55 protein-coding genes and 1 other annotated feature (1 of these 56 running past the window's edge) are annotated in these 57671 nt (G+C 45.0%); of the genes, 8 read left to right on the forward strand and 47 right to left on the reverse strand.

What is annotated here, in order from left to right; all coding sequences use genetic code 11:
• The first annotated feature begins 457 nt into the window (after window positions 1-457).
• Both kynU and kynB read left to right on the forward strand, forming a co-directional pair.
• Window positions 458-1741: a kynureninase gene (gene kynU / locus ACQKFO_RS20365; RefSeq protein ID WP_427600616.1), complete on the forward strand. Its 1284-nt coding sequence runs from the start codon at window positions 458-460 to the stop codon at window positions 1739-1741.
• Window positions 1742-1766: 25 nt separating this feature from the next.
• Window positions 1767-2390 (forward strand): arylformamidase, encoded by a 624-nt coding sequence (gene kynB, locus ACQKFO_RS20370; RefSeq protein ID WP_427600617.1) that lies wholly within the window; start codon window positions 1767-1769, stop codon window positions 2388-2390.
• Window positions 2391-2563: 173 nt separating this feature from the next.
• On the opposite strand, the gene ACQKFO_RS20375 is transcribed toward kynB, so the two are convergent.
• The gene (locus tag ACQKFO_RS20375; RefSeq protein WP_220154057.1) at window positions 2564-2656 is read right to left on the reverse strand and encodes a putative holin-like toxin; all 93 of its coding nucleotides are present in this window, start codon (window positions 2654-2656) and stop codon (window positions 2564-2566) included.
• Window positions 2657-2919: 263 nt separating this feature from the next.
• On the opposite strand from ACQKFO_RS20375, the gene ACQKFO_RS20380 reads away from it, so the two are divergent.
• A complete protein-coding gene (locus tag ACQKFO_RS20380; RefSeq protein WP_187443189.1) occupies window positions 2920-3060 on the forward strand; it encodes a hypothetical protein in 141 nt (46 codons plus the stop codon).
• 182 nt (window positions 3061-3242) lie between these two features.
• Here the strand turns inward: ACQKFO_RS20380 and ACQKFO_RS20385 are convergent, their stop codons facing one another.
• The gene (locus ACQKFO_RS20385) at window positions 3243-5495 is read right to left on the reverse strand and encodes a UvrD-helicase domain-containing protein (protein ID WP_427600618.1); all 2253 of its coding nucleotides are present in this window, start codon (window positions 5493-5495) and stop codon (window positions 3243-3245) included.
• Between the two features lie 258 nt (window positions 5496-5753).
• On the opposite strand from ACQKFO_RS20385, the gene ACQKFO_RS20390 reads away from it, so the two are divergent.
• Window positions 5754-5987: a hypothetical protein gene (locus tag ACQKFO_RS20390; protein WP_427600619.1), complete on the forward strand. Its 234-nt coding sequence runs from the start codon at window positions 5754-5756 to the stop codon at window positions 5985-5987.
• Between the two features lie 903 nt (window positions 5988-6890).
• Here ACQKFO_RS20390 and ACQKFO_RS20395 read toward each other — a convergent pair.
• Window positions 6891-7436 (reverse strand): GNAT family N-acetyltransferase, encoded by a 546-nt coding sequence (locus ACQKFO_RS20395; protein ID WP_427600620.1) that lies wholly within the window; start codon window positions 7434-7436, stop codon window positions 6891-6893.
• A gap of 176 nt (window positions 7437-7612) precedes the next feature.
• Between ACQKFO_RS20395 and ACQKFO_RS20400 the strand changes: the two genes are divergently transcribed.
• On the forward strand, window positions 7613-9229 hold the full coding sequence (locus ACQKFO_RS20400; protein WP_427600621.1) for an amidohydrolase: 1617 nt from the start codon (window positions 7613-7615) through the stop codon (window positions 9227-9229).
• A 95-nt stretch (window positions 9230-9324) separates the two neighbouring features.
• On the opposite strand, the gene ACQKFO_RS20405 is transcribed toward ACQKFO_RS20400, so the two are convergent.
• The 3 genes from ACQKFO_RS20405 to ACQKFO_RS20415 are packed head-to-tail and all read right to left on the reverse strand — an operon-like array spanning window position 9325 to window position 13041.
• Window positions 9325-10458, reverse strand: a complete 1134-nt coding sequence (locus tag ACQKFO_RS20405; RefSeq protein WP_427600622.1) for a DEAD/DEAH box helicase — start codon at window positions 10456-10458, stop codon at window positions 9325-9327.
• Between the two features lie 15 nt (window positions 10459-10473).
• Window positions 10474-11820 carry an ATP-binding protein gene (locus tag ACQKFO_RS20410; protein WP_427600623.1) on the reverse strand — a complete coding sequence of 449 codons (1347 nt, stop codon included), beginning with the start codon at window positions 11818-11820 and terminating at the stop codon, window positions 10474-10476.
• A gap of 60 nt (window positions 11821-11880) precedes the next feature.
• Window positions 11881-13041 carry a cation:proton antiporter gene (locus ACQKFO_RS20415; protein ID WP_427600624.1) on the reverse strand — a complete coding sequence of 387 codons (1161 nt, stop codon included), beginning with the start codon at window positions 13039-13041 and terminating at the stop codon, window positions 11881-11883.
• 182 nt (window positions 13042-13223) lie between these two features.
• Here ACQKFO_RS20415 and ACQKFO_RS20420 point away from each other — a divergent pair, with 182 nt between their 5' ends.
• Window positions 13224-13529 (forward strand): AbrB/MazE/SpoVT family DNA-binding domain-containing protein, encoded by a 306-nt coding sequence (locus ACQKFO_RS20420; RefSeq protein WP_427600625.1) that lies wholly within the window; start codon window positions 13224-13226, stop codon window positions 13527-13529.
• Window positions 13530-13580: 51 nt separating this feature from the next.
• Here the strand turns inward: ACQKFO_RS20420 and thrB are convergent, their stop codons facing one another.
• The 28 genes from thrB to ACQKFO_RS20560 all read right to left on the reverse strand — a co-directional run bounded on the left by thrB (window position 13581) and on the right by ACQKFO_RS20560 (window position 46188).
• On the reverse strand, window positions 13581-14516 hold the full coding sequence (thrB, locus tag ACQKFO_RS20425; protein WP_427600626.1) for a homoserine kinase: 936 nt from the start codon (window positions 14514-14516) through the stop codon (window positions 13581-13583).
• Window positions 14513-15574 carry a threonine synthase gene (gene thrC / locus ACQKFO_RS20430; protein ID WP_427600627.1) on the reverse strand — a complete coding sequence of 354 codons (1062 nt, stop codon included), beginning with the start codon at window positions 15572-15574 and terminating at the stop codon, window positions 14513-14515. Before thrC ends, thrB begins: the two co-directional genes overlap by 4 nt.
• Window positions 15571-16869, reverse strand: coding sequence for a homoserine dehydrogenase (locus ACQKFO_RS20435; RefSeq protein ID WP_427600628.1), 1299 nt, complete (start codon window positions 16867-16869; stop codon window positions 15571-15573). The genes thrC and ACQKFO_RS20435 overlap by 4 nt, the downstream gene beginning before the upstream one ends.
• 219 nt (window positions 16870-17088) lie before the next feature.
• Window positions 17089-18072: a threonine ammonia-lyase gene (ilvA, locus tag ACQKFO_RS20440; protein WP_427600629.1), complete on the reverse strand. Its 984-nt coding sequence runs from the start codon at window positions 18070-18072 to the stop codon at window positions 17089-17091.
• Window positions 18072-18677, reverse strand: a complete 606-nt coding sequence (leuD, locus tag ACQKFO_RS20445; protein WP_427600630.1) for a 3-isopropylmalate dehydratase small subunit — start codon at window positions 18675-18677, stop codon at window positions 18072-18074. Before leuD ends, ilvA begins: the two co-directional genes overlap by 1 nt.
• An 11-nt stretch (window positions 18678-18688) precedes the next feature.
• Window positions 18689-20104 (reverse strand): 3-isopropylmalate dehydratase large subunit, encoded by a 1416-nt coding sequence (leuC, locus tag ACQKFO_RS20450; RefSeq protein ID WP_427600631.1) that lies wholly within the window; start codon window positions 20102-20104, stop codon window positions 18689-18691.
• 104 nt (window positions 20105-20208) lie between these two features.
• Window positions 20209-21321, reverse strand: a complete 1113-nt coding sequence (gene leuB, locus ACQKFO_RS20455; protein ID WP_148967303.1) for a 3-isopropylmalate dehydrogenase — start codon at window positions 21319-21321, stop codon at window positions 20209-20211.
• Between the two features lie 62 nt (window positions 21322-21383).
• The gene (locus tag ACQKFO_RS20460; RefSeq protein WP_427600632.1) at window positions 21384-22937 is read right to left on the reverse strand and encodes a 2-isopropylmalate synthase; all 1554 of its coding nucleotides are present in this window, start codon (window positions 22935-22937) and stop codon (window positions 21384-21386) included.
• Window positions 22924-23955: a ketol-acid reductoisomerase gene (gene ilvC / locus ACQKFO_RS20465; RefSeq protein WP_427600633.1), complete on the reverse strand. Its 1032-nt coding sequence runs from the start codon at window positions 23953-23955 to the stop codon at window positions 22924-22926. The genes ACQKFO_RS20460 and ilvC overlap by 14 nt, the downstream gene beginning before the upstream one ends.
• 56 nt (window positions 23956-24011) lie before the next feature.
• Complete coding sequence (gene ilvN, locus ACQKFO_RS20470; protein WP_034761039.1) at window positions 24012-24536, reverse strand: acetolactate synthase small subunit; 525 nt, start codon at window positions 24534-24536, stop codon at window positions 24012-24014.
• Window positions 24533-26254, reverse strand: a complete 1722-nt coding sequence (gene ilvB / locus ACQKFO_RS20475; protein ID WP_427600634.1) for an acetolactate synthase large subunit — start codon at window positions 26252-26254, stop codon at window positions 24533-24535. Before ilvB ends, ilvN begins: the two co-directional genes overlap by 4 nt.
• Before the next feature lie 239 nt (window positions 26255-26493).
• Window positions 26494-26753, reverse strand: a binding site (T-box leader).
• Window positions 26754-28421: a dihydroxy-acid dehydratase gene (gene ilvD / locus ACQKFO_RS20480; protein ID WP_427600635.1), complete on the reverse strand. Its 1668-nt coding sequence runs from the start codon at window positions 28419-28421 to the stop codon at window positions 26754-26756.
• A gap of 15 nt (window positions 28422-28436) precedes the next feature.
• Window positions 28437-29336 (reverse strand): branched-chain-amino-acid transaminase, encoded by a 900-nt coding sequence (gene ilvE, locus ACQKFO_RS20485; protein ID WP_148967298.1) that lies wholly within the window; start codon window positions 29334-29336, stop codon window positions 28437-28439.
• Between the two features lie 706 nt (window positions 29337-30042).
• On the reverse strand, window positions 30043-31188 hold the full coding sequence (locus tag ACQKFO_RS20490) for a homogentisate 1,2-dioxygenase (RefSeq protein WP_427600636.1): 1146 nt from the start codon (window positions 31186-31188) through the stop codon (window positions 30043-30045).
• Entirely contained in the window at window positions 31136-32119 is a 984-nt protein-coding gene (locus ACQKFO_RS20495) for a fumarylacetoacetate hydrolase family protein (RefSeq protein WP_427600637.1), read from the reverse strand. Before ACQKFO_RS20495 ends, ACQKFO_RS20490 begins: the two co-directional genes overlap by 53 nt.
• A gap of 6 nt (window positions 32120-32125) precedes the next feature.
• On the reverse strand, window positions 32126-32737 hold the full coding sequence (locus tag ACQKFO_RS20500; RefSeq protein WP_427600638.1) for a flavin reductase family protein: 612 nt from the start codon (window positions 32735-32737) through the stop codon (window positions 32126-32128).
• Entirely contained in the window at window positions 32738-33847 is a 1110-nt protein-coding gene (gene hisC, locus ACQKFO_RS20505) for a histidinol-phosphate transaminase (protein WP_427600639.1), read from the reverse strand. It abuts the gene before it with no gap.
• Between the two features lie 189 nt (window positions 33848-34036).
• The gene (hppD, locus tag ACQKFO_RS20510; protein ID WP_427600640.1) at window positions 34037-35152 is read right to left on the reverse strand and encodes a 4-hydroxyphenylpyruvate dioxygenase; all 1116 of its coding nucleotides are present in this window, start codon (window positions 35150-35152) and stop codon (window positions 34037-34039) included.
• Window positions 35153-35274: 122 nt separating this feature from the next.
• Window positions 35275-36702 carry a dihydrolipoyl dehydrogenase gene (lpdA, locus tag ACQKFO_RS20515; RefSeq protein WP_427600641.1) on the reverse strand — a complete coding sequence of 476 codons (1428 nt, stop codon included), beginning with the start codon at window positions 36700-36702 and terminating at the stop codon, window positions 35275-35277.
• Window positions 36703-37884, reverse strand: coding sequence for a dihydrolipoamide acetyltransferase family protein (locus tag ACQKFO_RS20520; RefSeq protein WP_427600642.1), 1182 nt, complete (start codon window positions 37882-37884; stop codon window positions 36703-36705).
• Window positions 37885-37899: 15 nt separating this feature from the next.
• Complete coding sequence (locus tag ACQKFO_RS20525) at window positions 37900-38895, reverse strand: alpha-ketoacid dehydrogenase subunit beta (protein ID WP_427600643.1); 996 nt, start codon at window positions 38893-38895, stop codon at window positions 37900-37902.
• A gap of 1 nt (window position 38896) precedes the next feature.
• Entirely contained in the window at window positions 38897-39961 is a 1065-nt protein-coding gene (pdhA, locus tag ACQKFO_RS20530) for a pyruvate dehydrogenase (acetyl-transferring) E1 component subunit alpha (protein WP_427600644.1), read from the reverse strand.
• A 57-nt stretch (window positions 39962-40018) separates the two neighbouring features.
• Window positions 40019-41125 (reverse strand): Leu/Phe/Val dehydrogenase, encoded by a 1107-nt coding sequence (locus ACQKFO_RS20535; RefSeq protein WP_427600778.1) that lies wholly within the window; start codon window positions 41123-41125, stop codon window positions 40019-40021.
• 109 nt (window positions 41126-41234) lie between these two features.
• Window positions 41235-41630: a thioesterase family protein gene (locus ACQKFO_RS20540; protein ID WP_427600645.1), complete on the reverse strand. Its 396-nt coding sequence runs from the start codon at window positions 41628-41630 to the stop codon at window positions 41235-41237.
• 245 nt (window positions 41631-41875) lie between these two features.
• Window positions 41876-42670 (reverse strand): ABC transporter ATP-binding protein, encoded by a 795-nt coding sequence (locus ACQKFO_RS20545; protein ID WP_148967287.1) that lies wholly within the window; start codon window positions 42668-42670, stop codon window positions 41876-41878.
• A complete protein-coding gene (locus ACQKFO_RS20550) occupies window positions 42654-43673 on the reverse strand; it encodes an ABC transporter permease (protein WP_427600646.1) in 1020 nt (339 codons plus the stop codon). The genes ACQKFO_RS20545 and ACQKFO_RS20550 overlap by 17 nt, the downstream gene beginning before the upstream one ends.
• A 16-nt stretch (window positions 43674-43689) precedes the next feature.
• A complete protein-coding gene (locus tag ACQKFO_RS20555) occupies window positions 43690-44661 on the reverse strand; it encodes an ABC transporter substrate-binding protein (RefSeq protein WP_427600780.1) in 972 nt (323 codons plus the stop codon).
• A 570-nt stretch (window positions 44662-45231) separates the two neighbouring features.
• Window positions 45232-46188 (reverse strand): NAD(P)H-dependent flavin oxidoreductase, encoded by a 957-nt coding sequence (locus ACQKFO_RS20560; protein WP_427600647.1) that lies wholly within the window; start codon window positions 46186-46188, stop codon window positions 45232-45234.
• Window positions 46189-46389: 201 nt separating this feature from the next.
• Between ACQKFO_RS20560 and ACQKFO_RS20565 the strand changes: the two genes are divergently transcribed.
• Window positions 46390-46725 carry a PadR family transcriptional regulator gene (locus ACQKFO_RS20565; protein WP_427600648.1) on the forward strand — a complete coding sequence of 112 codons (336 nt, stop codon included), beginning with the start codon at window positions 46390-46392 and terminating at the stop codon, window positions 46723-46725.
• Window positions 46715-47383 (forward strand): DUF1129 family protein, encoded by a 669-nt coding sequence (locus ACQKFO_RS20570; protein WP_427600649.1) that lies wholly within the window; start codon window positions 46715-46717, stop codon window positions 47381-47383. Before ACQKFO_RS20565 ends, ACQKFO_RS20570 begins: the two co-directional genes overlap by 11 nt.
• Window positions 47384-47432: 49 nt before the next feature.
• Here ACQKFO_RS20570 and paaX read toward each other — a convergent pair whose 3' ends face one another.
• The 13 genes from paaX to ACQKFO_RS20635 form a co-directional block, all read right to left on the reverse strand.
• On the reverse strand, window positions 47433-48308 hold the full coding sequence (paaX, locus tag ACQKFO_RS20575) for a phenylacetic acid degradation operon negative regulatory protein PaaX (protein ID WP_427600650.1): 876 nt from the start codon (window positions 48306-48308) through the stop codon (window positions 47433-47435).
• Window positions 48309-48473: 165 nt separating this feature from the next.
• Window positions 48474-48695, reverse strand: coding sequence for a hypothetical protein (locus ACQKFO_RS20580; protein ID WP_427600651.1), 222 nt, complete (start codon window positions 48693-48695; stop codon window positions 48474-48476).
• 82 nt (window positions 48696-48777) lie between these two features.
• Window positions 48778-49983 (reverse strand): thiolase family protein, encoded by a 1206-nt coding sequence (locus ACQKFO_RS20585; protein ID WP_427600652.1) that lies wholly within the window; start codon window positions 49981-49983, stop codon window positions 48778-48780.
• The gene (locus tag ACQKFO_RS20590) at window positions 49980-50855 is read right to left on the reverse strand and encodes a 3-hydroxyacyl-CoA dehydrogenase (protein WP_427600653.1); all 876 of its coding nucleotides are present in this window, start codon (window positions 50853-50855) and stop codon (window positions 49980-49982) included. The genes ACQKFO_RS20585 and ACQKFO_RS20590 overlap by 4 nt, the downstream gene beginning before the upstream one ends.
• 70 nt (window positions 50856-50925) lie before the next feature.
• The gene (locus ACQKFO_RS20595; RefSeq protein WP_427600654.1) at window positions 50926-52443 is read right to left on the reverse strand and encodes an aldehyde dehydrogenase family protein; all 1518 of its coding nucleotides are present in this window, start codon (window positions 52441-52443) and stop codon (window positions 50926-50928) included.
• A gap of 24 nt (window positions 52444-52467) precedes the next feature.
• A complete protein-coding gene (locus tag ACQKFO_RS20600) occupies window positions 52468-53241 on the reverse strand; it encodes an enoyl-CoA hydratase-related protein (RefSeq protein WP_427600655.1) in 774 nt (257 codons plus the stop codon).
• A 12-nt stretch (window positions 53242-53253) separates the two neighbouring features.
• Entirely contained in the window at window positions 53254-54033 is a 780-nt protein-coding gene (locus ACQKFO_RS20605; RefSeq protein ID WP_427600656.1) for an enoyl-CoA hydratase/isomerase family protein, read from the reverse strand.
• Entirely contained in the window at window positions 54026-54334 is a 309-nt protein-coding gene (locus tag ACQKFO_RS20610) for an EthD family reductase (protein ID WP_113968569.1), read from the reverse strand. The genes ACQKFO_RS20605 and ACQKFO_RS20610 overlap by 8 nt, the downstream gene beginning before the upstream one ends.
• Before the next feature lie 42 nt (window positions 54335-54376).
• Window positions 54377-54856, reverse strand: coding sequence for a 1,2-phenylacetyl-CoA epoxidase subunit PaaD (paaD, locus tag ACQKFO_RS20615; RefSeq protein ID WP_427600657.1), 480 nt, complete (start codon window positions 54854-54856; stop codon window positions 54377-54379).
• A gap of 13 nt (window positions 54857-54869) precedes the next feature.
• Entirely contained in the window at window positions 54870-55712 is an 843-nt protein-coding gene (paaC, locus tag ACQKFO_RS20620; protein ID WP_427600658.1) for a 1,2-phenylacetyl-CoA epoxidase subunit PaaC, read from the reverse strand.
• On the reverse strand, window positions 55685-56041 hold the full coding sequence (gene paaB / locus ACQKFO_RS20625; RefSeq protein WP_113968566.1) for a 1,2-phenylacetyl-CoA epoxidase subunit PaaB: 357 nt from the start codon (window positions 56039-56041) through the stop codon (window positions 55685-55687). Before paaB ends, paaC begins: the two co-directional genes overlap by 28 nt.
• A 15-nt stretch (window positions 56042-56056) precedes the next feature.
• On the reverse strand, window positions 56057-56980 hold the full coding sequence (paaA, locus tag ACQKFO_RS20630) for a 1,2-phenylacetyl-CoA epoxidase subunit PaaA (protein ID WP_427600782.1): 924 nt from the start codon (window positions 56978-56980) through the stop codon (window positions 56057-56059).
• A gap of 118 nt (window positions 56981-57098) precedes the next feature.
• A protein-coding gene (locus tag ACQKFO_RS20635) for a phenylacetate--CoA ligase family protein (protein WP_427600659.1) crosses the window boundary here: on the reverse strand, window positions 57099-57671 show its 3' end. The gene runs 753 nt beyond the window's last position; the window shows 573 of its 1326 coding nt (coding positions 754-1326); its start codon lies beyond the right edge, outside the window; its stop codon occupies window positions 57099-57101.

Below are 57671 nucleotides of genomic sequence, written 5' to 3' on the forward strand. Positions count from 1 at the left end.
GATTTGGTTTTTGTTTTTACTTCAGAAACAGTCTAACCAAATTAACCTACGATGTTACGAGTAAGGAGCTAGTTTTCGTTCATGATAACTCGGCTTCGCCTGCGGGGTCTCACCTCTCCCGCTTCTCCCGCAGGAGTCGAGCACCTTCCGCTCCAATCAACTTTTTAAGCATGAGTTTTCATTATAGCTAAATAAAACCAAAATATTTGAAGAAATCACTTCCCTATTTCTTTTTTAAAATTACTAGTAATTCAAATTTCTTAAGGGTGTTTTTTCTCCACTTATAAATTCTGTTATTAGAAACTCTTATAGATGGTGAGGGCAACTGACGTAAAACCACAGATTTCGATGAATAGAACCTACAAAAAACTTTATACTCTGATAGATCCAATAATTATTTTACTATTCAAATCATTTCGATTATCATTTTGGTAAGACTATTTAAGGTGGGATAGGGATGACAGATGGAGAGAAGTTGACGTTGGAGCATGCTAAAGAACTGGACAGGCAGGATTCATTGGCCCATTTCCGGAATGAATTTTACATAAAGGAAAATCACTATTATATGGATGGGAACTCCTTAGGCTTATTATCAAAACGGGCAGAGAAGTCGTTACTTACGTCATTGGAAGATTGGAAGGAACATGGGATCGACGGCTGGATGGATGGGCAGGAGCCCTGGTTCTATTACTCTGAGAAGCTTGGGGAAATGACTGCGCCTTTGATTGGGGCCGAAGAGGAAGAAGTGATTGTGACTGGTTCCATTACGACGAACCTTCATCAGTTACTCGCCACCTTCTATCAACCTGAAGGAAAACGAACCAAAATCTTAGCGGATGAATTGACTTTCCCGTCAGATATATACGCGATCCAAAGTCAGCTGGAGTTAAAAGGCTACACCCATGATGAACATCTGATTCAGGTAAAAAGCAGAGACGGATACACTTTAAGAGAGGAGGATATCATCAGGGATATGACGGATGATATCGCTCTGATTCTATTACCCTCCGTTCTCTATCGAAGCGGACAGCTCCTGGATATGAAGAGATTGACGAGTGAAGCCCATAAACGTGGCATTGTGATTGGATTCGATTTGGCACATTCGATCGGAGCTCTTCCTCATCAATTGCATGATGACGGAGTAGACTTTGCCGTGTGGTGCAATTACAAATATTTAAATAGCGGCCCGGGTGGTGTAGGCGGGTTATTTGTTCATAACAGGCATAAAGGGAAGAAACCTGGTCTTTCCGGATGGTTCAGCTCCCGTAAGGATAAACAGTTTGATATGGATCATACGCTGGCCCATGCAGATTCTGCAGGTGCCTTCCAAATTGGGACCCCTCATATCTTAAGCAGTGCTCCTTTACTCGGATCGCTGGAGTTATTTAAAGAAGCCGGCATTGAGAATCTGAGAATAAAATCCCTTTCTCTTACACGATTTATGATGGAACTATTTCAACAAGAACTTTCTCAGTATGGGTTTACAATCTGCAATCCACTTGAAGATGATCAGAGAGGCGGGCACATTAGTTTAAAGCATGAAGAGGCGGCAAGAATTTGTAAAGCCTTGAAGGTGAACAAAGTAACACCTGACTTCCGTTCACCAAATGTGATCCGACTAGCTCCGGTAGCTCTCTATTCTTCGTATGAAGATGTATGGGAGACCATCCGAATCTTGAAAACCATCATGGACAAGGAAGAATATAAGAAGTTTGAAAATACGCGGAACGTTGTAGCGTAACTTCTTTTAGAAAGGATGAGATCGTTTGAAGATCATTGATATTTCCCGCCCGTTGCACAATGATACTCCTGTCTGGCCAGGGGACACTCCCTTTTCTTTCTCATTGAATTGGACAAAGGAGGAAACAGGGTCCGTGAATGTGGGTCAGCTTACGATGAGTTCTCATACCGGAACCCACGTAGATGCCCCTTTCCACTTTGACCAAGATGGAAAAAGGATATTGGATCTGCCATTAGAGAGGTTCATGGGACCGGCCATCGTCGTATCGGTGGAGGATGCTGCAGAAATAAGCAGTGAACTAATGGATGAGGTTGACTTTTCAGGAGTTAAGAAGGTGCTTTTCAAGACGAATGCCTGGAAGAATCACGAGCAGTTTCCTGAACGCATTCCTCATATTGCGAAAGGGCTCGCACCTTTTTTGAAGGAAAAAGGAATTGATTTGATTGGAGTGGACCTTCCTTCAGTGGATCCATTGGATAGTAAGGATCTTACTGCTCACCATTCATTACGACAATATGACATCGGAATATTGGAAGGGATTGTCCTTGACCACGTAGAGCCTGGACGGTATGAACTGGTGGCTCTGCCCCTCCCTCTTAAAGAAGGAGATGGATCTCCCGTCCGAGCCATTTTAATGGATCGAACTTGATAAGATTCCTTTACAGGTTTTCCCTTCATTTTGTATAATAGAATAGAAAAGTTCATTGATAAAATACAGAGTCCTGGCTGCCACCAGAACTCTGACAGTATACATTGCCGTGAGCAATTTATCCTTAATAAGATAGAAGTAACCTTTCCCTTGCAGTTGTCATAGTGGGTGGGTTACTTCTTTTTTTGTTGCGTGACTGCGATTATTGCTACTGTTAATGTACCAAAGGCAATCATCAATTGTAGTACGTCTGCCGTTTCGATCATTCCTGCTCATCACCTCCCATCTTAAGGGAGCTGCCTCTTGCCCACCCAGCTATGTACACCGTACATTTATTTTAACACAAAAACGAACGTATGTTCTATAATTATGAGCATATTTAGAAAATAGTTCCTTTTTACTGAATTGATTCTGCCTATAAATTATATTAAATCGCATATATTGCCTCCTTCTATTCATAGACTAACGATATAGATGTTTAAATTGATGAAAATTGGACCATAGCTAATTTTAAAAAGGAGGCGGCGCAATGGGAATCACAATCACTTTGGGTTTAATCGTGATGCTTGGAATGATTTTGGGTATTCTAATTTATTTCTTAAGACAAGCTTTGGATTCAAATGATTCGAAAAAAATCGACTCTCATGACCATGATCATTTTTCGCAATGATGACTTGATCTTTTAATGACCGCTAGCGTAATTTGTCATTTTTTTGTAGAATGGTCGATATCTTGAAAATACGGTTGATAAAATGAAAGAACAGTTGATAAATCTTAATAACTGTTGATATCTTTACGGTCAGAAAAGCAAAAAGCCCGCACGTCCTGTCTTCCAGGACGCCCGGGCTCTTTTTATTCAGTGATTTCCTTTTCGCCAAGCTTCATTGGACTTGAGCAAAGGGGACAAACCTTGGATTCCGTATCCTCATGGGTTTCCGGTCTCTGCCAGGCAATGCACTTGCTATTTGTGCAAATCCAGGCCAAGATCTTACTCACCTTCCCAGTCCTCGCCTTTTTAGTTGTCTTCGGCTGATCAGTGTGGGGTGTATTCGTAAATAAATCTGCAATAAAACGGGAGCATTTCCGCTGTTCACCTTGATAATAGGCTGGAGAAGAAATAAACAATTTCTCTTTAGCCCTCGTGATGGCTACATACGCGAGCCGCCTTTCTTCCTCTACTGCACTCAATGCCTTTTCTTTTTGATTCGGATCTTTATATACCTTATCTTCAAGCTTATTGGCATTCAGCGCTGAGCTGTGGGGAAGGTTTCCTTCGATCGCACCGATCAAAAACACGACGGGGAACTCCAGGCCTTTGGAACGGTGAATCGTCATTAACGATACGCTGTTTGTATTCTTTTTTTGACTTTGATTTGAATATATTTCTTCATATTTTGCCTTCATTTCATCAATGAAGGTAATAAAACTCGAAATCGTATCAAAGCGTTTCGCCGATCCTTCAAGCTCGTCCAGCATTTCTTTAATGAGTTCCTTCTGTTCTGTTACCACATGTGATTCCTGTGCATCGATGTATTGATGATAGAACTCTTTCCTGATCCGTTTGATCGCAGCTTCAGGTGACTGGTCTCCGATCGATTTTAGAAATTTCATCCGTTCTTTTATATTCTTTACCTGAAACGGCTTCAATCCCGATAATGTCGTTAAATGGATGAGAGGATATTTCTTCCTCTCTTTACGATCTTCCTCGCGAATATGAGCCATCCCCCGGTCCCTTCTTATAAATAAAGTCGGCAGCAGGGATTCCATGGCTGAAAAGTTCCTTGGAACAATCGATAACCGCAAGTAATCCACCACCGGTTTCACCGTCCAGTTTTCATAGAAGAGGGAATCCTTTTGATTATAAGGCGTGAAAGGAATCTCTTTTAATAGCAGTTGCTCAAAGACTGCCCGCCCGCTGCTCATGGTGCGGTGAAGAATCGTCATATCCCCATATGTATAGCCTTCTCCCATTAACCGCTGAATTTCTTCTGTGATCCACACGGCCTCTTCATCTGCGGTAGCCGGTCTTGAATAAAGCGGCTTTTGCCCTTCCACCTTAGTGGCGATAAGCTCTTTAACACGACGGTGTTCATTCTGTCCGATCACTTTATTACCCAACCCGATGATATAGGCATCGGACCTGTAATTCTCTTTCAAAGTTACAACCTTTGCATCCGGGAACTCTTCATCAAAATCCAAAATAAATTCGTTTCTGGCGCCGTTGAAGGTGTAGATGGTTTGATCATCATCCCCTACTACGAACAAGTTTCGATGAGCCGCAATCAACTTCATAAGCTCATATTGCACAAGATTCGTATCCTGGAATTCATCGACCATCACGTACTGGAAACGGTGCTGAAGAGATGTCAAGAGGTTAGGATTCGAAAGTAATAATTGATATGCCTCTGTCAAAATATCATCGAAATCCATTTTATGATTCATCCGCTTCCACTCTTCATATTTTAAGAGAATGTCACGGACTTCTTTTTCTGATTTTGATTTCTGAGGAAGATCCCTGATATCTTTTTGGTTCAACTTATAATGAGAGAGTTTTGCGAGGAGCGTCTCTGCATCATAAGGATCATATATCTTCATTTCTCTCTGAATCTGCTTTAAGATAATTTGTTTATAGCGCTCGTTCCCGACCACTTCTTGTGTGTAATGCCGAGATCTCAATAAGTAAAGGAACAGGGCATGAAACGTACTGGCATGAACCTGTCCGCCAGCTTCCGTCCCCGGCAGACTTGAAATCCTCTGCTTCATTTCCTCCGCCGCCTTCTTTGTAAAGGTCACGAGTAAAATATTCCTCGGCTGAATATTTTTCACAGTCATCAGGTAGCCTGCCCGGCAAACGAGGACCGTCGTCTTTCCAGTCCCTGCACCAGCCAGGGTTAAGCATGGGCCCTCGACATGGCGCACAGCCTCTATCTGAGAAGCATTCAAATGAATGCCTGCCTCCTCCATCGTCCGAAAGAAAAAAGCATCCTCTTCATGGGAGGATATCAGCTGTTTCGTCGTGTCTCCCTTATGGAGTGGTGCTACCGGAATTTCCTTCTTTTCCGCTTCATATGGATAAATAGAATAGTTGGTTAATACTTTATTCAAAGCTCATTCTCCTAGCTTTTCTTTACGATTCATAACCTTCTCATCATAACAAGAGCCCTTCAAAAATAGCAATGACAATCTCAGGATGATAGGGATAGACTACTGGATATGTAAATACTGTTAAACGATTGTTTAATCCCTTGAACCCTAGTAGAATAAATGTTTTGAAGAACTAATCAAACGTTTGTTTAAATTGGATATGCTCCCCGGGGATTAACATATTGAAAGAAAAGGTAATAGAACATTAGGTGATAAATGATGAATCTAACAAAATGGGGCTTTACCCGCTTCAACAGCATAAAGGCAGAATTCGATCACTTCCCCCACTCCCTTGTCATCCTCAGGAAAATCAGAAACTATTACTTCGTAAATAAAGTTCACTGGTCCCAACTCGATCCCGTGGTGGAAACACATCACCTCGAAGAAATGGAACTGCTTGTGAACAGGGAGCTGGATTTGGAGAAGTACTATCTTAATAGAAGGTTGGATTAATGACAGTTTTTCCGCCCAATTCATGAATTTATTTTTAATGAGAGAGGAACAACGGGCTATTCCTATGTAGAATGCCTGCTTTTGAAGTTACGTTCTATCCTTTTGTCTAATGATTTTTAGTGTTTTGCCTATCTACTCCTTATTCTTATAAGTGACAAATAATGAAGAAGCACAGAGTGGATTGGAGCGGAAGGCGCTCGACTCCTGCGGGAAAAGCGGGAAAGTTGAGACCCCACAGGGCAAAGCCCGAGGAGGCTCAACTCACGCCCCGCGGAAAGCGAGCGCCTGCAGCGGAAAGGAACGGTCTAGGTATTGTAGAATGTACTTTTTAGGACTAATAAAAATGATTTTCAAAAAACAAGAAAGATTGAGATAAAGTAAGATAACCGACTATTTCATCGTTAAAAACAGCCCAAATCGCATTATATTGATTATTCTGAACATTTGCATTAATTTTAGAATTTGTTAATATATAATTAATAAAAGATTTACAAACACAAACTTTAAAGGAAGGCGTGATTCCAATGAAGTAAGCTAGCAAAGCATGTCAGCATCACATCTCGCTTTGAGATCGGCCCGTGAAAACTGATTTCAAGATGTGTGGATATGCGGGAATGCGCAATCTTATTTCAGGAGATGATTCCAATGAAGAGTGTCAGCGAAGCATGCTAACATCATGGTACGCAAGAAGATAGCCCGTGAAAACTATCTTCGTAACATGTGGGCGTGTGGGAAAATCAGCGGCAAGAGAAAATAAACTAAATAATACATGCAATACCATTAATTCAAAGAATGTTAAGTATGTGTATTAGTAAGAAAGGATAGTAAAGTTAATTGAATAAGGTTTACTTAAGTTAAGGCGCTGTTTATGTGATATAGGCATAAGCAGCGTCTTAAATTTGGTTAAAACTCTTCTTTTAACAGGGAACAAACAGCTGCATCACAAAAGATACCTTTTTCAAATGCTGCTTTTCTCAATATTCCTTCGAACATAAACCCTGCTTTTTCAAGACATTTCTTTGAAGCCGTGTTCTCCGGATCATAAAAAGCTTCTATCCGATTAAGGGACATTTCTTCAAACCCGTACTTCAAGGTAGGTCTTAACACCTCTGACATGACCCCTTGCCTCCAATAATCTGGATGAACCTCAAATCCTACCTCGGCTTTAAAGTGTTCTTTTTCCCACTGATGAAAACCGCAGCTTCCAATGATTTCGTCTGTTTCTTTTAAAGCAATCCCCCATCTGATTCCTTCATTTTCGTGAAACCTCCCGTTCCATCTGTTGATGATTTCAATGGCTTGTTTTTCCTCTTTAAACGATTCTAGATCATAGTATCGAGTGACGTCATCTTTTGAAAAATAGTCAAATACTTGGGGAGCATCTCCCTCTTCCATCTTTCTTAAGCGGAATCTTTCTGTTTCAAGCACCGGAAAGGTTCTTGTCAGCATAATCATTCTCCTTTTCTTCTTGTTCTCTTTTACTATTCAACATAGTATTTTTTAATGCCTTCTTGAAAATTGAATTTCTCATAAAAACTTATTCTCGTAATCAAAAGCATTGGTTTGTATTCTTTCCTTATTCTGGTTACAATCGATTTAAATAGCTGAAAAGGATTGGAGAAGCGATGTTGGATCATAAAGCTCATAAAATCATTGTAAGTAAAGCCATATTTACCGGAAATGCTTTATCCCCTTTTGATGGGTTCATTGCCGTTCGGGATGACAGTATTATTGGAGTTGGTCCCCGCCCAGAGATGGTAAGCTTTATAGGACCATCGACAGAAACATGGGATGTTGGAAACCGCCTCGTGACGGCAGGGTTTCATGATTTTCATCTTCATTTGTTTTTAGGGGCAATGTTCGAGGGTTTCTGCCAGCTGACATTCGGTCATTCAGAAGAAGCAACAGCGAAAATGGTAGCGCAGTATGCAATGGACCACCCGAACGATGAATGGGTCCTTGGATTCGGCTGGCATCACGTACGCTGGCCTGGTCAGACTCTTCCCTCCCGTCACTCTCTGGATCAGTACATTCCCCACCGTCCTGTTGTGCTTCTGAATGAAGAAGCTCATAGCGCCTGGCTGAATACAGCTGCCCTTCAGAAATTAGGAATTCACCGTGATACACCCGAGCCTCCTTTTGGAAAGATTGAAAAAGACGATCATGGGGAGCCGACCGGCTTTTTGTACGAAACGGCCGTTCAGTATGTAATAGAAGCTTTCTCGTTTGATGAAAAAGTGAAAACCAGGCTCTTGAACGGGATGTTGGCAAAGACTTCATCCTTCGGCATTACCTCTGTTTCCGATATGCTTCCTCTTCCTGGATATACTTTGGGGGATCCAGCTTTTTATAGGACCTTTGAGGAAAAAGGAAAGCTGACTTCGAGAATTCATTTTTTGGACGTTTTGGACGGAAACCTTGAGCGTGGTATTCAATTCAGGGAAAAGTATCAATCCGATAAACTTCAATTTTCCGGCTTGAAGCAGTTCCTGGATGGGGTCCCCCTCACCTATACCGGCTTTTTACTTCAGCCGTACTTTGACCGTCCTTCTGAAACAGGCGGCACCATCTATGATCCTCAGGTGTACCAAGAATGGATTGATGATGCTGACCGGGAAGGTTTCAGGATTCGCCTGCACGCATGTGGAGACGCTGCGGTCCGGTTGGGCCTGGATTTGTATGAGCATGCCCGGAGCGTAAATGGCCTACGGGACTCCCGCCATACAATCGAGCATATTGAAGTTTGCGATCCAAGTGACTTCGATCGGTTTGAGAAATTAGGTGTCATTGCATCCATTCAGCCTGAACACCTGACATCAGGGTCCATGGATTCGCATGCCTATTTAGACAGGCTGGGTCCTCTGAGGGCTCGATTCACCTGGCCGATTGGATCCTTGCAGAATCATAGGGCCAGAATCGCGTTCGGAACGGACTTTCCGATTGTGGACCTGAATCCCATGCTTGGTCTTTACCGGGCGGTTACCAGAAAGCATGAGGACGGAACTCCTCTAGGCGGCTGGAATCCTGATGAAAAAATTTCATTAGCACATGCATTGATTCATTATACGAAATCCCCTGCCTACGGAAACTTCAGAGAGCATGATTTAGGAACGATCGAAGCCGGAAAGAAAGCGGATTTAGTCGTCTTGGACCGTAATCTCTTTGAAGGGAAAGCAGAGGAAATCCTGGAAACTGGTGTTTGGATGACTATGATGGATGGTAACGTTGTATATGGGAGATAGGGTTAAAATTTTGGGTGGGTAGACATCACCACATCCAGTCAAAAAAACAGAGGTCCGTCCCTCAAACACCGGGGACGGACCTCTAACTATTTATCTTATTTTTGTTCGGGTGCTTGAAGTCCCCCGCCTCGAATGGTTTTTTCTTGGAATGGGAGGTTGAGTTCTTTGCTCAGTTTCTCGAGGAAGCTCAGTTCGCGTTTGGATACGAGGCAGATGACAGTTCCTTCCGCCCCCATGCGTCCGGTTCTTCCTGAGCGGTGAATGTACTGTTTCGTATCGCTTGGGAAGTCGTAATGGACAACGTGTGTGACGTCTGTGATATCAAGACCACGTGCTGCGACGTCTGTTGTCAGAAGCATGGACACTTTTCCTGAACGGAAGCGATCCAGTGATTGCTTACGCTCCATCTTGTTCGATTCCCCTGCCAGTACTTCCAGTTCGACTCCCTTATACTTCAGTTTTTCTTCTATTTCAGAAAGCTTCTCCAGTTGATTGAAGAATACAAGTGCTTTGATTTCTTTGAAGTAAGAGATACTTCTTAGAGCTTCCATTTTGTCTCTCAGCTCGCTGTACACATACACATGATCTACTTTCGGGTTATCTAGATTCGCTTCCATTTTCACGATTTCATGGTTTTGCAATAGTGATTCCGCTACGTTCTCAGTTTCGTCTGATAAAGTCGCAGAGAAGAATAGAACCTGGCGCTCTTTTAAAGTGGCTTTGATGATATCCTTCACTTCACGGATATGTTCTGATGAGATCATTAGGTCGAACTCATCGACGACGATGGTTTTCACTTCATGCATCTTCAGTTTTTTCATTTTCATCAGTTCAATCAGGCGACCCGTTGTTCCCACTACTATATGTGGCTTTTTCTTTAGCTTCTCGACTTGCTTTTTAATGTTTGCTCCTCCAATGAAGGCAGCACTCGTAACGTCTGTTCCCTTCGCCCATTTCTGGATTTCCTGGTGGATTTGCATGACAAGCTCCCTTGATGGAGCAAGTATTACAGCTTGAGCCTGTTTTCTTGATGGATCAATGGCTTGGATGATCGGAAGTAGATACGCAAGCGTCTTCCCCGTTCCAGTAGGCGATTCACAAACAACATCTTTCCCCGCCATGATGAGAGGTACCACACGCTCCTGTACAGGAGTTAAAGAAGTGAATCCTGATTCTTCCCAGTTTTTTTGAATTGATGGGGTATTGATAATAGTTGAAATTGAGTTCATGCTATTAGTCCTTTCTTAATCGGCAGAGGCAGCAGGAATCTCTTCTTCCACTATCGGCAAGCTGATTTCCACTGCAGTTCCTTTTTCTTTTTCACTTTGAAAGTGTATTTGTCCTTTATGTCGTTCAATGATCTTTTGGCAGACGGCCAGTCCCAGACCCGTCCCTTTTTCTTTCGTTGAATAAAATGGTTCCCCAAGGTGGCCGATTCTCTCCTGTTCCATGCCTACGCCGTTATCGGCAACGATAACATTGGCGTCATCGCCTCGGTTGATCAATGTAATTGAAACATTTCCATCCTTGTTTTCAGGTATCGATTCAACTGCATTTTTAATGATGTTAATGAACACTTGCTTGAGCTGGTTTCCTTCACCCAATACGTACAAAGGTTTTTCCGCCAGGTTTTTATATTGAATGGATACATTATCAAGATGAGCCTGTGCTTCCATCAGTACCAGTACTTGTTTCAGGATATCCTCCAATTTTTCACGACGCAGGTCGAACTCCTGCTGTTTACCCAGTATCAGCATCTCCCCTGAGATCAAGTCTATCCGATCGACTTCAGACAGCATGATATCCAGATGATCATGGTTGATTCGATTGCTGATTTGCATAAGCTGGATGAACCCTTTAAGGGACGTAAGGGGATTGCGGATTTCATGTGCGACAGCCGCAGCCAGCTGTCCAATGACAGAAAGCTTTTCGGATGCTATCACCATTTCTTCATTTTCCCGCAGGAGTGTGATATCCCTTGCAATGGCAAACATTCCCGTCACTTTTCTATTAACAATAATCGGTACAAGGGAACAGCGGAGTATTTTCCGGTTGTTATTGGCTAAATGAATGGTCGTTTCAAAGGTTGACGCCCAGCCTTTGAAGGTCTGGAAGAAGTACTCCGTTACTCTTTTCATCTCGACTTCATCCAAAAATTTACTGAATTTCACTTCTTTCAACTCTTCATGAGTTGATTCCAGCAATCCTTCAGCTTCAGAGTTCACAGATACCACATTGCCATCCAGGCTAAGCTCTAAGACTGCATCCGGATTTTGTTCAAATAGTGAATGATAATGCTGATTCCTTATTTGGAGCTGTTTCTCTTTTTTCTTTAACTTTTCATTCGAAATTATTAATTCACTGGTTCTCCGATACACCAATAAAAAAATGATCATTCCTGTTACAAGTGTAAATAACCAGCCTTTATAACGCTGAAAATAAATATACATGCTGAGTTTTTCATGAGCGAGGATCATGGAAAAATAGTCGGATAATATAATCCACAGGATACCTAATAATACGTAGGTGACGGAAATTTTCAAGGCAATGTCTTTTGCTTGTTTCATCGTTGATGGTTCACCTAAATTCAAAATAGTCTTTCTCCTATGGTTTCTCAGTTCTTACCAATTTATCATAAATTCTTTGAAGACTTATTTTCCTTTCAAGAAGAAAGTCGTCAAAGGGTAAATTCCAATGCTTTGTATGATGAGAGAAAACAGTATGACTCCAAATGTCAAGGAGTGGAGCAGCTGAGGACCTTGTCCATCTATACTTAATAATAAGGCAACAGACATGGTTCCTTTAATACCGGACCAAGTTAAGATGAATACTTCCTTCCATCCGTACTTTCTTCTCCAATTTTTTCTCACTTTGACTACACCAATAATAATAACATAGCGAACCACCAAGGAGAGAATAAATAGGAAGAAGATCCAACCGATTAATGAGAAAGACAAATACTGTGTCGCCTGGATCCCTATTAATAGGAATAAAAAGGTTAGAATGGTCGGTTCCATGACGGTCCAGAAACCATCCAGATCCCTTCTAAAATGATGTTCCTTAATTGTTCTTCCGTATTCATACGAAAGCATGATCCCTGAGAATACAGTAGCCAGTACGCCTGAGACACCAAGCTCTTCCCCTATATAAAAGCTTCCATAAGCAAGAATGATGCTAAGCATGATCTGATATCTGGAATCAGTTGTGAAGTGGATGGCTTTACTCGCCAGCCAACCGAGCGACACACCAATGGCAATGCCTCCTAAGGAAACCAATAGAAATTCCAAAAGAAATGAAGGCACTGAAATGGACTCTTCGCCAAAGTAGACTCCTGCGACAACCGTAAAGAGCACGATGCTTGTACCATCATTGATCATTGACTCACCTTCTACAACATCTGCTATGTCCTGATGACTGGAAGATTCCTTTAAGATAGATACAACAGAAACAGGATCCGTAGGCGTCAGAATCGTTGCGATTAATAGAGCCTCTATAAATGAAATGGAAAGCCATGGATGCAAACCGTAATAAAAAAGCAGGCTCATCAGAAGGGTCGTAATGATAATTCCCACTGTACTAAGGATAGAAATGATTCCAACATGTTTTTTTAAGGCCTTTGTTGAAAATTGATAGGCAGAAATAAATAATAAGGATGGCAGAAACCATTCAAAGATAATATCTTTCGTCAATTTGACGTCAGAAAAAGCAGGTACGTACGACAGCCCTATTCCAAATAGAAGTAAAACTACTGGAACAGGTACATTCTTTTTCTTTTTATCAATGGTAAAAACACTGTAGCCGATTACAAGCAAAAACAGAATTTGGATTGGATCGATGATTCACACCTCCATTCTAGGGTTCATACCTTTTTATTCCACTGAACATCCTTCATTTAAACACACCCCAACCTTCTTCCTATTTTTTCAAAATTGTGTTTATTTTTCATATAAGAGGAAAAAAGAGAAGCAATGATAGTGAAAGAAGGTGATGCTACATGTTAAGCACGATGTATGGTAGCAAAACATTCAGTAAGAGCGGTACGATTACCCTTCCCCACAAATGGCGAGAACAGTTTGGACTCATCCCAGGAAGACTTGCAGAACTCATCTACCAAAACAACTGTATATATATTAAGCGAGCGGTCAAAGACTCTACTCATAACAAGCGCTACGTCTCAGAAAAAGGAACCGTCCACATCCCTAAAGAACTCCGGGAAGAAATGGGCATGACCCATCAATCACCCTATTATCTGATTGTAAATGAAACAGAAAATTGTTTTATGATTTCAATAGAAAAATAACCATAAAAACCTGGATTTCCCCCACCAAACAAGGTCCGTCCCTCGCATGTTTCAAAGCGACGAGGGACGGACCTTTGGTTGTTCGATGGTGATGCTGCTTCCTGATGGGGAGATGGATAGTTTGCGGACGTTCATGCTCGGGAAGGACTGTTCCAGCTGCCGTGCGAGCCATTCACTTGCTTCCCGTTCCACGAAGCAGGCAATCGTCGGGCCGGCACCGCTTAAGGCGACACCGAATGCCCCGAAACGGCCCGCCACCTCTTCTACTGCATCGTAGTGAGGAAGCAGCTTTCTTCGGTGGGGCTGATGATACCTGTCCCGCTTCATCATTTTCCCAACCGTTTCCCAGTCCCCCGTTAGAAAAGCCGCCACCAAAACGTTTGAAATCGCTCCGGCTTCCACGGATTCTTCAAAGGAAAGACTCTCAGGGAGTACATTTCGGGAATCCGATGTTTTCAGTTCAGCTTTTGGAATCACGCATACCACATCAATAGGAAGATCAGGAACCGATAAAAGACTTACACCCTTTTCATGCTGACAGCTGACTACAAACCCGCCATATAGTGAAGCTCCCACGTTATCGGGATGACCTTCGAATCGATTTGCCAGTGCCAGTTTCTTTTCTTGTGACAGATTCAACTCACAGAGGGCATTGGCAAGCTCAACGCCTGCGACAACCGCTGCTGCGCTTGAGCCTAACCCTCTCGTTAATGGAATGTCACTGGATACGTAGAGGTGACAAGGAGAAGGCTTCTTCCCATAGTCAGCCGCCACCTCTTTCACGACCTCTACTATAAAATGTGTCTCATCAGTCGGAAAGACCTCCAGGGCAGAAGAAAGGGGAATTACTTGCCAATCTTCCGCTTCATGTACCTCTACGGTTAAAAATACATTTAAAGCCAAACCCAGAGAATCGAACCCTGCGCCTAAATTGGCTGTGCTTCCAGGGACAATGATCTTCCAGGAGCGGGGGTCACGTCTTTTCATACGCCAATGGTCCCTTTGATATAGTCCTTCACCATTTCACGATCGTTTGGCAATTTCACCGGTGTGACCGGACTGCATTCCATGGCCGTAACCGGATCCTTTAAACCGTTACCTGTCAGCACCGCCACTACTTTTGATCCTTCTTTGATCAACCCTTTATCCAATGATTTCTTTATGCCTGCAATGGATGCACATGAAGCGGGCTCGGCAAAGATTCCTTCTTTACTTGCAAGCAGCTGATAAGCCTCCAGAATTTCGTCATCGGTTACTTCATCAATATGTCCGTTTGATTCCTCCAGCGCATCGATTGCTAATGTCCAGCTTGCCGGGTTCCCGATTCGGATCGCAGTGGCAATCGTTTCAGGTTGAGGAAACACCCTGTCATGGACCAGGGCTGCTGCTCCCGACGCTTCAAAGCCAAACATTCGTGGTAAAGTTGAAGCTTTAAGATTGTGATATTCCTTGAAGCCTTTCCAGTATGCCGAAATATTCCCTGCATTACCGACAGGGATCGCAAGCACATCAGGGGCTTCCCCCAATCCATCAATGACTTCAAAAGCTGCTGTTTTCTGTCCTTCCAATCGATATGGATTCACTGAATTCACAAGAGTGACAGATTCGGTTTTACTCAACTCACGGACGATTTCGAGGGCTTCATCAAAATTCCCTTCGATTGAGATGATTTCTGCACCATACATGACAGCTTGAGCCAATTTCCCTTGAGCAATTTTCCCCTCTGGGATGACCACGATGCATTTGATTCCTGCCCTTGCTGCATATGCTGCGGCTGAAGCAGAGGTATTTCCGGTAGAGGCGCAAATGACCGTCGAACTGCCTGCCTCGACCGCTTTGGCAACGGCGAGAACCATTCCGCGATCTTTAAAGGAGCCGGTTGGATTTGCTCCCTCAACCTTTACATTCAACTCGATGCCCCATTCCCTGGACAGCGTTTTTAATTCAACCAAGGGAGTATTCCCTTCGTTTAACGTTAAAAGTGGAGTGTCATCATTCAATGGAAGATGCTCCCGATATTGTTCCAGTAACCCTTTCCATCTCATCCTTTATCTCCCCCTTCTACACGGTATGAACTTTTAATCGAATGAACTGCTTCATAATCCTTCAGCTCCATCAAAATGTCTTCGTAATGATCAAGAGATGCTTTATGGGTCACAAGGACAATTTCAGCAAACTCATCACTGTCTAACGGATTCTGCAAAATCTTCTCGAAACTGACGCCGTGATTCGAGAAGATGGAAGTGAGTTTTGCTAAAACTCCTACTTCATCCTGAACGTGCAGACGCAAGAAATATTTTGAATGAATTTCATTCCGTTCTTTTAATTTTTTAGGGAATTGCGGGTTCACCGCACTTTTACCCGTGACTCCCAATCTCATATTCTTCATAATTCCTACCATATCTGATACGACGGCTGTGGCAGTTGGAAGACTTCCTGCCCCCGGCCCGTAAAACATCGTTTCACCAACCGCTTCCCCATATACATACACAGCGTTATATTCATCATGAACGGATGCGAGTGGATGTTCATTTTGCAGCAGCGTGGGCTCCACGCTCACTTCAACACTCTCTCCTTCACGGTGGGCATAGCCGATGAGCTTCATTGTGTAGCCAAATTGCTCGGCATATTGGATGTCATCACCCGTCACTTCCGTAATACCTTTCACTTTCACATCGGCTAAATCGACGTTCATGGAAAACCCTAACGTTGAAAGAATCGCCATCTTTCTCGCTGCATCCAAGCCGCCTACATCTGCCGTCGGATCCGCTTCTGCATAGCCTAACTCCTGTGCTTCCTTGAGAACATCATCGAAGGTCCGTCCCTCTTTCGTCATCTTCGTCAAGATAAAATTCGTTGTTCCGTTGACGATCCCCATCATTTTCGTGATGCGATCGGAAGCAAGGCCATCTACTAAACTTCTTAAAATCGGGATTCCCCCTGCGACGCTTGCTTCGTAGAATAGGTCGCATCCGTTTTCTGAGGCAGCCCTTAGTAATTCCGGTCCATGAAGGGCCATGAGATCCTTGTTTGCCGTTACGACATGCTTCTTCTGGTGCAGTGCATGGAGGAGATGTTCCTTCGTCGCTTCGATTCCTCCCATTACCTCGACCACAATATCAATTTCAGGATCAAACAGGACTTCCTCAGGATTTAAGGTCAGTATGCTGTTTTCCATTTCCAGTCCTCTATCTTTTTCTAAATCCTGAACAAGGGCTTTTTTCACCTTCACAGGGCAGCCGATTTGATGGGACAGTTTATCCTGATGATTCTCCACAATCTTCACCACTCCGGCTCCCACCGTTCCGAGTCCTAAAAGTCCGATTGAAATTGATTCCATAAGCCGAAAACCTCCATTTGTATATTTCTCGTGTACATTTGTTCTTGTATAGTGGACATTATAGTAGAAAAAATTACCTATTACAATAGGTATTTACGTATTTTTAGAATGTAAGAGCTTTCATTATTCATAGATTGGAGAATTGTTATTCATAAACTCCACCACTTATAAACAGAGGACCGCTCCTAACTAACAACGTAGTTAAGAGCCGTCCTTCTTTTACACAATATGGTGAAGCTGTCTGGCCATTTTGGATAGATCACGATACACAGGGATCTTACTTGGATCGGCGTTTCCTCCACTGATGACACACCCGACATTCTTTCCTTGTACCTTGACCTTTTGGCACATGGCTGCCGCTAAGGATGCTGCTCCCGCTCCTTCAACCAGCGTTTTTTCCCGTTGAAGCATGAACATGATGCTATAGGAGATTTCTTCATCCGTGACTGTGACCATATCGTCTACATACTGACGAATGATCGGAAACGTGAGCTCTCCTGGCTTCTTGACGAGGATCCCGTCTGCAATGGTGTGAACATGCTCCAGGTGTCCTTTGTTTCTACCTGTAAAAAAGTTATACGTAGCCGGTGCTCCCAGTGCCTGTACGCCGACGATTTGTACCCGTGGGTTAAAGGCTTTTACGGCCATTGCCATTCCGGCCAACAGACCGCCTCCGCCAACAGGTACCAGGATCATGTCTAAATCACTGAGTTGCTGAAGCATTTCCAGTGCGACTGTCCCTTGCCCAGCCATCACTTTATGATCATCAAATGCATGAACATACGTCGAGCCATTTCTGATTTTCTCTTCAAGTGCTGCCCCGTAGGCTTCCTGGTAGGTGTCTCCAGTCAGGACAATTTCAGCTCCGTAATGTTTCGTTGCCGCTATTTTTGTGGAAGGTGTTCGTTTCGGCATGAAGATTTTCGACGGAACTCCGCGCAGGGATGAAGCCAGTGCCACCCCTTGGGCATGGTTTCCTGCAGATGCGGCAATGATACCTCTACCCGCTTCTTCTTCAGACAATGACATGATTTTATTCATTGCGCCTCTTACTTTGAAGGAACCTGTTCGCTGCAGGTTCTCCATTTTCAAATAGATCTCTCCACCAGTGAACGTATTCAGCGTCGATGATTGCTTTAACGGTGTTCGATGCACCTGATGACTGATTCTTTCCATTGCTTCTACAACTTCAGTGTTATCCATTAAATTCCCAAGCCACTCACCTCATAATTTTTTTCGTATTCTTCAATATCTTTTCCGTAATGCAAAGTTAAATCAATCTCATCCAGCCCTTTCAAAAGCATCGTTTTCCAGTAGGGATCAATTTCAAAGGAAACGCGAAGTCCTTCCGAATCACAAATCGTCTGATGCTCTAGGGACACTTCCATTTTATATAGATCTACATGACTCTCATTTTTCAAAAGGGCATCTACAGTTGTTTCATCCAGTTGAATCGGCAGAATCCCGTTCTTCAAACAGTTGTTATAAAAAATATCTGCAAAGCTTTTGGCGATGATTACTTTAAACCCATAGTCCTGAAGGGCCCACGGAGCGTGCTCCCTCGAAGATCCGCACCCAAAATTCTTTCCACCGAGGAGAACTTCGGCTTCTTGATATGGTGGTGTGTCTAATAAGAAATCGTCTCTTAGGGACTTCCCATCGTCTTCAAACCGCCAATGATAAAACAAGTACTGACCAAAGCCTTTACGCTCAATTCGTTTTAGGAACTGTTTTGGTATGATTTGATCCGTGTCCACATTATCTCTTCTTAGAGGAAACACTTTACCTTCAACATGATTGATTGCCACCTTTTCACCTCCTATGAAACCGGCATTTCCCCAAGTTTTCGTACATCTGTCAGTTTTCCGGTCACGGCAGCCGCAGCGGCCATGGATGGGCTGAGCAGATGGGTTCTTGACCCGTTTCCTTGCCGGCCTTCAAAGTTTCTGTTGGAAGTGGACGCACAGCGTTTGCCTGGGGGCACGATATCATCATTCATGGCCAGGCACATGCTGCAGCCAGCTTCCCTCCACTGGAATCCGGCTTCTTTAAAAATGGTATCCAAGCCTTGTTCTTCAGCCTCTTTCTTCACTTTAAATGAGCCCGGAACAACCAAAGCGGTTACGCCCTGCTTTACAGTATGACCTTTCACCACCTCAGCAGCTGCCCTCAAGTCACTCAAGCGCGAATTCGTACACGAGCCAATGAACACATAATCAACCTCTATGTCCTCGATTCTCATTCCCGCCTCGAGCCCCATATAATGAATCGCCCTTTCAACCCCTTCTCTTTCAGAAGGATCTGCGTACTGTTCCGGATGAGGGACGGACCTTGAAATCGATGCGCCCATCCCTGGATTGGTTCCCCATGTTACATGAGGCTCAATTCCTTCGCCTTTCACCTCGATTTTGTGATCGTACGCGGCGTCCTCATCACTCGTCAATGATCTCCACTCTTCTTTACATTGTTCATATGATTTATGCTTCGGCAGATACTCCCGACCTTCTAAATAAGCGAAGGTCGTCTCATCGGGACTGATCAGTCCCGCTTTGGCTCCTGCCTCAATGCTCATATTACAGACCGTCATTCTTTCTTCCATGGATAGATTGCGGATCACTTCACCGGTGAATTCGATGACATACCCGGTTCCAAATCCCACTCCATAGGTAGAAATGATATTCAGGATCACGTCTTTTGCCGTAACACCGAAGCCCAGCTCTCCCGATACTTCCACTTGAAGGGTTTTCGGCTTCGATTGCCAGAGGGTTTGAGTTGCTAAAACATGCTCCACTTCACTAGTACCGATCCCAAATGCAAGTGCCCCGAAGGCTCCGTGGGTAGAGGTATGGCTGTCTCCGCAAACAATCGTTTTCCCCGGCTGTGTCAATCCAAGCTCAGGCCCGATGACGTGGACAATCCCTTGATCAGGATGATGGATATCGGCAAGCGTGACGCTGAATTCCTCACAATTTTTCTTCAACGTATCCATTTGCAGTCGAGCGATTTCATCTCTGATGATGTGACGCTCTCTTGTCGGTACATTATGATCCATCGTGGCATAGGTTAAATCCGGTCTCCGCACCTTGCGATTCTTTAAGCGCAGTCCTTCAAATGCCTGGGGAGACGTAACTTCATGTACAAGGTGCAAATCTATATACAGTAAATCCGGCTTTCCTTTTTCTCTGTGCACGATATGTTTTTCCCATATCTTTTCGACGATATTTTTCCCTGCCATGAACTCCCTCCTGGTTTGGTAAGATTTTTATCCAGTTAAGACTGTATTGTTAAAATTGAGTGAGTAGTAGTTGATTCCACTGGTACTTTCCAATCAAATCGATCTTATAAGTAAGCCGCCAGGATCGAAGACAGGGCATGATCCGCTTCTAAGCGTTCTACAACCAGCTGGCTCATGGCACCGGTCCCAACAACGGTTCCGCGCCCCATGGTCCAGAGGTCTCCTGTACGGTAGCCTGCGTTCAGGACTTCCTGAACGGCCATTTCGATCATTTCCGCCTCTTCTTTTAAGCCGAAGGAATGTCTGAGCATCATGGCAACCGATAGAATCATAGCCAGTGGATTGGCTTTTCCTTTTCCGGCGATATCGGGTGCAGAACCGTGCACCGGTTCGTAAAGACCGAAGGAGTCCCCTCTTAAACTGGCGGAAGGCAGCATTCCCAGTGAGCCTGTGATCATGGACGCTTCGTCACTCAGGATATCCCCGAACATGTTCTCGGTCACCAGCACATCGAATTGCTTCGGCTGATACATCAGCTTCATGGCAGCGACATCGACCAGCATATGTTCCACTTCCACATCCGGGTAATCAGCCGCCACTTCATTCACGACTTCGCGCCACATTCGACTTGTTTCCAAAACATTTGCCTTGTCAACGGACGTTAATTTTTTCTTGCGTTTTTGAGCCAGTTTGAAGGCTTTATGAACGATCCGTTCGATTTCACTTTTTTCATATACAAGGGTATCAACTGCTACTTCGTCTCGCTTCCCTTGACGACCGGACGGCTGACCGAAGTACAACCCTCCTGTCAGTTCCCTGACAATCACCAAATCTACTTCTTCTACAATCTCCCGTTTAAGCGGGGATGCACCAAGTAAACTTTCAAATGCTTTCACCGGTCTCAGATTCGCGAATAGCCCGAACTCTTTGCGGATCGCCAGGAGACCTTTTTCAGGACGAAGCTCTTTCGGAAGATGCTCCCACTTTGGACCTCCTACGGCACCTAATAAAACGGCGTCACTATCTTTACAAAGCTTGATCGTTTCAGGAGGTAATGGTGTACCGAAGCGATCGACGGCAGCCCCGCCGATGTGACCTTTCTCGACTTCGAATTCATGACCGAACCAATCACCCACTGCCTTCAGTACTTCTAATGCCCCGTCCATGATTTCTTGACCGATACCGTCTCCTGGTAGTACAGCGATTTTTTTCTTCATTAGAATTACCTCCTGTTTTGGTTTGTTTTATGGGAGAGCCTTGATTTACAAGGCTCTCTGTCTTACAAGCTGGCTTCCACCGCTTCCTTCTCCATGGACTGTGACTTCCGTTGTGCCGATCGATTCACTGCATTAAGGTAAGCTCGGGCTGATGCTTCTAATACATCCTGGGCAGTTCCGCGTCCGCTTGTCTTTTCTCCGTTATATTCGAGTCGGACATAGACTTCTGCAAGGGCATCCCGTCCCCCACCGACTGAATTGATCTTGTAATCTAATAATCTAGAAGGACTTGGCAGGATTTTTTCGATTGTATTGTAGATGGCTTCTACACTTCCTGAGCCAGTTGAAGCGAGCCGGGTTACACTTCCGTCCTCGAACTTCAATTCGATCGTGGCCGTCGGGATATTGTCCATGCCATATTGGACCTGCATTCTTTCTAATGTAAATCCGACAGCTTCGGCCATTTCCGTTTGCTTATTCGTCAGGATGCTGAAAAGATCTTCATCGACGATTTCCTTCTTCTTATCCGCCAGATCCTTGAATGCATGAAATGCTTCATTAAGCTTCTCGTCTGAAAGTTCGAATCCTAATTCAACCACTTTATTTTTAAAGGCGTGACGCCCTGAGTGTTTTCCCAGTACCAGGCGGGTGGCATTCACCCCAATCAATTCAGGAGTGATGATTTCGTACGTTGTTTTCTCCTTCAGCATTCCGTCCTGGTGAATACCTGATTCATGAGCGAAAGCATTATCACCTACAACCGCTTTGTTAGCCGGTACTCTCATCCCCGTCAGCTTACTGACAAGAGAGCTTGTTTTCTTGATTTCATCGAGCTTCAGGCGGGTAGTGGCCCCGTAAAAATCTTCACGGATTCTAAGTGCCACTGCGATCTCTTCCAGAGCTGCATTCCCGGCACGTTCGCCGATCCCATTGATCGTTCCTTCAATTTGATCGGCTCCGTTTTCAATGGCAGCCAGTGAATTGGCTGTCGCCATACCCAGATCATCATGACAATGAGCAGATAGCTTTACTCCGTCGATATTCGGAACGTTTTCTCTTACATATCGAAATAGTTCACCGTATTTATGAGGAGTGATATATCCTACCGTATCGGGCAAGTTAATGACAGAAGCTCCTGCCGCAATCACCCTCTCCATGATTTTCACTAAAAAATTGAGATCCGATCGGCACGCATCTTCTGCCGACCACTGAACCACCGGGAAAAATTTCTTCGCGTACTGAACGGCCTGGACCGCTGTATCGATGACCTGATCCGGTGTCATCTTCAGCTTATGGGTCATGTGAATGGGGGAAGTGGCAAGGAACACATGCAACCTTGGTTCGGCGGTTCCTTTAAGCGATTCCCATACTGCATCGATGTCCCGCTGCTGTGCTCGAGCCAACCCCGTAACCGAGCTGTTTTTGATCGTGGAACCGATCCGCTGCACGGCATCGAAGTCCCCTTTTGAAGCTGCAGGAAAACCGGCTTCAATGACGTCGACCCCGAGTCTTTCCAGCTGTTTTGCAACCTCGATCTTTTCAATCGTATTAAGATTTACACCCGCAGACTGTTCACCGTCCCGTAGAGTTGTGTCAAATATCTCAATGGTTCGCACTCGTAACCACTTCCTTTTCTTTAGTAGAAGGTTTCTGAACAAATGGCATCATTTTACGAAGCTCTCTTCCAACGACTTCGATCGGGTGCTGACTTTCACGCTGATTGATTGCGTTGAATTCCGGACGATTCGCTTGATTCTCCAGGATCCATCCCTTCGCAAATTTTCCTGTTTGGATATCCGTTAATACTTCCTTCATCCGTGCTTTCGTTTCTTCGTTCACCACCCGCGGGCCAGAAACGAAGTCTCCCCATTGTGCTGTGTCGGAGATCGAGTAGCGCATTCCTTCCAATCCTTGTTCATACATCAGGTCGACAATCAGCTTCAATTCGTGTAAACACTCGAAATAGGCGACTTCTCTCTGATAACCTGCCTCAACCAGCGTTTCGAATCCTGCTTTCACTAGGGATGTCACCCCTCCACACAGGACTGCCTGTTCACCGAACAGATCGGTTTCTGTTTCCTCCTGGAAGGATGTTTCCAGGATCCCTGCACGTCCTGCCCCTACACCTTTTGCATACGCTAGAGCCAGTTCTGCGGCTTGACCTGAAGCGTCTTGATAAACCCCAAAGAGAGCTGGTACCCCGGCTCCTTCTTCAAATGTTCTTCGGACCAGGTGTCCCGGTCCTTTAGGAGCTACCAGGAATACATCTACATCTTCCGGAGGAACGACTTGATGGAAATGGATATTGAATCCGTGTGCAAATGCCAGTGCTTTTCCTGCAGACAATGCCGGCTTGATTTCTGCCTCATACACTTTCGGCTGATGCTCATCAGGCAGGAGAACCATGATGACGTCCGCCTGTTCACTTGCCTCCCGGACGGAGTAGACATCGAATCCGTCTTTTTCCGCCTGGTCCCACGACTTCCCTTTTCGTAATCCGACTACAACATCAAATCCGCTTTCCTTCAGGTTTTGAGCATGTGCGTGACCCTGTGAACCATAACCGACTACCGCTACCTTCTTCCCTTTTAAAACCTCTTCATTCACATCTCCGTTATAATATACCTTTACCATTTCCCTCATCCTCTCCATTTTTTGAATAATAAGTTTTTTCAAAGCATCCTTTTCTTCTAATTGACGATTGAATATTGTTTTAAATCCGTCACCGATTTACCATTTCCCCTTGCGAATGCCGTGATGCCTGTTCGGGCGATTTCTTTAATTCCGTATGGTCTTAACAAATCGATGATGGCTTCTATCTTGGAGGTTTCCCCGGTTACCTGGACGGTCACGCTGTCCCTTGCCACATCAATGATGGCGGCCCTGAATGGTTCTACGATCCCATTGATTTCCGATCGGGTCTGTCCTGTACTCAACACCTTGATGAGTGCCAGTTCCCTTGCGACGACTCCTTGATCCGTAATGTCGGATACCTTGAGGACATCAATTTGTTTATGGAGCTGTTTTAACAGCTGCTCGATTTTGCGATCGTCTTCTACATTGACGACGAAGGTCATCCTCGAAATCCCCTCGGTTTCTGTGTATCCAACAGAAATGCTTTCAATGTTGAACTGACGTTTAGTAAACAATCCGGTCACCCGATTCAAGACACCGCTCCGGTTATGAACGAGAGCCGTTACAATCCGTTTCCTCATGGTTTCACTCCTAACATTTCATGTAATCCTTTTCCAGGAGCCACCATCGGGTAGACATTTTCCTTTGGATTCACCCAACAATCGATGAGTACCGGTTCATCACTTGTTAATGCTTCTTTTAAAACAGAATCCACTTCTTCCTGGGTTTTCACCCGATATCCTTTGATACCGTATGATTCAGCCAGCTTCACAAAATCAGGCTGGGTGGAGAACACCGATTGGGAGTATCTTTCTTCAAAGAACGTTTCCTGCCATTGTCTCACCATTCCAAGTGTTCCGTTATTAAGAAGGACCACTTTCACAGGAAGGTTCAACTCTTTTAGCAGGACCAGCTCTTGGAGAGTCATCTGGAACCCCCCATCTCCTACAAAGGCGACCACCGTACTGTCTGAATTCGCTAACTGGGCTCCGATCGCTGCCGGAAACCCGAATCCCATCGTGCCAAGGCCCCCGGAAGTGACCCAATTATTCGGCTTTTTAAAGGAGTAATACTGTGCCGCCCACATTTGATGCTGTCCCACGTCTGTAGTGACAACCGCTTCCCCGTTTGTCATTTCATACACCTGTTCGATGAGGCGCTGAGGTGACAGGACATCTTGGGCCTGGTTATACCAGAAAGGATATTCCCTTTTGTATGACTTGAGATGATGATGCCAGGCATCGAAATCAGGCTTCTCTTCCTCATGTCCAAGGAGTTTTTCCAGCGCCTGTTTGGCATCGGCTACGATCGGGATCTGCGTCTTGACGTTTTTTCCGATCTCCGCCGGATCGATGTCGATATGGACCACCTTGGCCCGTGGTGCAAAGGTCGCGAGGTTCCCTGTCAGCCTGTCGTCAAATCGGGCACCGATATTGATAAGCAAGTCACATTCGTGGAGCGCCATATTGCTTGCATAACATCCATGCATCCCCGCCATTCCGAGAAATAACGGGTGATCTGCCGGAAATCCGCCTAAACCTAAGAGGGTGTGAATCACCGGGATGTCATATTGTTCTGCGAAAGTCTTCAGTTCCTCCGTTGCCTTTCCGTGAAGGACTCCTGCCCCGGCTAAGATGACCGGTCGCCTGGATACCTTGATGGCTTCCACCAGTTTCTTGATTTGGAGTGGATTGGGGTAGAAGTTAGGCTGGTACCCCGGTAAGTCCATTTCCACATCGTGTACCGGATAAGCTTGCTGCAAGGTCAAGTCTTTCGGAATGTCGACAAGTACTGGTCCCGGTCTGCCGGTTGATGCGATATGAAAGGCTTCCTTCACGATCCTCGGTAAATCTTTAATATCACGCACCTGATAATTATGCTTGGTGATCGGCATCGTGATCCCTACTACGTCCGCTTCCTGGAAAGCATCGGTTCCGATGACCCCTGAAGCCACCTGCCCGGTGAAAATAACAAGCGGCAGTGAGTCCATCATGGCATCGGCAATTCCTGTCACTAGATTCGTTGCTCCCGGTCCTGAAGTGGCAATGACCACACCCGGTCTCCCTGATACACGGGCATACCCTTCTGCCGCATGGATGGCGCCTTGCTCATGACGAGCGAGAACGTGCTTGATCGGGGCTTTGTATAGAGCATCGTAAATCGGCAAGACCGCTCCTCCAGGGTACCCAAACAGAATCTCAACCTTTTCCTCCTTCAAAGCCTTCATGAGCATATCAGCACCGTTGACGTTTTCTGTTAGTGTCTGTGAAGCCGGTTCTGCCTCTACCTTCGCTCTCATTGCCTATCTCCTCCTTTTATTAAAAGCGCAGGCGGCTTGGTCAGGCCCGACAAGCATAAGGCAAGGTCGCTGAAAAGGCGCCTTTTGCCTTTTTGGCGAGATTGACTTATGACCTCGAGGGACTAGCCGCCGGAGCTGGGTATATTTGAAATGCGCATGCGGTGAACCAACTGCGCTTTATCCATCCACTTTTCCAAATAAAAAAGACCTTTCGACCCACTACGACAGAGTTCATCTTTCGCAGGGGCGAAAAGGTCTTCATTCTTTCCACGGTACCACCCTAATTCAGAGACAACGGATATCATCTCCCTTTGCAGGCTGATCGGTTTCACCAGCCTTTGTTTTTGTAACGAGTATCATCTACTCGATCGTTCCTACTTTCAGAGGTTCAGAACGATACTCAGAGGGGATGTCGGTATTGGATGTATTACTGGTTTGCAGCACCACCAGCTCTCTGAAAATACGATTTCCAATCCTTTTACCTCTTCAACGCTTTACTCTATTCCGTTTTCAAAATTCCACCTGTACTGGCTGACGTGACAAGTTTGGCATATCGTGCTAAGTAACCTTTTCTGATTTTTGGAGGGGGCTGTACCCACTCCTTTTGCCTGAACTGAAGCTCTGTTTCTGAAACCATGAGGGAAATCGTTCGATTCGTGAGATCAATGAAGATGGGATCTCCATTTTCAACCACACCGATCGGTCCCCCTTCAGCAGCTTCCGGTGAGACATGACCGATTGAAATGCCCCGGGATGCTCCTGAAAACCTGCCGTCTGTCATGAGTGCGACTTTCTTTTCAAGTCCCCTTCCTGCAATGGCTGCCGTCGGTGCCAACATCTCCGGCATTCCCGGTCCGCCTTTTGGCCCTTCGTATCGGATGACCACGACATGACCTTCTTTCACTTCTCCACTTTCGATTCCGGCAAGGGCATCATCCTGAGATTCGTATACAATCGCTTCCCCCATGAAGGTTTTAATGGATGGGTCGACTGCCCCTACCTTGATGACCCCGCCGTTTGGAGCGATATTTCCGAAGAGGACGGATAATCCTCCGACTGGACTGTGGGCGTTTTCCCTGCGACGGATGACATCATCATTTTGGATATGAGCATCCTTCACATTTTCATAAAGAGACTTTCCTGTAACCGTGATGCGATCTTTGTGTACAGCTTCCATTTCACATAGCTCTTTAATGATGGCACTGACCCCGCCTGCATTGTGAACATCCTGCATGGAGTAATCAGATGCCGGGCTTATTTTGGATAAATACGGCACTCGTTCTGCCACTTTATTGATTCGGTTAATGTCATAATCGATTTCCGCCTCATTGGCAATCGCCAATGTGTGGAGAACCGTATTGGTTGATCCCCCCATCGCCATATCTAAGGCGAATGCATCATCAATGGTATCTTTCGTTATGATGTCTCTTGGTTTAATATCCTTCTTCACCATTTCCACCAGATATTTCGCTGCGTCCTTGATCAATTGATGCCGCTCTTCTGAGGTGGCTACAATGGTTCCATTTCCCGGAGGAGCCATTCCAAGCATCTCCATCAGAGAGTTCATGGAATTCGCTGTGAACATCCCCGAGCATGATCCGCATGTCGGACATGCATTGGCTTCAATGTCGAGAAGCTGTTCCGCGGTCATCCTACCTGACTGATGGGCACCGACCCCTTCGAAAACGGATACGAGTGATAATGGCTTCCCGTCACTGGAAACCCCTGCTTCCATCGGGCCTCCCGATACAAAGACAGAAGGGACATTCGTCCGGACTGACGACATGAGCATTCCCGGTGTGATTTTGTCACAGTTCGGAATGTAGAACACTCCGTCGAACCAGTGAGCGTTGATGACGGTTTCTGCTGAGTCGGCGATCAGTTCCCGGCTCGGGAGTGAGTACCTCATCCCGATATGTCCCATGGCGATTCCATCATCCACACCGATTGTGTTGAATTCGAATGGAATCCCGCCGGCTTCCCGGATCGCTTCTTTCACCACCTGGGCAAATCCGTTTAAATGCATATGACCGGGAATGATATCGATGTAGGAGTTGCACACCCCGATAAATGGTTTTTCCATGTCTTCGAGCTTGACTCCCGTTGCATATAGTAAGCTGCGGTGGGGAGCCCGGTCGATTCCTTTCTTGATCATGTCACTTCTCACGTCATCACCTCCAACTTAGCCAACTTGAGCATTCTGTTTGTAAACTTTTCTTCCATCCTGAGTGACAGTGTTTCTGAACTCCTGCAATAATTGGGTTGTATACTTTCCTGGTTTTCCTTCACCGATTACACGGCCATCAACCTTTACAACGGCAATGACTTCTGCGGCTGTCCCTGTTAAGAATACTTCATCCGCTGTATACACATCATGACGGGTGAAGACTTCTTCCTTCATCTCGAATCCTAATTTACCGGCGATCTCGATGATGGCATTACGGGTGATCCCTTCAAGGGCCCCTACATATCCAGGAGGCGTCAGGATCTTTCCTTTTTTAACAATGAAGATATTGTCTGCGGATCCCTCCGCTACATATCCTTGATCGTTCAACATTAATGCTTCACTTACACCGGCGAGGTTCGCTTCGATTTTAACGAGAATGTTATTTAAGTAGTTTAAGGATTTAACCTTTGGCGAAAGAACATCCGCTCGATTTCGACGGCTGGCCACCGTTACGATATCGATGCCCGTTTCGTATAAGCTTTTAGGGAAAAGGGCCAGTTGTTCTGCAATGACGATGATTTGTGGCTTCCTACAAGTAAATGGATCCAATCCCAGGTTTCCAACCCCTCTGGAAATGACCACTCGTATGTAGGCATTCTCGAGTTGATTCTTTTTCAATGTATCAACGATAATGTCGCTCATCTCTTCTTTAGTGACTTCGATATGCAACATGATGGATTTAGCAGAGTCATAAAGGCGATCAACATGCTCTTCCAGACGGAACACGTTCCCATCATACATTCGAATCCCTTCGAACACTCCATCTCCATATAGAAAACCATGGTCGTACACAGATACAACTGCGTCTTCCTTTTTTACAAATTGTCCGTCTAAGTAGATCCACTGTTCGTTCATGTTAATCATTCCTTTCCTGGTTGAAATTTATTTGATTATTCAGAAATTTATTTTTGCAACGAAAGTCCGTTGACTTGGAGCACATTCGAACAGCCTGCTTGATTCGGTATTCCTGCTGTTTACTGCTGGCTCAGATTTTTTTATTGAGGACAATATTACTCCCGTTTCCCGGTAAGGTCAACAGGCTTTTTGTAAATTATTTGACTATTTAGATTAATCTGATTATAAGTAAACGCTTACATCTTTGTCCTTATACAGTTTGTCGGGAGAAAAAAATTTTTGAGATTTTTTTATTTAATGGTGTGAATGACGCTTCAGATCCGGTGAGGAGAACCTTTAAATATTTTTCGACAAAATCCTATGAGAATGGGATTTAGGGGAGTTTAGACCTGTGTGTATCTGACTGATAAATTCTCACTGTTTTATTATAAATGAGAATTCATTTTTCTATTTAATAGTATGTATGAATTTTTATTAATCTGGGAAGACGATCATCAATAAGTAATGAATCCAATACAAAACCTTTCATTCCCATAATCCGTAATGCCTTTCAAACTAGAAATTAATTTCATTTCTTCTACAATGATGAATAACCTTTCATATCGAAATATATTCACCCAATAATCAGTCGCCACTTTTTTAAACTCTATATAAATAAAAAAGAATCAACCCAAGTGACCGGACGGCCTTTGGATTGATTCTTCCTTTACACCCATGTAAACATATAATTCGGGTCTTCGACATCCTTTGCTTTTTTGACGATCTTCAACGGTTTGAAAGTATCGATCATCACGGCGAGCTCGAGGGTTTCTTTTTTCCCGATACTGGCTTCTGTCGTTCCTGGATGAGGACCGTGTGGGATCCCGCTCGGGTGGAGGGTGATCGATCCCTCTTTGATTCCCTTTCTGCTCATGAAGTTTCCTTCCACATAGTACAGCAGCTCATCACTGTTCACATTGCTGTGATTATAAGGAGCCGGAATCGATTCCGGATGGTAGTCGTATAATCTTGGAACAAATGAGCAGACAACAAAGTTATGACCTTCAAACGTTTGATGGACTGGAGGCGGCTGATGTACGCGTCCTGTAATAGGCTCAAAATCCTCGATATTGAACACCCAAGGATAAAGATAGCCATCCCAGCCGACGACGTCCAGTGGATGATGATTTAACACATGGGAATGGAGCGCTCCCCGTGATTTGGTGATCACTTCGAATTCGCCCTCTTCATCCATGGTTGCAAGCTTCTCAGGTCCCCGCAGATCCCGCTCACAAAACGGACTGTGCTCCAGCAACTGTCCGTACTCATTTCGATAACGTCGGGGTGTGGTAATCTGACTGAAGGACTCGACGATCAGCATCTTCGTCTCTTCTTCAGGAACAACACGGTAGATGGTCCCGATCGGAATCACCACATAATCCCCTTTTCCATAGGTGAGGGTTCCGAACATCGTCTCTACTTTTCCTCTACCAAAATGGATATAAAGCATTTCATCCCCGTCACCATTACGGTAAAAGCTTTTCATCTCTTCTGTTACATAGGCGGTTCCAATCAATAAATCGGAATTACCAAGTAAATATTCACGGCTCTTTAAGGCACAGCCTTTTTTCTCGACTCTATCTGTAAAGAAATGTCGATGGCGAAGAGCACCCTCTTCCTCAAACTCCGGCATATAACTCCCTAAATACTCTGTTTTCGCCACAGCCGTCGGCAAGTGATGATGATACAGAATCGACTGTGTCCCTGAGAACCCCTTCGTCCCCATGACCTGCTCCCTGTAAAGCGTGCCATCATCCTTTTTAAACATGGTGTGACGTTTGTGAGGTATTTTCCCCAGTTGACGATAGTACATGGTTTTCCTCCTCTCTTTTCTCTGCAATCGTATTCCTCAATACTCCTAATCCCCTAATCTCTAATTCCACCACATCCCCAGGCTTCAACCACGGATGCGTTTCGGTCCCGAGCTCCAATATGCACCCTGTCCCTACAGTCCCCGATCCGATGACCTCACCGGGGTAAAGGGTGACGTCTTTCGAGGCACGCTCGATCATGTCTCTGAATGTATAATGAATATCCTGATAATTCCCCTCGGATAATAGTTTCCCATTCACCTTCCCCGTCATAGGCAGGTTGAAACGGTCTCCCTTGCGATAGGTTTCCAGTTCATCCTTCGTCACTAAATAAGGACCGAAAGAAGTGGCAAAGTCCTTTCCTTTCGCTGGACCAAGCCCTACTTTCATCTCATGCTTCTGGATGTCTCTGGCACTCCAATCGTTCATGATGAAATATCCATAAATATAGTCTTCCGAGTTTTCTTTTGAAATGTTTTTTCCTTCTTTGCCAATAACGCAGGCGATTTCCAATTCATAATCGAGCCACTCACAGCCAGCAGGTTTCGCGATATGAGCACCAGGACCTTTTACAGCTAAGTGATTGGTAAAATAAAAGACGGGGATGTCATACCATTCCGGCACCACATCGAGTCCCCTCCGTTTTCTGGCCGTTTTCACGTGCTCTTCAAATGCATAGAAATCCCGGATACTCACAGGTCTTGGAATCGGCGACTTCAGTGTGACATCACTTAGTGAATGCACTCCTTTGTCTTTTTCCGAAAAGGTGCCGAGCTCATTCATCCGTTTTAGGCCTTCGTCTCCAAGATCGATGATGGATAACATATCTTTAGGGAGTGAGCCGCCACTTGCAGCATGGATGTCCACGACAAGTTCTTCCTGAACGATCCCTGCCCTTACTTCTCCTTTTTCTAAAAAACTAACCAGCTTCACGTGTCATCACCTTTTTCGAATCAATTCAAATGAATCGGATAATGGTTTGGTGTACATTTGACCGGCAAGCCTTCCCACCGGTTTGAGTTTCTCTGAATCGATCTTTCCATCGTAATAGAGTTCATCATTGATCCTCACGCATTCCACCTTCCCGATGACCAGGCTCCCTGCACCAGGATGATCCCCGAAGTGAAGAACTTCATGAAGAACACATTCCAATTGCACCTTGCTTTCAGATACTCCTGGAGGCTTTACCGTAATGGACTCCTTCTTCGTCAGCCCGACCTGCTCAAATTCATCAACGCCAGGGTCAAATTCAATGGCACAGTTATTCATTTCCTCCACAAACTCTTCACTTACGATATTGATGACGAATTCCTTCGTTTTCTCGATATTTTGAAGGGTATCTTTTTTGCTGCCATCCTTCCCTCTTCTCATGGGGGAGAAGCAGACGAGCATAGGTTCTGCACAAATCGCCGTAAAGAAACTGTATGGTGCCAGATTCGCATTCCCATCTTCGTCAAGGGATGAAACAAAGGCAATCGGCCGGGGCAAAATCGAGCCGATCATCAGTTTATAAGCAGACTGCCACGCAAGCGTCTGGGGTTTGATATCCATCTAGTTCACCCCTCCGTTCTGCAAAATGTCTTCCAGTGCTCCAACGAATCTCTTGTTATCGTCCTGTGTTCCAATCGTGACACGAACCGTTGTAGGGTATCCGAGAAGAGTTCCTGAACGGACGACGAGCCCCCTTTTCACAAGTTCATATGAGACCGTGTCACCATTCATTCCGGTGTCCACCATGATAAAGTTCGATTGAGACGGGAAATAGGATATTCCCAGACGATCAAATTCACTTTCCAAATAAAGACGACCCTTCTCGTTCTTATGGGTACACTCCCTGATAAACTCTTGATCTTCCAAAGCAATGATCGCTGACTTCTGGGCTACGGTATTCACATTGAAGACATCTTTCACTTTGCGAAGCTGTTCTGCAATCTCCTCATTCATGACCCCGAACCCGACTCTTAGTCCTGCCAGGCCATATATTTTCGAAAATGTCCTAAGGACGATCAGGTTTTCAAATGCTGAAAGAAGAGGCAGGGTTTCTAAATAATCATCGGTTGTAACGTATTCCATATAGGCTTCATCCACCACTACCAGGACATGAGAGGGGACGCTCTCGATAAATTGCAGGAGTTCTTTTTTTCCGACAATGGTTCCAGTCGGGTTATTCGGATTACAGACAAAGATCAGCTTCGTTTTTGGAGTGATGCGGTCATGCATCCCCTGCAAGTCATGGGTACCGTTTACGAGTGGGACAATGACCGGAGTGCCTCCCTCCAGGAACACATTGGTTCTATACCTGGGAAACGTAACATCGGCCATAATGGCTTCGTCGCCTGCGCTCAAATAAGCCCTTGTCAACAGCCGGATCACTTCATCCGAACCATTCCCGAATACGATCTGTTCTTTCGGAACCCCTAGAAACCCTGAAACCTTATGACTAAGATCGACGGCTGCCCCGTCCGGATACAAAAACAGGTCGCTCCCATTTTCTTTAAACCACTGCTTCACTTTCGGGGAGCAGCCATATATATTTTCATTTTCTGACAGCTTTCTGATTGAGGAGAGACCATGCTCCTTCTGTAAGTCGCCAAGCGTCTTCCCCAGCACATATGGAGCGATATGTGTGACCGCTTCTCTTGTTTTGAACTTTAATGTCATACATGAATCCTCGCCTTCCTCATGGATGAAGGGGGTCGACTCACGTGTTAGCTTATCTTCAAGTTTTAATATAGTACTTGGAATCTGTACGATATTAAGCTAGAAGCAGCTAATCTCTTCATGAGTTGACCCCCCCTGACCGGTCCTTTGACCCCCGTTATATATACCAATCTCTATCTATTTTTTATTTTAGAGGTTTCCTCTGCGTTCTTGCTCGCGCTCGATGGATTCGAATAATGCTTTGAAGTTTCCTTCTCCGAATCCTCTTGCACCCTTACGTTGAATCACTTCAATGAATAGGGTAGGACGATCAACGATTGGCTTTGTGAAAATTTGAAGCAGGTAGCCTTCGTCATCACGGTCCACTAGAATATTCAACTCTTTGATCTTGGAGATCTCTTCATCGATTTCCCCTACACGCTCTGAGAGCATGTCGTAATAGGAATCAGGAGTATTCAGGAATTCCACACCATTCCCTTTCAAGATGCCGACTGTCTTCACGATATCCTCGGTCAGGATGGCGATATGCTGCACCCCTGGACCACCGTAGAACTCAAGGTATTCCTGAATTTGTGATTTGCGTTTTCCTTCAGCAGGCTCATTGATCGGGAATTTAATTCGGCCGCCGTTATGCATAACCTTGGACATAAGGGCTGAGTATTCGGTTGTAATGTCTTCATTTGTGAAGTGGCGCATTTCCTTGAAGCCCATTACTTTTTCATAGTACTCCACCCACTCTTCCATGCTTTCCACATTTCCAACTACGTGATCCACGGCGATGATACCGGCATCTTCATGTTTAAGAGTAGAATCATACTTTTCAAAACCTGGCATGAAGATCCCTTTATAATCCTTACGCTCCACAAGGGTATGGATCGTATCCCCATATGTACCAATGATGGCTTTTTTCAATTTCCCATTATCATCTTCGAGCGTCGAAGGTGGCATGATTTCAATCGCACCGCGGGATACCGCTCCAGTGTAAGCCTTTTCAACATCCTCCACCACAAGGGCGATATCTTTAATGCCGTCTCCGTGAAGCTTCACGAATTGGGCCACCCGGCTGCCTTCATGCAGACTTCCCGTTATAACCAATCGGACTTTGTTTTGTTGCAGTACATAGGATACGGTGTCACGATTTCCTGTCTCCAACCCTGAGTAGGCAACGGTCTTAAAACCGAATGCTGTACAGAAGAAGTGAGCAGCCTGCTTCGCATTACCCGTATAGTACTCTAAATAATCAACATCTCTTACCGGGAAGACATCCTCTACTTTAACCTGCTTTTTTGCTGCATTCTCTTGCATCCTAATCCCTCCATTAAACGTAAGTATATTCTGAATATTATATTAAATAGTTTCCTGGAACTTCTCAAGAGCGGCTAGTAAAGCTTAAACGCTTCTCTGTGTAAAAGCGTACCCACTAACTATTACCTGGCAAGCTCCCTTTTTCGGGGCGGCATGTGCACGGCGTCTCCCTTTAATCCTTCGACTGCTTCGAGCAGGCTCTCATTCATACTTGGGTGGGGATAAAGTGGAAAGCGAAAGTCCTCATCTCTCGCTGCCATCTCAAGTCCGAGCACACCTGATGTGACCAGCTCGGCTGCTCCCATGCCCATCATATGAATACCAAGGATCATATCCGTTTCACTGTCTGACACGACTTTCACGAATCCATCCTTTTCATCCGTCAGCTGAGCGTACCCGTTTCCTCTGACAGGGCTCTCACTCACTGTAACCGAATAACCTGCCCGCCTTGCTTCTTCCTCCGTCATCCCTGCACATGCAATGGGAGGACTCATCTGCACCACCGTCGGCACAAACTGCAGGTCTACTTCCACCTGTTGCCCAGCCATCGCCTCGGCCGCCGCCTTCCCCTGTTTGATCGCTTTGACTGCGAGGGACGGACCTTCCGTGGCATCCCCGATCGCCCAAATATGGGGAATGGAGGTCCGTCCCTCTCGATCTGTTTGGATATAATCATCCTCGGTTAATTCAACACGGAGACGGTCAAGGCCGATGTCTGGTAGGTTCGGCTTAACTTTTCCGCTCATGACAAAGTGGGAGCCTTCGATGGAGACCATTTCACCGTTTTCTTTGCTGGTTTCCACTAAAACTTTTCCTTCTGTGTTACTCACAGTTTTTATGGTAGAGCTCTTGATAACATTGATTTTCTGCTTTTTAAACTGCCTGAACAACTCTTTTGAAATCGAAGAATCGAATGGAAGTTCTTCATTCAATATTAGAGTGACAAAGCTTCCCAATGTGGAGAAAACAGACGCGATCTCCAGTGAAATATAATCTGCACCATACACAATCAGTTCTTCAGGGATCTCCTCCAGCTCAAAAATCTGTCTTTCCCTCAGGACACGACCAGCATGAAAATCGATTCCATCCGGATAGTGTATATCTCCCCCTGTTGCCACTATCGCATCTTTGAAATTGAAAAGGGAAAACTCATGTCCGTTTTCAACCCCAATGCGGGATTCTGATAGAAAGGAAGCCGAGCCTTTAACAATTTCAACCTTATTCGCTTTGCACAGTGATTCTATCCCTGATCGGAGCTGGGTGATTCTTTTCTTTTTATAGTGTTGAAGAGAAGAAAGATTCGCTAACACTTTCCCAAACTCCATGCCCATTTCCTTCAGATGCTTCGTCTTTTTAAATTCCTGGGCAAAATGAGTGAATACCTTCGACGGGATGCACCCTTTATTTAAACAGGTCCCGCCTACATCCTCCCGTTCGATCAACGTCACCTGTCTACCTAGGCTCGCGGCTCTAATCGCCGCGTGGTAGCCCCCAGGACCTCCTCCGATGACGACAATGTCTTTATCTTCCGTAATCTCTCCCACTACCATTTACATCAACTCCAAAAGCATGGATTGAGGTTCTTCAATCAGATCCCGTAATCGGTTCGTAAATTTCACGGCTGTCCCGCCATCTGCCACTCTATGATCAAAGGACATTGAAACATTCATCATGGAACGGACGACAATTTCATCCTTTTCGTTCACCATCGGACGCTTCTTCGTTTTATGAAAGGCGAGGAGGGCTACTTCCGGTTCGTTAATGATCGGAGTGGCTCCGATCGATCCGTTCAACGGACCTACATTACTGACCGTGAAGGTACCACCTTTGATCTCTTTCATCGCAAGCCTCCCGTCCAGTGCTTTGACGGTCAGTTCCTTCATTTCAACGTGAATGTCCTTCATCGTTTTTCTTTCCACGTGCTTGATGACAGGAACGATCAGCCCCTCCTCTGTGTCGACTGCAATTCCGATATTATGTTGAGACTGAAGCTCGACACACTCTTCTTCTTCATTGAGACGGGCATTGAAAATCGGAAACTCTTTTAAACAAACAGAAATGGCTTTGATAAAATACGCACCCATGGAAATGGAACCGCCGCCCTCTTTCATGGTATCTTTCCAGACTAATAGATTCGTAACGTCGACTTCTTCAAAATGGGTACAGTGAGGGATGGTTCTCAGTGACTGTGCCATTTTGGAAGCGATTTGTTTACGTCTGCCCCGGAAAGGAATCGTTTTAGCATCAGGTTCAGTCGGTGCTGCAGGGGAAGCAGGTTTAGGTTCATCAACCGCAACTGGCGCTGACTGACCTTCTCCATTCATATAAAGGAAAATATCTTCATCAAGGATTCTACCACCCGCTCCGGAACCAACCACCTCTTCTATATCGATACCATTGTCCCTCGCTATTTTTCTCGTATACGGGGAGGCCAGGATCCTCCTTTTCTTCAATACTTGAGTGGTTTGTGGAAAGGACTGCTCGCCTCCATATTGCTTCTGTTCTTTTTCCATCAACAGTACCGTAGATCCCACTGGGATCGTTTCCCCTTCACTAACGGTAAACTCCTTGACCACACCTGAAAATGGTGCCGGGATCTCTGCCGTCATTTTATCTGTTTGTACCTCTACCAATGGTTGATCCGCTCGCACGACATCCCCCACTTTTACAAGAAAGTGATTGATATTGGCTTCGGTCATGCCTTCCCCAATATCATGAAGCTTAACTTCCATGAACTCCCTCCTTGTCTAATAGCGGGCTACTTTCTCCACTGCAGCCAGCACACGTTTACTGTCAGGCAAATAGAAATCTTCAAATCCGAAATATGGGACAGGTGTATCGAATCCTGTTACCCTTTCAGTCGGCGCTTTTTGATATAAAAAAGATTTGTCATTGATGATCGCCAGTACATCATTTCCGACTCCACCAGTGGCATGTGCTTCATGGACAATCACGGTTCTGCCTGTTTTCTGAACAGAGGTCGAAATTAGGTCTTTGTCCAGAGGGTAGAGTGTTCTAAGATCAAGGACTTCACAGTCGATGCCTTTGCCAGCCGCTTCCTTAGCAGCGTCTTCAGCTACCTTCACCATCGCTCCCCACGCAATGATCGTGACGTCCTCTCCCTCTTTGACTACCTTGCCTTTCCCGATTTCCACGGTGTACTTTTCTTCAGGCACTTCTTCCCTGGAAGAACGGTAACATCGCATAGGCTCCAGGAATAGAACGGGATCAGGGTCCTCGATGGCTGCAATCAGGAGTCCCTTCGCATCATATGGAGTTGCGGGACAAACAACCTTGATTCCCGGCATATGAGTGAAAAGTGCTTCCGTGCTATCGGAATGAATCTCTGGGGCACGTACACCAGCCCCATACGGAGCCCTGATGACCAATGGACAGGTAAAGTGTCCCAGGGTACGGGCGCGTATTCTGGATGCATGCGTCATGATCTGTTCGTATGCCGGGTAGATGAATCCTAAGAATTGAACCTCCGCTACTGGACGAAATCCGTTCAGCCCCATCCCGATGGCCGCTCCGATAAAGCCGGCTTCACTCAAGGGTGTATCAAGAACCCGATCTTCACCGAATTCCTGTTGAAGACCGTCCGTCGCCCTGAATACTCCGCCGTTCTTCCCGATATCCTCACCCATCAACAGAACATCCTCGTTTTCCTGTAGCATCACTCTCATGGCATCCGTTATGGCTTGAACCATCGTCAGCGTCTTCATTTTCGTTAAGGTGCTCATTCTACTCACCTCTCAATCGCTCAAGGAGCTTTTCTTTTTGTTCCTGGATCGTCCAGGTCGGTGTCGCAAACACATAATCAAAGATCACACTTGGATCAGCTGCCGGATATGCTTCCAGTTCCTCGACTGCAAGGTCTACTTCCTTGGCACATTCCTTTTGAACCGAGGTCATCCACTCTTCGTCAATCCAGCCTCGATGCTTCATGAATTTCGTTAACCTGTCAACAGGATCATTATCCTTGCGTCGGGACTCACTTTCCTGTTGATCGCGATACTTCGTCGGATCATCTGCGGTTGTATGGGCACCGTATCTCCAGGTCACGGACTCGATCAAGGTAGGTCCGTCCCCGTTCCGTGCTCTCTCCAACGCCTTTAACGTTTCAAAATAAACAGCAAAAATATCATTGCCGTCGATGCGCACGCTTGGTATGTCATAGGCAAGAGCTTTCTGGGCAATGGTTTTTGTTTTCATTTGCTTGTGCATGGGTACGGAGATGGCGTAATGATTGTTTTGATTGAAAAAGACGACCGGGGCCTCCCAGACGCTTGCCAGGTTCAATCCTTCATGAAAGTCGCCTTCAGAAGTGGCGCCATCACCGAAATAGACAATGGCAGCATTCCGCGTCCCTTTTCTTTTCTCGGCAAAAGCCGCCCCCACCGCATGTGGAAGCTGAGTCGCGATCGGAATTCCTGGAGTGAAAATATTCTTTCCTTCAGGAGGAACACATCCTTCATTTCTCCCCTTCCAGAATAGGAGGATATGAAGCAGGGAATGACCGAATGTCATGGTAGCCCCATGATCACGATAGGACGGGAATAACCAGTCTTTGTCCTGGAGGGCAAGTGCGCTCCCCACCTGGGATGCCTCCTGTCCTTCAAAAGGTGCATACGTCCCGATCCGCCCCTGACGCTGGAGGCTCACCGCTTTCTTATCAAATGTACGGATCCTGATTAAATGACGATAAAATGTACGGGCCAAATCTTCTGAAATGTCCATTTCATACTCGTTTTTAACCAGTTCTCCTTGTTGATCCATTACCTGGACCAATTGAAATTCCTCGATCATTTCATCACCTCTTGTTGGTGCTTTTTTGTTGTTCCGACAAACTCCTGATTTACTTTTTTATGTCCTAACCGACCATTTCGGACGTTTCGCATGGGAGAAGAAGCTGTTTCTTCTTGTGCGTGCGTGGATCCTGTCCTCACAGAACCGGTTGGCTGCTTCGACTGTGGTCAAGTGCTGATTTTCTGATTGCAGGTAGATATTCTGAAGGCTGTTATAGATGGCGCTTGTCTTTTGCAGGACACGTTCTTTATTTGGTTCGTATAATTCGTCAGCTACCTGGATCAATCCGCCTGCGTTGACGATGTAATCAGGTGCGTATAAGATCCCTTTTTCGTGCAGCTTCATTCCATGTGTAAGATCTAATAACTGATTGTTGGCAGAACCGACGACCGCCTTTACCTTCAGCTGATCTACGGTGTGATCATTAATGATCCCACCTATGGCACATGGGATGAAGACATCTGCATCAACCGAGTAGATCTCATCTCCGGATACGACTTTAATGGCTGCTCCCATCCTGTTTGCCTTAGCTACTAACTGATCGATGGATTTCTGACTGATATCTGTTACATAGAGGTCTGCCCCCTCTTCAAGTAGACGCTCGGCTACTTTAAAGCCTACTTTTCCTAACCCTTGAATGGCATAGCTTTTTCCATGAAGGTCTTTTGAGCCCCATACGTTTTGGTTGGTTGCCTGTAAGCCATAGATGACGCCCATGGCAGTCGGTATGGATGAGTCTCCACTTCCACCGTATTCTTCATTGACACCTACAATGCAATTCGTTTCTTTTAGGGCATAAACAAAGTCATCAGGAGTCGTTCCCATGTCTGTCCCGGTATAGAATCTTCCGTTCAGGGATTCAACAAATTGGCCGAAAGCACGGAACAACTCAGGGTGTTTGTCTTTTTCAGGATCTCCGATGATGACGGCTTTTCCTCCACCGAAGTCCACGTCGGCCGCTGCACATTTGTAGGTCATTCCTTTTGATAAACGCAATACATCTTCAAGTGCTTCATCTACTGAGGTGTAGGGTCTCATTCTACAGCCGCCCAGTGCAGGTCCAAGAGTCGTATTATGTATGGCGATGATGGCTTTCAGTCCTGTTTCTTCATCATTGCAAAATACAACCTGTTCATGATTTTGTATTTTTTCGAACATATCCATTTCTCCGCCCCCTGCAAGCTCTCTGTTTGTAACCGCTTCCATTTTGGTGAATACGTTAGACACTAAAGCTTCCTCCTTTTACACTGCTATTGATGAGTTGGATCAAAACTTAGTTCTCTTTTATTCTTTCATTGATTTTCTCTTTAGGAAGTACGACTTGTTTGACCTCACCTTTCCCAATGAGTCTGTCATTCTCTTTATCTCTGACAGTCACTTCGGTCACGATGATGTTTCGTTCATATTTAATTACGCTCGCTTTAATTTCAAGAGAGGAACCGTTTTTCGCCGGAGCCATATGCTCGACGTTCACCTTGGCTCCCATTCCCTCTTCATGCTCTTCCAAATAGGGTAGAATGATCTTCCTTGATGCCCATTCCATGTGGTAAACCATTGAGACGGTTGAATACACAGGGTGTACCACGTCTCCTTCGAACTGGGCATACATGCTGGGGGTTACCTCTGTCATGACGACGGCCGTATGTCCTTCTGCTAATCCAGACTTCATTGCTTTCCCCCTTTAAACCAACAGATTATATATTTTTATATAACGTTAATTCAACGATATAATAACATTTTGTTTTATAAATAGTCAATAAATTGTTAAAATTTAAAATATTATATTAATATAAGTTATGCAGAGGGACGGACCTTCGGCTTCGCCGAGGTCCGTCCCTCACTCCTTTAACGCAAAAAAGCAACGAACCAAGGTTCGTTGCTTTTTGTAGAAGGTTGTTCATTGTTTTTATTAGCTTAGGAAAGAAGTGCCCGGTCGCTGGCGAGTTTGCTTCCACGGATTCGCTGAAATTCGTGGAGGAGTCCTTCGACGGTGAGGTGTTTTTTCTCTTCTTCATTTACCTCTAGTATAATCTGACCTTTATCCATCATGATTAACCGGTTCCCAAGGTCCAGCGCCTGCTGCATATTATGGGTGACCATCAACGTGGTAAGGTTATACTTTTCTACAATCTCTTTCGTCAGGTTCGTAATCAGATCAGCCCTGGCAGGATCCAATGCTGCCGTATGTTCATCCAGCAATAAGATCGATGGTTCGGTGAATGTGGCCATCAATAAGGATAGCGCCTGTCTTTCCCCACCTGACAGTAACCCGACCTTCGCATTCAATCGATTCTCTAAGCCAAGGTGAAGCGTTTCCAGTACTTCCTTAAAAAACACTTTCCGTTTTTTGGTCACCCCCATTTTAAAGGTGCGGGTACGATTTCTGGAATACGCCATGGCCAGGTTTTCTTCGATGGTCATAGTAGGTGCAGTACCTGCCATTGGATCCTGGAATACGCGACCGATAAGCTTGGATCTTTTATACTCGGACACTTTAGAAACATCATGATCATCAATCAGAACATTTCCCACATCAGGCAGCAATACACCTGAAACGATATTCATCAATGTCGATTTCCCCGCTCCATTGCTTCCGATCACAGTGACGAAATCCCCGGGTTTTAAAGAGAGCTGAATGTCATCAAGAGCGATTTTTTCATCGGGTGTTCCTTCATTAAATACTTTGTGGATCCTATTTAATTGTAACACCGCTCTCACCCTTTCCATCTGTGATTGAAGTTCTGTCTAATCGTTCTGCCATTCGCTGCGCCTTCCGTTTCCTATCCTTGTAACGGTCCATCACTTTAGGCATGACAAGGGCCAGAATCACGATTGTCGCTGTGATAAGCTTCATATCCCCTGTTTCCAGGAAATCGACGCGAAGAGCCATGGATACGACTAATCGATAGATAATCGCCCCACCAATGACCGCGAGCGTCGTACGGGCGATCGTCTTGGTTCCAAACAATGCTTCCCCGATGATAACCGAAGCAAGTCCGATGATAATCATCCCGATCCCCATTCCTACATCAGCAAATCGGCTATACTGGGCAATCAATGCTCCTGACAGTGCAACCATACCATTCGATATTCCCAGACCCAGAATAATCATCAGGTTCGTATTGGCAGAGAAACTGCGGATCATTCGCTGATTATCCCCAGTCGCCCGTAATGCCAATCCGATTTCCGTCTTCAAGAATCCGTCTGTTAAAAACTTGATGACAAGTGTGATGATGACCATAATAAATAAAATGCTCCACGTACCCGGTACAGGCTCACCAAGCCCCACTGCCATCCATAATTTATTGAGTGCGGCATCGATCCCGAGAGGAGACCAAAATCCTTCCACCCCTGTAAAAGCAGTATCCTGACTTAGTAAGGGTACATTCGACCGTCCCATTATCCGGAGATTGATAGAATACAGGGCGATCATCATGAGAATCCCTGATAATAGGGCATTGATTTTTCCAAACGTGTGAAGTAGTCCCGTTATACATCCTGCAACAAATCCGATGACAATCGCTGTAATGGTTGCGACGACTGGATTTACGCCACTGACAATCATGGTGGCAGCGACAGCGGCTCCCGTAACGAAGCTGCCGTCGACTGTTAAATCAGGAAAATCCAATATCCGAAAGGACAAGTAGACTCCGAGGGCCATAATAGCGTAAATGATTCCAGATTCAAAGGATGCGAATATTGCTGTTGGCACGAATCATCAACCCTTCCTATTTTTCTTCTAAAAATTTCCCGAGATCAGACCAGGCTTCCTGTACTTCCACTCCTTGTTCTTCAGCTGCCGCCTTATTGAACATCAACTCGAAATTTTGTGGAGCCTGTACAGGAATTTCAGAAGGTTTCTTCTCTCCTTTTAAAATCTTCACAGCCATCAATCCTGTTTCATAACCAAGATCCTCATAGTTAAATCCACTCGCTGCAATTGCACCTTTTTCCAATGAATCCAGTTCTCCCACAAACAGAGGGATATCCTTTTCATTCGCTACAGTGATGACTGATTCCAACGCTGAAACGACTGTATTATCTTTTGGAATATAAATGGCATCGACTCTCCCCACCAGGGATTCAGTCGCCTGTTTAACATCAGCCGATGTTGAAACGGTAGCCTCTACAACCTCTACGCCTTTTTCTTCAGCAAGCTTATTCACTTCAGCTGCCTGTACGACAGCATTTTGTTCACCGGAATTATAAACAATCCCAATCTTCTTCGCTTTCATTTCATCCGTGATAAATTGAATGGTCTTTGAAATGGCTTCCGGATGAGTATCGGTCGTTCCCGTTATATTTTCACCTGGCTCTTCAAAAGACTTAACCAATTCAGCACCAATAGGGTCAGTAACAGAAGTAAAAACGATTGGAATCTCTTTCGTTGCATTCAATGCGTGTTGTGCACTTGGGGTTGAGTTAGCAAAGATAAGATCGACACCGTCTCCAACAAAGTTCTTGGCAGCACTTTGTGAATTACTTTGATCTCCTTGGGCGATTTGAACATCATATTTTACATTCTCGCCTTCTTCGAAACCGTTTTCAGCCAAAGCCTTCTTAAAACCTTCAAATGCTGCATCTAAAGACGGATGTTCCACAATCTGGGTTACCCCGATCACATATTGTTTTTCACCATCTTCTCCACCTGAGCTTGTATCACTACCACAGCCCGCTAAAAACAGCATTCCCAGCATCATAGAGATGACAACAAGTAATAAACTCTTCTTCTTCACAGAAATCCCCCTTTTTCTCTTCCTGATATATGATCAGTAGTCTGATAGACTAGCAAATCCAAGTATGATAAAAATGAACACCAACGTAAATACAACGTTATATTATCACTCCTGTCACAAAATAGTCAATAATATTCCGAAAATTTAAAAATTAATACTAGTATAGACGGTATTGGTGATGATTTCTAGAGGGATTACGGGAAAATATTTTTGTTATGGGGTTGGTGAACGTGATGAGGAGTACCGTTATTAAAATATTTGATGGAGATTGGGACTTGGCGATTGAGGGGAATGCTGTAACAAATCGTTAAATGGGCACTTTGATAACGGTATCTATGAAAATTCAGCTTAATTAATGGTTTCGTACTATAGTATTCTTTTTCGAATCTCTCAATTGTTGTGCCGGAATCTACTAAACTTGAGCCACTTTAGCATTTTGTTGTGCTACTTTTATCTAAACCTGTGCCAAATTATGAACACATCAAAAAAAGGCACTTCCCCAATCAAGGAAAAGCGCCTCGTTACAACAATCTATTAAGATTCCACACCACTACCTGATAGCTTACTGAAAATCCCCTGGGCATCGTTCATCATTCTCTCAACCAATTCCTTCACCGTCGGGACATCCGAAACTAGACCGGACACCTGACCACCGTTGATAAATCCTTGATCCATCTTCCCTTCAAGTGCTCCAACACGATGATAATCTTCTGAGGTCATTTGACTGAACTCTTCAAAAGCGACCCCCTCTTGTTCTTTTTGAATCAATTGCGCAGCATAAGGCGTTTTCATGATCCTTCTAACTTTACCAACAGAACGACCGACGATGACGGTGCTATCATCTTTTGCTTCCACTAGAGTCGTTTTATAGTTTTCATGAAAAGGAGCTTCCTGTGTAGCGATGAACCGTGTACCCATTTGCACACCACTGGCACCAAGGGCAAGCATGGAAGCGAGTCCCCTCCCATCACCGATTCCTCCTGCTGCGACCACAGGAATGTCCACGGTATCGACGAGTTGTGGAATAAGGGCAAGCGTTGTCGTTTCGAGATTGGAGTTGATCCCTGCAGCCTCATAGCCTTCTGCCACGATTACATCTGCCCCGGCGTATTCCGCTTTCTTTCCTTGCTTTTTCGAAGCCACGACACAGATCACCTTCACGTTATGTTCATGAAAATAGGGTATGAACGGGGCAGGATTTCCTGCTGATAAGGAAACGACCGGTAATCCATGTGTCACCACTAAGCGGATCATCTCTTTCAAGTGAGGAGTGATGGAGATTGGAATGTTTAGAGCGAAAGGCTTTCTGGTTCTTTTTTTCGTTTCCACGATGATCCCTTCCACTTCCTTCACGCCCATGGTGCCGACTCCGATTGTACCGAGCGCCCCGGCCTCCGAGATTGCCGCCGTCAAGGCAGCATTGCTGATGTTCCCCATGCCGCCTTGAATGATTGGATATTTTATATGTAATACGTTCGTTAGGTTATTCATTATAATCCCCCTTCGTTAAATTAATGTTATACTTTTGGGAATTGTATGACAAGTACCGAAAATTATTTCCAACAATTTGAATTAATTATTGACATTTCATTCCAAAACACATATTCTGAAATTAACTACTTTGTAAAGCAAGGTAGTTTTGTTTTACATCAGTACCTTGTTATGCAATATATCATAAAAGGAGGACACTATATGTCTATCCGTAGTCAGCTATTAAAGGGTATATTAGATGGTTGCGTCCTTTCTGTGATTGAAAAAGAGCCGGTCTACGGATATGAACTTTCCAAAAAACTGCAGTCTTCCGGTTTACAGAATGTGAGCGAAGGGACCATTTATCCAGTTTTGTTACGACTTCAGAAAAATAATCTGATCCGCGGGGAAATGCAGCCTTCTGAATCAGGTCCTAACCGAAAATACTATTATTTAACTGAAGAAGGACATTCAGCACTCTCTGATATATCAAGGGAATGGGAACAAATCGTATCACCCGTCACAACACTATTAAAAAGGGGGAATCATGATGATTGAAGCAAAGCAGCTAATTGAATTGAACAATCAGAAACGCACAGGATTGTCGGAAGAGAACGAAAAGTATTATTCAGATTTTTTGATATACATGCGTCTACAACTTTCATTATCTGAGCAGCAGACCGAGGAGATATTAATGGAAATCCTGGATCATATCATTGATGGGCAGCGTGAAGGAAAAACAGCCAGAATGATTTTAGGGGATGATCCTAAGGCTTACGCCGATGATATCATTGAACAGCTTCCTACAGAGAAGAAGAGGAATGTCGTTACATTCGTATCATCTTTAGCTCTTAATTTATTGGGATACTTCTTGTTGTTTCGAGGACTCTTATTATTGATTGGGCCGATGTTTAAAGATATAAGCAGTGAAGTATATCCTGTCACTTCCGGCATATTAGTACTTATCATCTTCATTTCCAGTTTGATTGGGGTAAAAATCATTTTCTCGATCATTAAACATTCTTTATTCAAGGAGAAACAAACTCCTGTGAAAGATTCCATCAAGGCAGGTACAATGGGTATGGTATCAATGGGCATCATAATTTGCGCTACTTACTTCCTGCCTGACCTTGGTCCATCGTTGCATTTTCCGTGGTATGCTTCTTTCATTACCGGGGCATCATTATTAGGTATTTCTTATCTTCTGAAAAAATAGAGGTCCGTCCCTCAAAAAAACCACTTACCCAACAGGCAAGTGGTTTTTATCATTCTAATAATAATGGATGGGTCATGACGTTATAGCTCAGGTCTTTGTTTTTGAGTTCGTTGCCGTCTTCAAAGACACTTTCGAAGAATCGGGACGCCGGTTCTGCGAGTTCTTTGTAGTATTCTCCAAACAGGGAGGCTGCATGTGCCCCGAGCCATTTTTCAGGCAGCAGTTCTTCCGGCAGGCCCGGATCGACAAAAAGGAATTTGCGATACTCATGGACGAGCTTGGTTCTTTCAACGAAGCATTCAGCGTCGCTCATTTGTCCTTTTCCGATTTTACTTTTATCGATCATGTACTTCTGGCTGTAGTGAGAAATGAATTCCTGATAGCGGTCATTGATTTCTTTGAGATCCCAGCTTTTTTCGATCAAACGCTGGTTCTCATTGGGGCCTTCATATTCGGCAATGAAGAAATCGACATATTCTTTGATCTCGTATTTCCCAATCAGGGATTGGACTTGCTTTTCAAGATTGTTAGGAGAGATCCACGTGCTTGTAGAAAGGGTTCCAAAACCGCTCCAAACCAGTTCTTTCCTCAATTCATCACGGATGCTTCTAATCTCTTCCGGAATCGAGTACATCAGGATTCTCCATTTCCCGTCCCATTGTTCAGGCTTCAGCTTGAAGATCCTGTTTGCCGCTTCCTCCATTCGGATCACACCGCGTTCTGTGAGGGAGTAGTAGCTTTTGTTCCCTTGCTTCTCTGCCTGTACCCAGCCTTGCTTATTCATTCTTGAAATGGCTGCACGGACAGCTTGATCGTTGTGACCGAATTCATTCAGAAGACGTATCAAACTGCCGATCCATATCTTATTGCCATAGTGTCGTATGTAATCCCCATATAGTGTAAAGATCATTGATCTTGTATTCATCGGTGCCTCTCCTTTAAATATATTCCGTTTGTTTATGACGTTTAATTTACGTTTGATTTATATATTATCATAAACTTTCTATGAAAATAAATGAATATTCATGATTTTTCAGTTTGTATGTATTTCAGGCACAAAAAAATCAGGCTCACTTACAGAGCCTGACCCTCAATGATACACCCTCAACATCTCCAGCATCTTCACAAATTCATATGAATTGACAACCTGTTCCTTCGACCAATTCGCTTCGATCCATCTCACGAGCTCTTCCTGGCTGTTAAACACTTCCCCGCTCGTATCTGCTTTCCTTATTAAATACCTTCCGTTATCCTCATCTGCGACTACGAGACAAGGAATCTCGCTTTCTTTTGTCATGATTTCAAATTCCATCTCACTCACCTCACTTCTATCCTTTCTAAAAAGAATAAATCCTAATCACAAAAAGAGCCCTGCACATACAGGACTCAAGCTATTAAGGTTCAATATTCTCTACTAAAGTCGCAATACCCTGGCCGACACCGATACACATGGTAGATAAGCCGTACCGTACCTTTCTCTTTTTCATTTCATACAGAAGGGTGGTAAGGATGCGTGCTCCACTTGCTCCAAGTGGATGACCGAATGCAATCGCTCCTCCATTGACATTGACGATCTCTTCATTCAACCCCAGCTCACGGATGCAGGCAATGGATTGTGCAGCGAATGCTTCATTAAGCTCCACCAAGCCGATTTGGTCAAGGGCAAGACCCGACCGTTTCAGTACCTTCTGAGTGGCATAGATCGGTCCCAGACCCATTACGGATGGTTCAAGACCTGAAGTGGCCGATGTCATGTAGCGGGCCAGCGGAGTAACACCTAATTCTTCTGCTTTCTCCCTGCTCATCAATAACAGAGCAGAGGCACCGTCATTGACTCCTGATGCATTCCCTGCCGTCACCGTTCCGCCTTGGAATAAAGGCTTAAGCTTCTGCAGTTTGTCACTATTGGTATCGGGTCTCGGGTGCTCATCGAACTGAAACGTTGAAAGATTCCCTTTTCTGTCACGTAACTCAACGGGCACGATTTCCGCTTTAAACCGTTCTTCATCCATGGCACGTTTCGCTTTCATTTGGCTCCAGTAAGCAAAGTGATCTTGTTCTTCCCTCGAAATGCCGAACTGTTTCGCCACGTTTTCGGCAGTTTCCGGCATTGAATCGGTCCCGAATTTTTCTTTCAGACGGGAATTAACGAAGCGCCATCCGATCGTCGTATCGAACATTTCCATATTGCCTCTTGGGAAATCCTTTGAAGGCTTTGCCATGACGTAAGGAGCACGCGTCATACTTTCAGTCCCGCCTGCAATGAAGACATCCCCTTCATTAGCCAAAATGGCTCTAGCCGCATAGTTCACAGCGTCCAGTCCGGAACCGCATAAACGGTTGATGGTGGTGGCACCGACTTCAACAGGGAGACCTGCAAGGAGTGTCGACATTCGGGCTACATTTCGGTTGTCTTCCCCGGCACCGTTTGCATTTCCAAGTACCACCTCTTCAATCATAGCCACCGGGACGAGGGGATTCCGTTCAACGAGTGCTTTAATGACAAGTGCACCCAAATCATCAGGGCGCACTTCTTTTAAAGAGCCTTTATATTTCCCAATCGGGGTACGGACGGCATCGACAATGACAACCTCTTTCATGACTGATGCTCCTTTTCCTTTGTTTCAGAGTAATCATAAACACCCTTACCCGTTTTTCGACCAAGACGTCCTGCCTTGACATATTTCTCTAAAAGAGGGGCTGGACGATACTTTTCACCAAGCTTTTCATGAAGGTACTTAAGATTATTCAATCGTGTATCCAGTCCGACTAAATCTCCAAGTTCAAACGGCCCCATTGGATAATTTAATCCGAGCTTGATCGCTTTATCGATTTCTTCAGGAGAACCGAGTCCTTCCTGGAGCATGTAAAAGGCTTCATTCCCAACGAGGGCAGAGATTCTGCTTGTGACAAAACCAGGAAATTCGTTGATGACCACCGTTTCTTTCCCCATCAGTCGGGCTACTTGCTGGATGACCTCCGCCGTTTCATCACTTGTTTCCAATCCCTTCACGATTTCAACGAGTGGCATTTTATGTACAGGGTTGAAAAAGTGCATGGCAATGACTTTGTCAGGCCGTTTTGTAAAGGATCCGATTTCAGTCGGGCTCATGGTGGAGGTATTCGTTGCCAGATAGCAATACTCCGGGGCATGCGCGTCCAGCACTTCAAATACGCCACGCTTGATGTCTGTCTTTTCCGGAACGGCTTCGATGACCACATCGGCATCCCGTACGGCAATCGAAAGATTCGTTGAATAGCTCATAAGCTCTTTTGCTTCTACGTACTTCTGCTGAGTGAGCTTATTCCTTTCCATTCCTTTTTGAAAAATGAACTGAATCTCATTCCTGGCATGATCCAACTGCTCTTGTTTAATATCAACCAGTGTGGTCCGGAAGCCTCCAACTGCACTTACATAAGCAATCCCTCTACCCATTACTCCGGAACCGACTACAACGATATGCTGCGTCATGTTTGCTTTCCCCTTTCTTGCAATAAGGGGTTGACCCTGATAGGACAACCCCCTGCTTATTTATTTCTTCTTACAAACCAAATGGGTTTAACGGACGGTTTCCGAAGTACGAAATGATACTCTTTGTTTCTGTGTAAAGATCGAGCGTTTCAATGCAAAGCTCACGGCCGAATCCGGACTGCTTGTAGCCGCCGAATGGAGTACCAGGGAATGCGGAGAACGGACAGTTCACCATCACGATTCCGGCTTGGATCGCTTTCGATACTCTTGTCGCACGCCCATGGTTCTGAGTCCATACCGCTGAACCGAGACCATATTCACTATCATTGGCCATTTTGATCGCTTCTTTTTCATCTTTGAATTTCATTACCACTACAACTGGCCCGAAGATTTCTTCTTTTACAACCTTCATGTCGTGATTCACATCTGTAATGATGGTCGGCTCATACCAATAGCCCTTTTCAAAGCCTTCAACCTTCGCAGTACTTCCCCCGACTAAGATCGTTGCCCCTTCTTCTTTGGCTGATTGAACATAGCCGTCGATCGTATCTAGCTGATCCTGATTGATGATCGCCCCGATATGAGTTCCTTTATCGTGGGGGTCGGCCAGTTTCAGCTTCTTCGTCTTCTCAACGAATTTTTCCATGAACTCATCGTAGATATCTTCATGTACATACAGTCTGGAGCGTGCTTCACAGGACTGACCTGTATTATAGAAGATTCCGAACAGGGAACCATCCACCGCTGCATCGACATCTGCATCTTCAAATACGATGTTTGGTGACTTCCCACCTAACTCAAGAGTGACTCTCTTTAAGGTTTGAGACGCCTTTTCCATGATATTTTTACCGATGGGAGTGGAACCTGTGAAGGCTACTTTATCAACCTTTTCATGCTCAACTAAGTAATTACCGACAGAAGAACCTGCACCCGGGATGATGTTGACCACACCTTCAGGAACGCCGGCTTCGATACAGATCTCACCCAAGACAATCGCTGTTAATGGTGTAAGAGTAGCTGGTTTCACGACAACCGAACAGCCTGACGCAATAGCAGGCGCAATTTTCCATGCTGCCATCATCAATGGATAATTCCACGGAATGATCTGAGCACATACACCGACCGGTTCTTTCTCTGCAACATTCATGAATTGACCTGGTACATTATTGACCGTTCCACGATGGCCCACAATCGCTCCTGCATAGAATTCAAGGTCTTCGATCGCTTGCATCACTTGACCTTGTGCGGCGGATAGTGATTTTCCGCTATCCATGATCTCAAGGGAAACAAGTTCATTAAAACGTGATCTCATAATACCTGCAATTTTATTGAGCACGCGGGAACGCTTATTGATCGGGAACTTCTTCCACTTACCGTAGTCAAACGCGTTTCGTGCTGCTTCAACCGCTTTTTCAGCATCTTCCACAGATGCAAGTGAAACGGTGGCAATCGCTTCACCTGTTGCTGGATTGTATGTCGTAAAGGTTTCACCTGAACCGCTTTCCATACGTTGACCGTTGATCACCAATGAATAATGTTCTCTTTTCATTTCAAGGACTTCAAAGCTTTGTTCTTTTACTGTAGACATAACTCCATCTCCTTTTTGATTGAATTATTTTCCGTGAAAGGCTGGTCTTCTTTTTTCCATAAAGGCTGTCACACCTTCGCGATGATCTTGTGTCTTGCCTGCGATCCGCTGGGCGCAGGCTTCTTTTTCTAAGTATTCGTTGAAGGATAGATCAGCGCTGCCCTTTAATAAACGCTTCATCAAGCCGATTGCTTTCGTTGGCATGGAGGCGATTCTCTCGGCAAATCGGGATGTCTCTTCCTGCCACTCTTCAAGTGATATGATTTTCGTGACAAGACCCAGCTTTTCTGCATCGATCGCCTTAATCTTCTCTCCAAACACCGCCAGTTCCAGCGCTTTTGCATAGCCGACAATCTTTGATAAATAATAAAGATTTCCTGAATCGGGGACTAAACCGACATGCACAAATGCTTGCACAAAGCTCGCTTTCTCAGACACCAGCCTGAAATCACATGCCAGGGCCAGGCTGAAGCCCGCTCCGGCCGCCACTCCATTCACGGCTGCAATGACTGGCTTTTCACACTGCTCGATTTCTTTCACCATCGGTCCGTAGTTATGGCGCAGCACTTCACCGTGATCCATGGATTCATCCACTTCACTTAGATCCTGTCCCGAGCAAAATGCCCTGCCTTCACCTGTTATCACGATGGCTCTAACTTCTTCATTCCGTGAAGAGTCCTTGACTGCCTTCTGGATTTCCAGATTGAGTTGACGGATGAAAGCATTGAGCTTATCCGGGCGGTTCAAGGTAATCCAGGCTACGTTATTTTTCACTTCATATTTAATCGTTTCAAACATGCGGCAGCCTCCTTATTTCCCTTTAAAATTCGGTTTCCGTTTTTCCACGAAAGCCTTCATTCCTTCTTTCTGATCTTCTGAGGCAAAAAGAAGATAGAAGTTCTTACGTTCATATTGCATTCCTTCATATATCGAAGAATCTACGGCTTTATGAACAGACTCTTTAATCAACCTCACGGATAGAGGTGGCTTTGCAGCTAATTTCTTCGCAAACTTCTCGGTTTCTTCTATTAATAACTCTTTCGGAATCGCCCGGTTAATGACTCCCCACTCGAGAGCTTGCGTGGCTGTAAACATGTCTCCCGATAACAGCCATTCCATCGCTCTTGATTTCCCTATCAGCTTGGTGAGCCTCTGTGTCCCGCCTGCTCCAGGCATGACCCCAAGATTCACTTCAGGGAATCCGAAGCTTGCATCCTCAGAAGCGAATAAAATGTCGCAGCAAAGAGCTAACTCAAACCCGCCTCCTAATGCAAACCCCTGGACCGCTCCGATGATCGGCTTTTTAATCCAGGCCAAACGGTCCCATTCGGTAAATTGATTCAAGAGTTCTAAATCTATGGCTCCGTCCTCTGCCATTTCATCAATGTCTGCTCCAGCGGCAAAGGCTCTGCCCCTGCCGGATAAAACAATTGCTTTCACACTGTCGTTCCGGTCCAATGCCTCGAAAGCATTGACTAACTCCGATACCATAGGACGATTGATGGCGTTCAGAACGTTAGGTCTATTTAATTCAATAAAACCGAGTCCTTCCCTCTCGCTCACTACGATATATTCGTACTTTTTACTCATTCACTTCTTCACCGATCATAAGAGTGACTAACTCTGCGGCGAAGCCCATAAGATCCTTACCGGAGGCTTTTCCTTCATCGGATTTCATGGCCGCTTTCATCGCTTCATGATTGTCATAATACATTTCGCACATTAAGTAGTATTTGCCTTCTCCACCCATAGGTGAACCGACGATTTTCGTTACATCCATCTTTTTAAGACCTGGAATTTTCGCCGTGATCGGAGCGTGGGTATTGAAGTAATGCTCATCAAATTTCTCTTTGTTTTCAGGGTGCTTATACAATGCGATTAGTTTTACCATAGTGGAATCTCTCCTTTGATTTTGGGTAGTTTTATAGATACTTCACATCATTGTCGATATTGGTTTCATGGCTTCGAACGGGTTGCGGCATTGCTTGCAGTATAGAATGCTTCTGCATGCAGTGGGACCGAACAGATTCTCCATTGAAGTATAAGGGGAATCGCAATACGGGCAGTGAATCTCCCAATCTTCTTCCCCGGTGAATTGTTCAGGCGGGGGGGCGATCCCGAATTCTTTCAGTCTTTCCCGTCCATTTTCGGTTAACCGGTCGGAAGTCCAGGGAGGAGAATAAACGAATTGAACCTGTATGGATTGAATTCCAAGCTGGTTCCGACACGCCTTCTCCACATTCCCTTTAATAAATTCCAACGCAGGGCAACCTACAAAGGTTGGGAGGAGCTCAATCATCAGAGTATCCTCGTGGTGATGTATGCGTTTGACCATTCCAAGATCCACAATGCTGATGGAATCAATTTCAGGGTCTTTCACTGTTTGAAGAACTTCTAAAACGGTTGCAGTCATATTCATTCATCCTTTACCAGCTTGCTGCGGGATTTGTGTTATAGACTTCGCTTAATGTGGAAAGTGCCGTACCCAGTTCAGAAGTGTGCTCACCTAACCGTCCATTCCCCTTTTTCATGCTTACTTTTGGAGGGAAGGATAGTTGAATAGATTGGAAGACCGGTTGAAGGGCCAGCTCCCATCGTTTCGTTAAGCTTTCTTCTCCTTCGATCAGAGCCATAAGAGACATTTCTTTACCCCTTGGCCCCAGGGTCAGGACTCCCTGGAATTCCTCCAATACTCGTTCAATCGCCTTATTCATTCGCTCCCTTGCTTCTCCTCCTGCATTCATTAATTGAATGAACCAGGTCTTCCAGTGCAGCAGGTGATAGTATAATTCTGTGTTGATTTTGATCGCCATTTCGGCAAGTGGCTCATAGGAGGAGTTCTTTAATGAGTCAATTCGTACCTTTTTGGCGACGCTGTAGAAATAATGTCTTACAACGGCAAAGGCCCAGTCGTAGCGGGGTTCTTGCAGGTAGTGCCCGGGTCCATTCACTTCTTCCAGTAAGATGGCATTTCTTCGTTCTGCAGCCTTCCTTCCATGTGCCAAATGGTCCTGATCCCCTTCCCCTAACTCTTCAAGGAGCTGATAGAACATTGTGGCATGCCCCATCGTATCTTGATTAATGGATGAAAACGCGACATCCTCTTCAATATGAGGAGCGAGTCCCAGCCATTCAGAACCGCGATACGCAAGGATGAAATCATCGTCAGCAAGTTGATATAGCAGACTCAGAAGCGCTTCTTTATAATCTGCGTTCGGGATGTCATTTGGACTATTCACTTTCATTTCTTCTTCACCAACTCTCCCCATGACATGATTTCTTTCTCATCGAGCATTTCCTGTTCGTACTGTCTCCACTTCTTCTTCAGATAACCGTAGCCTTTGGCGTTCCGGTAATCTTTATTATCGAGACGCCCGACACTCTCTCTTTCCTCGGGTGTCATCATCCGCACGTCGGACCGCTTCACAACCCATATATCCGAGACCGGCTCTCTTCTCATGAAATTCTCTTGAGCCATCACCATGGCAAGCTCATGGTTGGGTGCTAACAGACTGAACTGATGCTGCATCTGCGCCCCGTCCGTCCTCTTACTAAACACTTCAAATTCCTGATAAAAGTTCTGCCCCTTGTCAGACATCCAACTCATCCCTTTCTAGCTTACTTGGTCACTAGGGCTTAATGCTTCGCGAACCCACGCATTATTGTCGTAGGATAACTCTCTTAAACGAAGGCGATCCTTTGATTTCGGACCTTTGTTCCGAATGATTTCCTTAAAGCGGTTCCAGTCGGGCTGCTTATAGATCCATAAATCCTTTTCTTCATCAAAGTACATCGTCTCATCAGGAAGAGTCAGTCCTAACGACAGCATCCTTGGAACATATTTCGTGAAAAAGTCCTGTCTCAGCTGTTCATTTGTTTTCGTCCGGATGTTGTATTTAATGGTGATGTCCTGTTTAGAGGAACCTGTCGTTTTCGCATCACCCGGTCCAAAGAACATAAGAAGTGATTCCCACCAGCGGTCAACTGCATCCTGAACTAATGCCCTTTGATCGGGAGTTCCTTCTGCCAGAGCCATGATGATAGCTTCACCATGCTGTGCGTGGAACACTTCTTCCGCACAAATCCGTTTCAATGCGCGGGCATATGGACCGTACGAAGCATGGAGCATATTCGTCTGTGTGATAATCGCCGCCCCGTCCACAAGCCAGCCGATCAATCCAGCGTCTCCCCAGGTAGGTGCCTCCATGTGAAAGACGTTATGAAACTTTAAATCTCCTGAAAACAAATCTCTCATAATGTGCTCACGTGTCTTCCCGTAAGGCTTCATTAAATCTTCCGCTACACGAAGCAAAAGCTGCCCATGGCCCATCTCGTCCTGAACCTTCGCCATGATTCCAAGCTTCCTTCTTAGTGTGGGTGCTTTCGGTACCCACTCCTTCTCGGGAAGTGCCCCCATGATTTCACTGATCCCATGCATGGATATCAGCTTGATCAGTGCATTCCGATACTCATCAGGCATCCAATCATCCGCTTCAATCTTTTCATCCTTTTCAATCTTTTTCATAAATTGAGTCATACGCTCTTCTTCCGTCAAATGTTGGTTTGATAATACGTCACTCACTGTAGCTCCTCCTTTATCACACTGTTAATACGCAGGTTCTATATTGTGTGATAACTATTTTTCTCAAAAAAATTTATTGAAACATGGCCTCTCCTCTAAGATCCACAATCCGGATGGCTTTCCCTTCTGAACGGGGGATTTCTTTCGGTCCCCTGATTTTCACATCCATGGAAACATAGCAACGATCTTTCATGAGGCTTTTCACTTTTGCTTCCAGTTGATTGATTCCTTCATGCTTTATGTCTTGAGACATTCCTTGGTAGCATTCATCCGTGACCTCAACCTGCAATTCCACCAAATCGAGTGCCCCTTTTTTCTTTAAGTGAACCTGATAATGTGGGGCAAGCTCACTTATCTGAAGCAGGAAGTGTTCCATTTCTGATGGAAACACGTTCACTCCCCTGATGATGAGCATGTCATCCACTCTTCCCTTAACACGTGACATCTTCACCGTCGTTCTTCCACACGAGCATCTACCGTGTGTAATCGAAGCAATATCACCGGTTCTATAACGAATGATCGGAAAGGCTTCCTTCGTTAAACTTGTAAACACAAGCTCACCGACTTGACCTTCTGGTAAAGGCTCTAATGTATCAGGGTTTATGACCTCAACCAGGAAATGATCCTCTGCAATATGAAGGCCATC

Origin of the sequence: Rossellomorea sp. NPDC071047, from assembly GCF_050270195.1 — a bacterium.
Lineage (GTDB): Bacteria > Bacillota > Bacilli > Bacillales > Bacillaceae_B > Rossellomorea.

Excerpts from the sequence above, each read along its gene's own strand:
- kynU (WP_427600616.1), top strand. The coding sequence starts at position 458 with ATGACAGATGGAGAGAAGTTGACGTTGGAGCATGCTAAAGAACTGGAC.
- ACQKFO_RS20375 (WP_220154057.1), bottom strand. The coding sequence starts at position 2,656 with ATGATCGAAACGGCAGACGTACTACAATTGATGATTGCCTTTGGTACA.
- ACQKFO_RS20380 (WP_187443189.1), top strand. The coding sequence starts at position 2,920 with ATGGGAATCACAATCACTTTGGGTTTAATCGTGATGCTTGGAATGATT.
- ACQKFO_RS20390 (WP_427600619.1), top strand. The coding sequence starts at position 5,754 with ATGAATCTAACAAAATGGGGCTTTACCCGCTTCAACAGCATAAAGGCA.
- ACQKFO_RS20395 (WP_427600620.1), bottom strand. The coding sequence starts at position 7,436 with ATGCTGACAAGAACCTTTCCGGTGCTTGAAACAGAAAGATTCCGCTTA.
- ACQKFO_RS20400 (WP_427600621.1), top strand. The coding sequence starts at position 7,613 with ATGTTGGATCATAAAGCTCATAAAATCATTGTAAGTAAAGCCATATTT.
- ACQKFO_RS20405 (WP_427600622.1), bottom strand. The coding sequence starts at position 10,458 with ATGAACTCAATTTCAACTATTATCAATACCCCATCAATTCAAAAAAAC.
- ACQKFO_RS20420 (WP_427600625.1), top strand. The coding sequence starts at position 13,224 with ATGTTAAGCACGATGTATGGTAGCAAAACATTCAGTAAGAGCGGTACG.
- thrB (WP_427600626.1), bottom strand. The coding sequence starts at position 14,516 with ATGAAAAGACGTGACCCCCGCTCCTGGAAGATCATTGTCCCTGGAAGC.
- thrC (WP_427600627.1), bottom strand. The coding sequence starts at position 15,574 with ATGAGATGGAAAGGGTTACTGGAACAATATCGGGAGCATCTTCCATTG.
- ACQKFO_RS20435 (WP_427600628.1), bottom strand. The coding sequence starts at position 16,869 with ATGGAATCAATTTCAATCGGACTTTTAGGACTCGGAACGGTGGGAGCC.
- ilvA (WP_427600629.1), bottom strand. The coding sequence starts at position 18,072 with ATGGATAACACTGAAGTTGTAGAAGCAATGGAAAGAATCAGTCATCAG.
- leuC (WP_427600631.1), bottom strand. The coding sequence starts at position 20,104 with ATGGCAGGGAAAAATATCGTCGAAAAGATATGGGAAAAACATATCGTG.
- leuB (WP_148967303.1), bottom strand. The coding sequence starts at position 21,321 with ATGAAGAAAAAAATCGCTGTACTACCAGGAGACGGTATCGGTCAAGAA.
- ilvC (WP_427600633.1), bottom strand. The coding sequence starts at position 23,955 with ATGGTAAAGGTATATTATAACGGAGATGTGAATGAAGAGGTTTTAAAA.
- ilvN (WP_034761039.1), bottom strand. The coding sequence starts at position 24,536 with ATGAGGAAACGGATTGTAACGGCTCTCGTTCATAACCGGAGCGGTGTC.
- ilvB (WP_427600634.1), bottom strand. The coding sequence starts at position 26,254 with ATGAGAGCGAAGGTAGAGGCAGAACCGGCTTCACAGACACTAACAGAA.
- ilvE (WP_148967298.1), bottom strand. The coding sequence starts at position 29,336 with ATGAACGAACAGTGGATCTACTTAGACGGACAATTTGTAAAAAAGGAA.
- ACQKFO_RS20490 (WP_427600636.1), bottom strand. The coding sequence starts at position 31,188 with ATGTACTATCGTCAACTGGGGAAAATACCTCACAAACGTCACACCATG.
- ACQKFO_RS20500 (WP_427600638.1), bottom strand. The coding sequence starts at position 32,737 with ATGGATATCAAACCCCAGACGCTTGCGTGGCAGTCTGCTTATAAACTG.
- hisC (WP_427600639.1), bottom strand. The coding sequence starts at position 33,847 with ATGACATTAAAGTTCAAAACAAGAGAAGCGGTCACACATATCGCTCCA.
- hppD (WP_427600640.1), bottom strand. The coding sequence starts at position 35,152 with ATGCAAGAGAATGCAGCAAAAAAGCAGGTTAAAGTAGAGGATGTCTTC.
- lpdA (WP_427600641.1), bottom strand. The coding sequence starts at position 36,702 with ATGGTAGTGGGAGAGATTACGGAAGATAAAGACATTGTCGTCATCGGA.
- ACQKFO_RS20520 (WP_427600642.1), bottom strand. The coding sequence starts at position 37,884 with ATGGAAGTTAAGCTTCATGATATTGGGGAAGGCATGACCGAAGCCAAT.
- ACQKFO_RS20525 (WP_427600643.1), bottom strand. The coding sequence starts at position 38,895 with ATGAGCACCTTAACGAAAATGAAGACGCTGACGATGGTTCAAGCCATA.
- pdhA (WP_427600644.1), bottom strand. The coding sequence starts at position 39,961 with ATGATCGAGGAATTTCAATTGGTCCAGGTAATGGATCAACAAGGAGAA.
- ACQKFO_RS20535 (WP_427600778.1), bottom strand. The coding sequence starts at position 41,125 with ATGGATATGTTCGAAAAAATACAAAATCATGAACAGGTTGTATTTTGC.
- ACQKFO_RS20540 (WP_427600645.1), bottom strand. The coding sequence starts at position 41,630 with ATGAAGTCTGGATTAGCAGAAGGACATACGGCCGTCGTCATGACAGAG.
- ACQKFO_RS20555 (WP_427600780.1), bottom strand. The coding sequence starts at position 44,661 with ATGATGCTGGGAATGCTGTTTTTAGCGGGCTGTGGTAGTGATACAAGC.
- ACQKFO_RS20560 (WP_427600647.1), bottom strand. The coding sequence starts at position 46,188 with ATGAATAACCTAACGAACGTATTACATATAAAATATCCAATCATTCAA.
- ACQKFO_RS20565 (WP_427600648.1), top strand. The coding sequence starts at position 46,390 with ATGTCTATCCGTAGTCAGCTATTAAAGGGTATATTAGATGGTTGCGTC.
- ACQKFO_RS20570 (WP_427600649.1), top strand. The coding sequence starts at position 46,715 with ATGATGATTGAAGCAAAGCAGCTAATTGAATTGAACAATCAGAAACGC.
- paaX (WP_427600650.1), bottom strand. The coding sequence starts at position 48,308 with ATGAATACAAGATCAATGATCTTTACACTATATGGGGATTACATACGA.
- ACQKFO_RS20580 (WP_427600651.1), bottom strand. The coding sequence starts at position 48,695 with ATGGAATTTGAAATCATGACAAAAGAAAGCGAGATTCCTTGTCTCGTA.
- ACQKFO_RS20585 (WP_427600652.1), bottom strand. The coding sequence starts at position 49,983 with ATGAAAGAGGTTGTCATTGTCGATGCCGTCCGTACCCCGATTGGGAAA.
- ACQKFO_RS20590 (WP_427600653.1), bottom strand. The coding sequence starts at position 50,855 with ATGACGCAGCATATCGTTGTAGTCGGTTCCGGAGTAATGGGTAGAGGG.
- ACQKFO_RS20595 (WP_427600654.1), bottom strand. The coding sequence starts at position 52,443 with ATGTCTACAGTAAAAGAACAAAGCTTTGAAGTCCTTGAAATGAAAAGA.
- ACQKFO_RS20600 (WP_427600655.1), bottom strand. The coding sequence starts at position 53,241 with ATGTTTGAAACGATTAAATATGAAGTGAAAAATAACGTAGCCTGGATT.
- ACQKFO_RS20605 (WP_427600656.1), bottom strand. The coding sequence starts at position 54,033 with ATGAGTAAAAAGTACGAATATATCGTAGTGAGCGAGAGGGAAGGACTC.
- ACQKFO_RS20610 (WP_113968569.1), bottom strand. The coding sequence starts at position 54,334 with ATGGTAAAACTAATCGCATTGTATAAGCACCCTGAAAACAAAGAGAAA.
- paaD (WP_427600657.1), bottom strand. The coding sequence starts at position 54,856 with ATGACTGCAACCGTTTTAGAAGTTCTTCAAACAGTGAAAGACCCTGAA.
- paaC (WP_427600658.1), bottom strand. The coding sequence starts at position 55,712 with ATGGGGAGAGTTGGTGAAGAAGAAATGAAAGTGAATAGTCCAAATGAC.
- paaB (WP_113968566.1), bottom strand. The coding sequence starts at position 56,041 with ATGTCTGACAAGGGGCAGAACTTTTATCAGGAATTTGAAGTGTTTAGT.
- paaA (WP_427600782.1), bottom strand. The coding sequence starts at position 56,980 with ATGACTCAATTTATGAAAAAGATTGAAAAGGATGAAAAGATTGAAGCG.